The organism is Kitasatospora sp. NPDC058444, assembly GCF_042721415.1.
In the GTDB taxonomy this organism is placed as follows: domain Bacteria; phylum Actinomycetota; class Actinomycetes; order Streptomycetales; family Streptomycetaceae; genus Kitasatospora.
The window spans coordinates 110,602-166,159 of sequence record NZ_JBHXLL010000009.1; the positions used below are offsets into that span (position 1 = coordinate 110,602).

The 55,558-nt window shown below is 73.3% G+C and carries 52 protein-coding genes and 2 tRNA genes (2 of these 54 running past the window's edge); 27 read left to right on the forward strand and 27 right to left on the reverse strand.

Annotated elements, in window-relative coordinates; genetic code table 11:
- A protein-coding gene (locus ACFWP2_RS13195) for a tryptophan dimethylallyltransferase family protein (RefSeq protein ID WP_380450467.1) crosses the window boundary here: on the reverse strand, positions 1-293 show its 5' end (the start). 835 nt of this gene lie to the left of the window's left edge; 293 of the gene's 1,128 nt are visible here — the first part of the coding sequence; it begins with the start codon at positions 291-293; the stop codon falls past the left edge of the window.
- Positions 290-529, reverse strand: a complete 240-nt coding sequence (locus tag ACFWP2_RS13200) for a hypothetical protein (protein WP_380450468.1) — start codon at positions 527-529, stop codon at positions 290-292. The genes ACFWP2_RS13195 and ACFWP2_RS13200 overlap by 4 nt, the downstream gene beginning before the upstream one ends.
- Positions 530-659: 130 nt before the next feature.
- Between ACFWP2_RS13200 and ACFWP2_RS13205 the strand changes: the two genes are divergently transcribed.
- Together ACFWP2_RS13205 and ACFWP2_RS13210 are read left to right on the forward strand one after the other, a co-directional pair.
- Positions 660-1,481, forward strand: a complete 822-nt coding sequence (locus ACFWP2_RS13205) for a class II aldolase/adducin family protein (RefSeq protein WP_380450469.1) — start codon at positions 660-662, stop codon at positions 1,479-1,481.
- A gap of 46 nt (positions 1,482-1,527) precedes the next feature.
- The gene (locus ACFWP2_RS13210; protein ID WP_380450470.1) at positions 1,528-2,562 is read left to right on the forward strand and encodes a 2-dehydropantoate 2-reductase; all 1,035 of its coding nucleotides are present in this window, start codon (positions 1,528-1,530) and stop codon (positions 2,560-2,562) included.
- Positions 2,563-2,694: 132 nt separating this feature from the next.
- On the opposite strand, the gene ACFWP2_RS13215 is transcribed toward ACFWP2_RS13210, so the two are convergent.
- Both ACFWP2_RS13215 and ACFWP2_RS13220 read right to left on the reverse strand, forming a co-directional pair.
- The gene (locus ACFWP2_RS13215; protein ID WP_380450471.1) at positions 2,695-3,213 is read right to left on the reverse strand and encodes an SMI1/KNR4 family protein; all 519 of its coding nucleotides are present in this window, start codon (positions 3,211-3,213) and stop codon (positions 2,695-2,697) included.
- A gap of 78 nt (positions 3,214-3,291) precedes the next feature.
- On the reverse strand, positions 3,292-3,747 hold the full coding sequence (locus ACFWP2_RS13220; RefSeq protein ID WP_380450472.1) for a MarR family winged helix-turn-helix transcriptional regulator: 456 nt from the start codon (positions 3,745-3,747) through the stop codon (positions 3,292-3,294).
- Between the two features lie 275 nt (positions 3,748-4,022).
- On the opposite strand from ACFWP2_RS13220, the gene ACFWP2_RS13225 reads away from it, so the two are divergent.
- Both ACFWP2_RS13225 and ACFWP2_RS13230 read left to right on the forward strand, forming a co-directional pair.
- The gene (locus tag ACFWP2_RS13225) at positions 4,023-5,438 is read left to right on the forward strand and encodes an MFS transporter (protein WP_380450560.1); all 1,416 of its coding nucleotides are present in this window, start codon (positions 4,023-4,025) and stop codon (positions 5,436-5,438) included.
- A 243-nt stretch (positions 5,439-5,681) separates the two neighbouring features.
- Positions 5,682-6,434 carry a hypothetical protein gene (locus ACFWP2_RS13230; protein WP_380450473.1) on the forward strand — a complete coding sequence of 251 codons (753 nt, stop codon included), beginning with the start codon at positions 5,682-5,684 and terminating at the stop codon, positions 6,432-6,434.
- Positions 6,435-6,566: 132 nt separating this feature from the next.
- On the opposite strand, the gene ACFWP2_RS13235 is transcribed toward ACFWP2_RS13230, so the two are convergent.
- Positions 6,567-7,133 (reverse strand): TetR/AcrR family transcriptional regulator, encoded by a 567-nt coding sequence (locus tag ACFWP2_RS13235; RefSeq protein ID WP_380450474.1) that lies wholly within the window; start codon positions 7,131-7,133, stop codon positions 6,567-6,569.
- A 100-nt stretch (positions 7,134-7,233) separates the two neighbouring features.
- On the opposite strand from ACFWP2_RS13235, the gene ACFWP2_RS13240 reads away from it, so the two are divergent.
- Entirely contained in the window at positions 7,234-7,938 is a 705-nt protein-coding gene (locus ACFWP2_RS13240) for an FMN-dependent NADH-azoreductase (protein ID WP_380450475.1), read from the forward strand.
- A 7-nt stretch (positions 7,939-7,945) separates the two neighbouring features.
- Complete coding sequence (locus ACFWP2_RS13245) at positions 7,946-8,266, forward strand: DMT family transporter (RefSeq protein ID WP_380450476.1); 321 nt, start codon at positions 7,946-7,948, stop codon at positions 8,264-8,266.
- A 187-nt stretch (positions 8,267-8,453) separates the two neighbouring features.
- Here the strand turns inward: ACFWP2_RS13245 and ACFWP2_RS13250 are convergent, their stop codons facing one another.
- Complete coding sequence (locus ACFWP2_RS13250) at positions 8,454-9,035, reverse strand: hypothetical protein (protein ID WP_380450477.1); 582 nt, start codon at positions 9,033-9,035, stop codon at positions 8,454-8,456.
- A 112-nt stretch (positions 9,036-9,147) separates the two neighbouring features.
- Positions 9,148-10,518, reverse strand: coding sequence for a LuxR C-terminal-related transcriptional regulator (locus ACFWP2_RS13255; RefSeq protein WP_380450478.1), 1,371 nt, complete (start codon positions 10,516-10,518; stop codon positions 9,148-9,150).
- Between the two features lie 160 nt (positions 10,519-10,678).
- On the opposite strand from ACFWP2_RS13255, the gene ACFWP2_RS13260 reads away from it, so the two are divergent.
- Positions 10,679-10,873 carry a hypothetical protein gene (locus tag ACFWP2_RS13260; protein ID WP_380450479.1) on the forward strand — a complete coding sequence of 65 codons (195 nt, stop codon included), beginning with the start codon at positions 10,679-10,681 and terminating at the stop codon, positions 10,871-10,873.
- Positions 10,874-11,121: 248 nt separating this feature from the next.
- Here the strand turns inward: ACFWP2_RS13260 and ACFWP2_RS13265 are convergent, their stop codons facing one another.
- Complete coding sequence (locus ACFWP2_RS13265; protein WP_380450480.1) at positions 11,122-11,889, reverse strand: CDP-alcohol phosphatidyltransferase family protein; 768 nt, start codon at positions 11,887-11,889, stop codon at positions 11,122-11,124.
- Between the two features lie 336 nt (positions 11,890-12,225).
- Between ACFWP2_RS13265 and ACFWP2_RS13270 the strand changes: the two genes are divergently transcribed.
- Both ACFWP2_RS13270 and ACFWP2_RS13275 read left to right on the forward strand, forming a co-directional pair.
- Complete coding sequence (locus tag ACFWP2_RS13270) at positions 12,226-12,801, forward strand: NUDIX hydrolase (protein WP_380450481.1); 576 nt, start codon at positions 12,226-12,228, stop codon at positions 12,799-12,801.
- Positions 12,802-12,907: 106 nt separating this feature from the next.
- Positions 12,908-13,591 (forward strand): HAD family hydrolase, encoded by a 684-nt coding sequence (locus ACFWP2_RS13275; protein ID WP_380450482.1) that lies wholly within the window; start codon positions 12,908-12,910, stop codon positions 13,589-13,591.
- A 13-nt stretch (positions 13,592-13,604) separates the two neighbouring features.
- Here ACFWP2_RS13275 and ACFWP2_RS13280 read toward each other — a convergent pair whose 3' ends face one another.
- Together ACFWP2_RS13280 and ACFWP2_RS13285 are read right to left on the reverse strand one after the other, a co-directional pair.
- Positions 13,605-14,342 (reverse strand): YidC/Oxa1 family membrane protein insertase, encoded by a 738-nt coding sequence (locus ACFWP2_RS13280; RefSeq protein ID WP_380450483.1) that lies wholly within the window; start codon positions 14,340-14,342, stop codon positions 13,605-13,607.
- A gap of 89 nt (positions 14,343-14,431) precedes the next feature.
- A complete protein-coding gene (locus ACFWP2_RS13285) occupies positions 14,432-14,725 on the reverse strand; it encodes a DUF6412 domain-containing protein (protein ID WP_380450484.1) in 294 nt (97 codons plus the stop codon).
- A gap of 251 nt (positions 14,726-14,976) precedes the next feature.
- Between ACFWP2_RS13285 and ACFWP2_RS13290 the strand changes: the two genes are divergently transcribed.
- Both ACFWP2_RS13290 and ACFWP2_RS13295 read left to right on the forward strand, forming a co-directional pair.
- Positions 14,977-15,261, forward strand: a complete 285-nt coding sequence (locus ACFWP2_RS13290; RefSeq protein ID WP_380450485.1) for a type II toxin-antitoxin system Phd/YefM family antitoxin — start codon at positions 14,977-14,979, stop codon at positions 15,259-15,261.
- Complete coding sequence (locus ACFWP2_RS13295; protein ID WP_380450486.1) at positions 15,254-15,676, forward strand: type II toxin-antitoxin system VapC family toxin; 423 nt, start codon at positions 15,254-15,256, stop codon at positions 15,674-15,676. The genes ACFWP2_RS13290 and ACFWP2_RS13295 overlap by 8 nt, the downstream gene beginning before the upstream one ends.
- Here ACFWP2_RS13295 and ACFWP2_RS13300 read toward each other — a convergent pair.
- Positions 15,663-16,265, reverse strand: coding sequence for a hypothetical protein (locus tag ACFWP2_RS13300; protein ID WP_380450487.1), 603 nt, complete (start codon positions 16,263-16,265; stop codon positions 15,663-15,665). The two genes, ACFWP2_RS13295 and ACFWP2_RS13300, sit on opposite strands and share 14 nt — an antisense overlap.
- A 66-nt stretch (positions 16,266-16,331) precedes the next feature.
- Positions 16,332-17,411 carry a Gfo/Idh/MocA family oxidoreductase gene (locus ACFWP2_RS13305; RefSeq protein ID WP_380450488.1) on the reverse strand — a complete coding sequence of 360 codons (1,080 nt, stop codon included), beginning with the start codon at positions 17,409-17,411 and terminating at the stop codon, positions 16,332-16,334.
- A gap of 248 nt (positions 17,412-17,659) precedes the next feature.
- Between ACFWP2_RS13305 and ACFWP2_RS13310 the strand changes: the two genes are divergently transcribed.
- The 3 genes from ACFWP2_RS13310 (at position 17,660) to ACFWP2_RS13320 (ending at position 20,695) form a co-directional block, all read left to right on the forward strand.
- Entirely contained in the window at positions 17,660-18,439 is a 780-nt protein-coding gene (locus tag ACFWP2_RS13310; RefSeq protein WP_360350211.1) for an HAD-IIA family hydrolase, read from the forward strand.
- Positions 18,440-18,685: 246 nt separating this feature from the next.
- Positions 18,686-19,363, forward strand: coding sequence for a uracil-DNA glycosylase (locus ACFWP2_RS13315; protein ID WP_380450561.1), 678 nt, complete (start codon positions 18,686-18,688; stop codon positions 19,361-19,363).
- A gap of 288 nt (positions 19,364-19,651) precedes the next feature.
- Positions 19,652-20,695: a glycoside hydrolase family 6 protein gene (locus ACFWP2_RS13320; protein ID WP_380450489.1), complete on the forward strand. Its 1,044-nt coding sequence runs from the start codon at positions 19,652-19,654 to the stop codon at positions 20,693-20,695.
- Between the two features lie 85 nt (positions 20,696-20,780).
- On the opposite strand, the gene ACFWP2_RS13325 is transcribed toward ACFWP2_RS13320, so the two are convergent.
- From ACFWP2_RS13325 to ACFWP2_RS13340, 4 genes are all read right to left on the reverse strand, one after another.
- Positions 20,781-22,712 (reverse strand): galactose oxidase-like domain-containing protein, encoded by a 1,932-nt coding sequence (locus ACFWP2_RS13325; protein WP_380450490.1) that lies wholly within the window; start codon positions 22,710-22,712, stop codon positions 20,781-20,783.
- 47 nt (positions 22,713-22,759) lie between these two features.
- Positions 22,760-24,895: a glycosyltransferase family 2 protein gene (locus ACFWP2_RS13330; protein WP_380450491.1), complete on the reverse strand. Its 2,136-nt coding sequence runs from the start codon at positions 24,893-24,895 to the stop codon at positions 22,760-22,762.
- 595 nt (positions 24,896-25,490) lie between these two features.
- Positions 25,491-26,189 carry a 3-oxoacid CoA-transferase subunit B gene (locus ACFWP2_RS13335; protein WP_380450492.1) on the reverse strand — a complete coding sequence of 233 codons (699 nt, stop codon included), beginning with the start codon at positions 26,187-26,189 and terminating at the stop codon, positions 25,491-25,493.
- Positions 26,190-26,193: 4 nt separating this feature from the next.
- Complete coding sequence (locus tag ACFWP2_RS13340) at positions 26,194-26,955, reverse strand: CoA transferase subunit A (RefSeq protein WP_380450493.1); 762 nt, start codon at positions 26,953-26,955, stop codon at positions 26,194-26,196.
- 548 nt (positions 26,956-27,503) lie between these two features.
- Here ACFWP2_RS13340 and ACFWP2_RS13345 point away from each other — a divergent pair.
- The 6 genes from ACFWP2_RS13345 to ACFWP2_RS13370 all read left to right on the forward strand — a co-directional run bounded on the left by ACFWP2_RS13345 (position 27,504) and on the right by ACFWP2_RS13370 (position 33,585).
- Positions 27,504-28,775: a substrate-binding domain-containing protein gene (locus ACFWP2_RS13345; protein WP_380450494.1), complete on the forward strand. Its 1,272-nt coding sequence runs from the start codon at positions 27,504-27,506 to the stop codon at positions 28,773-28,775.
- A 107-nt stretch (positions 28,776-28,882) separates the two neighbouring features.
- Positions 28,883-29,623 carry an ABC transporter ATP-binding protein gene (locus ACFWP2_RS13350; RefSeq protein ID WP_380450562.1) on the forward strand — a complete coding sequence of 247 codons (741 nt, stop codon included), beginning with the start codon at positions 28,883-28,885 and terminating at the stop codon, positions 29,621-29,623.
- Positions 29,624-29,676: 53 nt separating this feature from the next.
- Positions 29,677-30,480, forward strand: a complete 804-nt coding sequence (locus ACFWP2_RS13355) for an ABC transporter ATP-binding protein (RefSeq protein WP_380450563.1) — start codon at positions 29,677-29,679, stop codon at positions 30,478-30,480.
- Entirely contained in the window at positions 30,480-31,346 is an 867-nt protein-coding gene (locus tag ACFWP2_RS13360; RefSeq protein ID WP_380450495.1) for a branched-chain amino acid ABC transporter permease, read from the forward strand. Before ACFWP2_RS13355 ends, ACFWP2_RS13360 begins: the two co-directional genes overlap by 1 nt.
- 209 nt (positions 31,347-31,555) lie before the next feature.
- A complete protein-coding gene (locus tag ACFWP2_RS13365; RefSeq protein WP_380450564.1) occupies positions 31,556-32,683 on the forward strand; it encodes a branched-chain amino acid ABC transporter permease in 1,128 nt (375 codons plus the stop codon).
- Positions 32,680-33,585, forward strand: coding sequence for an alpha/beta fold hydrolase (locus tag ACFWP2_RS13370; protein ID WP_380450496.1), 906 nt, complete (start codon positions 32,680-32,682; stop codon positions 33,583-33,585). The genes ACFWP2_RS13365 and ACFWP2_RS13370 overlap by 4 nt, the downstream gene beginning before the upstream one ends.
- A 115-nt stretch (positions 33,586-33,700) precedes the next feature.
- Here the strand turns inward: ACFWP2_RS13370 and ACFWP2_RS13375 are convergent, their stop codons facing one another.
- Positions 33,701-34,975 (reverse strand): hypothetical protein, encoded by a 1,275-nt coding sequence (locus tag ACFWP2_RS13375; protein ID WP_380450497.1) that lies wholly within the window; start codon positions 34,973-34,975, stop codon positions 33,701-33,703.
- A 512-nt stretch (positions 34,976-35,487) separates the two neighbouring features.
- Complete coding sequence (locus ACFWP2_RS13380; protein WP_380450565.1) at positions 35,488-36,075, reverse strand: DedA family protein; 588 nt, start codon at positions 36,073-36,075, stop codon at positions 35,488-35,490.
- A gap of 631 nt (positions 36,076-36,706) precedes the next feature.
- On the opposite strand from ACFWP2_RS13380, the gene ACFWP2_RS13385 reads away from it, so the two are divergent.
- On the forward strand, positions 36,707-37,798 hold the full coding sequence (locus tag ACFWP2_RS13385) for an LLM class flavin-dependent oxidoreductase (protein WP_380450498.1): 1,092 nt from the start codon (positions 36,707-36,709) through the stop codon (positions 37,796-37,798).
- Positions 37,799-38,084: 286 nt separating this feature from the next.
- On the opposite strand, the gene ACFWP2_RS13390 is transcribed toward ACFWP2_RS13385, so the two are convergent.
- Positions 38,085-40,190: a putative bifunctional diguanylate cyclase/phosphodiesterase gene (locus tag ACFWP2_RS13390; protein ID WP_380450499.1), complete on the reverse strand. Its 2,106-nt coding sequence runs from the start codon at positions 40,188-40,190 to the stop codon at positions 38,085-38,087.
- Positions 40,191-40,627: 437 nt separating this feature from the next.
- Complete coding sequence (locus ACFWP2_RS13395) at positions 40,628-41,053, reverse strand: OsmC family protein (protein WP_380450500.1); 426 nt, start codon at positions 41,051-41,053, stop codon at positions 40,628-40,630.
- A gap of 296 nt (positions 41,054-41,349) precedes the next feature.
- On the opposite strand from ACFWP2_RS13395, the gene ACFWP2_RS13400 reads away from it, so the two are divergent.
- Entirely contained in the window at positions 41,350-41,685 is a 336-nt protein-coding gene (locus tag ACFWP2_RS13400) for a chorismate mutase (RefSeq protein WP_380450501.1), read from the forward strand.
- Positions 41,686-41,927: 242 nt separating this feature from the next.
- On the forward strand, positions 41,928-42,641 hold the full coding sequence (gene lepB / locus ACFWP2_RS13405) for a signal peptidase I (RefSeq protein ID WP_380450502.1): 714 nt from the start codon (positions 41,928-41,930) through the stop codon (positions 42,639-42,641).
- Here lepB and ACFWP2_RS13410 read toward each other — a convergent pair.
- The 3 genes from ACFWP2_RS13410 to ACFWP2_RS13420 all read right to left on the reverse strand — a co-directional run bounded on the left by ACFWP2_RS13410 (position 42,604) and on the right by ACFWP2_RS13420 (position 46,583).
- Positions 42,604-43,683, reverse strand: coding sequence for a DMT family transporter (locus ACFWP2_RS13410; protein ID WP_380450503.1), 1,080 nt, complete (start codon positions 43,681-43,683; stop codon positions 42,604-42,606). The genes lepB and ACFWP2_RS13410 overlap by 38 nt on opposite strands.
- 181 nt (positions 43,684-43,864) lie before the next feature.
- A complete protein-coding gene (locus ACFWP2_RS13415; RefSeq protein ID WP_380450504.1) occupies positions 43,865-46,285 on the reverse strand; it encodes a transglycosylase domain-containing protein in 2,421 nt (806 codons plus the stop codon).
- 224 nt (positions 46,286-46,509) lie between these two features.
- Positions 46,510-46,583 (reverse strand) — tRNA-Lys (locus ACFWP2_RS13420).
- Positions 46,584-46,792: 209 nt separating this feature from the next.
- On the opposite strand from ACFWP2_RS13420, the gene ACFWP2_RS13425 reads away from it, so the two are divergent.
- On the forward strand, positions 46,793-47,596 hold the full coding sequence (locus tag ACFWP2_RS13425) for a DUF998 domain-containing protein (protein ID WP_380450566.1): 804 nt from the start codon (positions 46,793-46,795) through the stop codon (positions 47,594-47,596).
- Complete coding sequence (locus ACFWP2_RS13430) at positions 47,593-48,477, forward strand: alpha/beta fold hydrolase (protein ID WP_380450505.1); 885 nt, start codon at positions 47,593-47,595, stop codon at positions 48,475-48,477. The genes ACFWP2_RS13425 and ACFWP2_RS13430 overlap by 4 nt, the downstream gene beginning before the upstream one ends.
- Before the next feature lie 106 nt (positions 48,478-48,583).
- Here the strand turns inward: ACFWP2_RS13430 and ACFWP2_RS13435 are convergent.
- From ACFWP2_RS13435 to ACFWP2_RS13450, 4 genes are all read right to left on the reverse strand, one after another.
- Positions 48,584-48,657, reverse strand: a tRNA-Lys gene (locus tag ACFWP2_RS13435).
- Positions 48,658-48,675: 18 nt separating this feature from the next.
- On the reverse strand, positions 48,676-50,832 hold the full coding sequence (locus tag ACFWP2_RS13440) for a dipeptide ABC transporter ATP-binding protein (RefSeq protein ID WP_380450506.1): 2,157 nt from the start codon (positions 50,830-50,832) through the stop codon (positions 48,676-48,678).
- Complete coding sequence (locus tag ACFWP2_RS13445; RefSeq protein ID WP_380450507.1) at positions 50,829-51,830, reverse strand: ABC transporter permease; 1,002 nt, start codon at positions 51,828-51,830, stop codon at positions 50,829-50,831. Before ACFWP2_RS13445 ends, ACFWP2_RS13440 begins: the two co-directional genes overlap by 4 nt.
- A gap of 16 nt (positions 51,831-51,846) precedes the next feature.
- Entirely contained in the window at positions 51,847-52,827 is a 981-nt protein-coding gene (locus tag ACFWP2_RS13450; RefSeq protein ID WP_380450508.1) for an ABC transporter permease, read from the reverse strand.
- Between the two features lie 328 nt (positions 52,828-53,155).
- Between ACFWP2_RS13450 and ACFWP2_RS13455 the strand changes: the two genes are divergently transcribed.
- Positions 53,156-54,859: an ABC transporter family substrate-binding protein gene (locus ACFWP2_RS13455; protein ID WP_380450509.1), complete on the forward strand. Its 1,704-nt coding sequence runs from the start codon at positions 53,156-53,158 to the stop codon at positions 54,857-54,859.
- Positions 54,860-55,366: 507 nt separating this feature from the next.
- Positions 55,367-55,558, forward strand: partial view of a low temperature requirement protein A gene (locus ACFWP2_RS13460; protein WP_380450510.1) — the 5' end (the start) only. Its footprint extends 1,026 nt past the window's final position; 192 of the gene's 1,218 nt are visible here — the first part of the coding sequence; it begins with the start codon at positions 55,367-55,369; the stop codon falls past the right edge of the window.

The window sequence follows — 55,558 nt, forward strand, 5'->3', positions numbered from 1 at the left end:
ACCAGGATGCGGACCTCCGGCCGCCCCGCCTTCCAGCTGACGGAGAGCTCGGCGGGGAAGCCGTCGGACGAGACGAACGAGGGCGGGTCGCACCGGGTCCCGACGGGCCGCGCGCCCCACGGGCCGAGCAGGTCCCGCAGGTCCGGCAGTACGCGGGCCGTCTCGGCCCCGTCCGTCCCGAGCCCCTCGCAGACGGCGGTCCACTTCTCTTCCAGGAACTGCCCGAACGTCCGCTCCGGGGCTTGGAACGGGCCGAGGGCGGTATCGGCCTCGCGAAGTTGCGGGCTGATCACTGATTGGGCTCGTTGAACCGGCTGATGCCGCTCTGGTTGGGTTCGTTCAGCTGGACGACGCCCTGGTTCGGCTCGTTGGCCTGGACGACGTCGCCCTGGTTCGGCTCGTTGGCCTGAACGACGACCCCCTGGTTCGGCTCGTTCGGCTGGACGGCAGTGGCGGTGATCGCCGTGCCGACGAGCAGGGCCGCGCCGGCGGCGAGTCCAACGGCCCACGTGGTCAATACCTTGCGCATCATTGCCGCTCCCCCTGATCGATGATCAGATTGATCATAGCCACAGGGTCGTTGCCAAAGGTATGTATCTATCGAACGCATTTTTGGTTCACCCTAGCCCCGTCCGACCTTCGCAGCCCCGGGAGTCGCCATGTCCGCACCGCAGCAGCCCGCCGACCCGTACGCGGCGACCGGCGTCGTGGGCCCGGCCCCGGAGGGGGTCACCCTGCCGCTGCCGCCGGTCTTCGACTCGGTGGAGGAGGAGCGCCAGTACCGCAAGGAACAACTGGCGGCCGGGTTTCGGCTGTTCGGCCGGTTCGGCTTCTCGGAGGGCGTCGCCGGGCACATCACCGTCCGCGACCCGGAGAACCCGAGCTGGTTCTGGGTCAACCCGTTCGGCATGAGCTTCAACCAGATCAAGGCCTCCGACCTGATCCTGGTCGACCACGAGGGCACCCTGCTGCACGGCCGGCGACCGGTGAACAAAGCCGCCTTCGCGATCCACTCCCAGGTGCACGCCGCCCGCCCGGACGCCGTCGCCGCCGCGCACTCGCACTCCCTCCACGGCAAGGCCTTCTCCAGCCTCGGCATCCCGCTGGACCCGATCACCCAGGACGCCTGCGTCTTCTTCGAGGACCACGGGCTGTACAGCGACTACCGGGGCGTCGTGACCGAGACCGAGGAGGGCAAGCGGGTGGCCGCCGCGCTGGCCGGGCACAAGGCCGTGATCCTCCAGAACCACGGCCTGCTGACGGTCGGCCAGTCGGTGGCCGAGGCGGTCTGGTGGTTCGTGACCATGGAGCGGTCCTGCCAGGCGCAGCTGCTCGCGATGGCGGCCGGCACCCCGAAGCTGATCGACCGGGAGACCGCCCTGATCACCCGCGGCCAGATCGGGACCTCGCTGGCCGGCTGGTTCCAGGCCCGCCCGCTGTGGGACCAGATCACCCTCTCGGACCCCGACCTCTTCGACTAGACCCGCCGACTCCGGCCCCCACCCTTCCTCGTCCTGGAGCAGCCCCGTGTCCACCGCCCCCGCCCCGCGCAGGCTCCGGATCGCCGTCTTCGGCGCCGGTTCCATCGGCTGCCACCTCGGCGGCATGCTCGCCTCGACCGCCGAGGTCACGCTCATCGGCCGCCCGTCGGCGATGGCGGCGATCGACACGGACGGGCTGACGCTCACCGGCCCGGGCGAGGCCCGCCGCGAGGTGCGCGAGCTGACCGCCGCCGCCGACCCGCAGGCCGCGGCCGGCGCCGACTACGTCCTGGTCACGGTGAAGTCCGCCGACACCGCGACCGCCGCCCGGGAACTCGCCCCGCACCTCGGGCCCGACACCGTGGTGGTGAGCTTCCAGAACGGCCTGCGCAACGTGGACGCGCTCGCGGCCGCGCTGCCGTCCCACCGGGTGCTGGCCGGCATGGTCCCGTACAACGTGGTGCGGACCGGGACCGCGGCGTTCCACCAGGGCAGCGGCGGGTCGCTGGTGCTGGCCGAGGGGGAGGGCGCGGAGGCGCTCGCCGACGCCGCCCGGGCGAGCGGTCTGCTGCTGGAGCTGCGGTCGGACATGCCGGCCGTCCAGGCGGCGAAGCTGCTGATGAACCTCAACAACGCGGTCAACGCGCTCTCCGGGCTGCCGCTGCGCGAGCAGGTCGGGCAGCTGGCCTACCGGCAGTGCGTGGCGCTCTGCCAGCGGGAGGCGCTGGCGGCGTTCCAGGCCGCCGGGGTGGCGCCGGCCCAGCTCGGCCCGGTGCCGCCGGAGGTGATGCCGCAGGTCCTGGAGCTGTCGGACGAGCAGTTCCACGAGCTGGCCGGGGCCAGCCTGCAGATCGACGCCACCGCCCGCTCCTCGATGTGGGAGGACCTCCAGCGGGGCCGCCCCACCGAGATCGACTCGCTCCAGGGCGAGGTCGTCGCCCTCGCCGAGCGCCACGGCCGCACGGCCCCCGCCAACGCCCGCCTGATCACCCTGGTCCGCGAGGCCGAGGCGGCCGCCCCCGGCACCGCCCCCGCCTGGACCGGCCCCGCCCTCCTCGCCGAACTCACCGCGGCCCGCTGACACCCCGGGACCGTTGAAGCTCCGGGCCCGCTGACGTCCCCCGGGGGACCGCTGAAGCTCCGGGGGAGTGCGGCTCGTCCACCTCGCGCGGGAAGTCGGCCGGGCCGACTTCCCGCGCGGCCCGTCGGCGTTCTAGGCCAGCGGGCGGTAGAACGGGCCGTCCGGGGCGACGTTGTGGGAGTGCACGGTGACGTCCTCGCCCCTGAGGTACGCCAGCATCCAGTCACCGAAGGTCAGCTCGTGGGGCACGTACTCCATGGTGTCCGTCTCCAGCACGCCCACGCTCCACGGTGCCGAGGGCTCCTCCGGAACCCGCAGGAAGACGAACTCGCCCGTGGTGGCCGTGGCGACGGGCAGCAGCTCGCCGGGGCCCGAGCCGGCCGGGGCGGGGAGGAACTCCGCGTCGTCCTCGTCCTGCCAGTGCTCGATCGACTCCGCGATCCACTCGCCCAGGTTCCGGATCGGGTGGCCGGGGTGGTCCAGGTACAGCTGCTTGTTGATCTCCACCGGGCCGTAGGCGTCGGTGAACTCCCGGAAGTCGGCGGGTAGGCGGACCCCGAGGCGCTCCTCCAGTCGCGCCCAGGGCGCGGGGTCCGACCAGTTGAAGCGCGGCTCGCCCAGCAGTGCCGTGAGTTCGTCGAGTGTCGCCATCCCTCTCCCCTTCACCCGCGGATCCTCCGGCCGAAGGCTACGGCCCGCCGCTGACACGGTAGGGGCGGCCCTGACCTCTCAACTCCGGGGCCAGGGCCGTCCGTCGAGCCGTTCGATGCCGGTGTTGAAGCGGCGCAGGAAGCCGGCGAAGGAGGCTATGTCCTCCTCCGGCCAGTCCGACATCACGAGGTTCAGTGCCCGGACGTGCGCCTCGCGTTCCGCGTCCAGCCGGCGTCGGCCCTCCTCGGTGAGGCGGAACTTGCGGGCGATGCCGCCGTCCGGGTCCGGGATGCGTTCGAGGAGGCCCGCGCTCTTCAGGGCCGCCGTCTGCCGGTTGAGGGTGGAGACGTCCAGGGCGAAGGCGTCGCTCAACTGCCCGATGGACATGGGCCCCTCGGTGTCGACCCGGCTGAGCAGGATGTAGGCGCTGCGTTCGAGCTGGCTGCCCTCGGGGCGGGCGTTGACCTGGCTCAGGTCGCGGTGCCGGGCGAACACCAGGAATTCGAGGGCGACCTCGTGCGTGGGGCTGGTCATGTCGAAGTCCCTTCATCACCGCTTCGACCTGCGGGTTCTCCGTGGATCATCCTTCAGTATGCCAGAGGTATGTGCAGCACACATGATGTGCACAGCGCACATCATGTGTAAGCTGACCATTCTGTGCTCCATGCACATTGTGTGTTTTCTGCACACTTCTGCTCTTCGACCGCCCGAGGAGGCCCGTCATCAACGGCCCCGCCCCCACCACCCCCACCGCCCGTACCGGTCCGATCGTGGCGACGCTCGCCGTCACCGGCACCGTCGCCGCGATCATGCAGACCCTGGTCACCCCACTGATCAGTGAGCTCCCGCAGATCCTGCACACCAGCGCGTCCAACGCCTCCTGGGTCATCACCGCGACCCTGCTCTCCGCCGCCGTCTTCGTCCCGATCAGCGGCCGCCTCGGTGACCTGCTCGGCAAGCGGACGATGCTCATCGCCTCCTGCGTCCCGCTGCTGCTCGGCTCGGTGCTGTGCGCGGTGGCCGACTCGGTGGTGCCGATGATCGCCGGCCGGGCGCTCCAGGGCATGGGCATGGGCCTGGTGCCGATCGGCATCAGCCTGCTGCGCGACGTCCTGCCGCCCGAGCGGCTCGGCTCGGCCATCGCGCTGGTCAGCGCCTCCATGGGTATCGGCGGCGGCCTCGGCCTGCCGATCGCGGCCGGCGTCGCCGACTACGCCAGCTGGCGCGTGCTGTTCTGGGGCACCGCCGTGCTGACCGTCCTCATCATCGGCTTGCTCTGGACCGTCATCCCGGCCCCGGCCCCGGCTCCCGCCTCCGCCGCTGCCGCGGACGGCCGCCGCCCCGCCGGAGGCCGCTTCGACTTCGTCGGCGCGCTCGGCCTGAGCGTCGGCCTGGTCTGCCTGCTGCTGCCCGTCTCCAAGGGCGGCGACTGGGGCTGGGGCAGCACCCGCACCCTCGGCCTGTTCACCGCCTCCGCCGCGATCCTGCTGCTCTGGGCCCGCTGGGAGCTGCGCGTCTCCGAGCCGCTGGTGGACCTGCGGGTCACCGCGCGCCCACGGGTGCTGCTGACCAACGCCGCCTCCGTCCTGGTCGGCTTCGGCATGTACGCCCAGGCACTGATCGTGCCGCAGCTGCTCCAGCTGCCGACGGCCACCGGCTACGGGCTGGGGCAGTCGATGCTCGCGATGGGCCTGTGGATGGCGCCCGGCGGGCTGATGATGATGGTGGTCTCCCCGTTCGGCGGCAAGCTGTCCGCCGCGCGCGGGCCGAAGTTCACCCTGGTCGCCGGAGCGCTGACGATCGCCGTCGGGTACGGGCTGGCGCTGCCGCTGATGGGCTCCACCTGGGGCGTGCTGGTCGTGACGATCGTCTGCAACAGCGGTGTGGGCCTGGCCTACGGCGCGATGCCCGCGCTGATCATGAGCGCGGTGCCGCTGTCCGCGACGGCCTCGGCGAACAGCTTCAACACCCTGATGCGCTCGCTGGGCACCTCGGTGTCCGCCGCCGTGATGGGCGTGGTGCTGTCGCAGATGACGGTCGACCTGGGCGGGCACGCCCTGCCCTCGGAGAGCGGCTTCCGGGTCGGCCTGGTGATCGGCTGCGGCGTCGCGCTGATCGCGGCCGCCGTCGCCGCCGTCATCCCCGCGCCGCCCGCTCCCCGGCTGCGCGCCGTTCCCGTTCCCGGGGAGGCGGACGCCGAGGAGGCGAAGCCGGCCACGGCCTGAGGCTCTGCCGGTCGGATCCCCGCCTGTCTGGGGCCTGCCTGCCGGATCCCCGCCTGTCCGAGGCCTGTCCGCCCGGGGCGGCGGTGTCGGGTCCGGGTCCGGCCGGCACCGGGCGGGGCCGCCCTCGTGCGGCCCCGCCCACTCGGACGGGTCAGGAGCTGTCGCTGTGGAGCGGGATGTTGCCAAGCATGGGGACGTACGGGCCCCTCGGCCGCCGAACACCGATCAGGAGAGGGATCCTCGGTGCGTGAACTCCACAGTCCCCCCAGCCACGGCCCCGGCCACCGTCCGCTGCCCGGGCGTCCGCTGCCCGGGCGTCCGCTGCCCGGGCGTGCGCCGCTCGGCCGTTCCCGGGTCGGCGACCGGACCCCGGCCCGGAGCTGGACGGCGCAGCGCACGATCGCGCTGATCGCGGCGGCTTCCGGTGCCGCCGTGCTGGTGGCCTGCAGCAGCAGCTCGTCGGGCACGGCCACGGGCTCGCCGTCGGCCTCCCGGCCCAACGCGAGTGCCTTCTCCGGCGAACCGCCCTCGGCCATCGCCTCCGCCGCCGAGTCGCTGCTGGCCTCGGCGTCGGCCGCGGCGGCATCGGCGTCGGCCGCCGCCTCCGAAGCCGCCGCCTCCCTCTCCGCGGCGGCGTCCGCGTTCCAGGCGTCCGTCTCGGCGCAGCAGGCGGCGACCAGGGAGAAAGCCGCCTCGGTGCTCAGCGGGGTGACGGACGGCGGCAACGCGATCGGCGACGTCACCATCACCGGCCTCCCCCGGCAGAGCACCGGCGGCCTGCACGCGGTGGTCGTCACGATCCAGAACCCGGGGCCCAACGCGGCCTCGTACGCGGTCCAGGTCGACTTCACCGACTCCAGCGGCAAGGCCGTGGACAGCTCGATCGTCGGCGCCGAGAACGTCCCGGCGAACGGCAAGGCCCAGCCCGTGGCCTTCAGCCGGCAGCCGGGGGACCAGCCCCTGACCCCGGTGGTGGTCAAGGCCGTCCGCTACTGACGCCCGGTGGCCCGAGGCCCGGGCTCCCGGGTCTCGTGGGTCTCGCGGGCCTTGGGTGTCGGGCCTTGGGGGTCGGGTCTTGGGTATCAGCTCCCGAGCACACCCTCCGGGCCGGCCCGGAGGGTGGAGGCCTCAGTCGCCGAGCATGCGGTGGGCGAGCAGCCGGAGCCCCGCCTCGATGCGCTCGGGGGGCACGCCCCGGTCGCGGTGGTGGCGGTACAGCTCCGGGGCGAGCGGTGCCAGTAGCTGGTCGGCGAGGACGTCCGGGTCCTCGGCCCGCGCCGCCACGGCCAGCATCCGGACGTGGGCGCGCCAGAAGCCGTAGGCGCCGGTGGCCAGCCGGGCCGGGCCGGTCTCGGCGCCGAGCAGCAGGTGGGAGTGGCGCTCCAGCAGGCGGACCATCGCCGAGTAGAAGGCGCTCAGCCGCTCGGCCGGGGCGGCCGCCGGCTCTGGCCCCAACGGGCCCTCGCCGCGCAGGAGTTGCTCCTGGATCTCGTGCTCGTGGGCGTCCAGCAGGGCGCGCGCGATGGAGGTGCGGTCCGGGTAGCGGCGGTAGAGCGTGCCGCGGCCGACGCCGGCCGCCCGGGCGATGTCCTCCATGGTCACGGTCGACGGGTCGCGGGTCGCGAACAGCTGCTCGGCGGCCCGGAGCACCTTGAGTCGGTTGCGGGCGGCATCGGCGCGTTCGGCTGGTGGCATGGGCCGATCCTAACAAGTGGACGCCTCGTCCACTTTGTGGCTAGCATCGGCGCCAGCCAAGTGGACGCCATGTCCGCTTATCGCCTCCGGGGGTACCGTCATGCCGCAACTCCTCCACCTCGACGCCAGCGCCCGCCGCGGCTCGCTCTCCCGCCGGATCGGCGCGGCCTTCGCCGAGGCCTGGCGCGCCGAAGCTCCGCACGGCGGCTACACCCACCGGGACCTCGCGGCCGAGCCCGTGCCGCCGATCGGCGAGGCCTGGACGACGATCTGCGACACCCTGCTCCGCGAAGGCATCGTCGAGCCCCACCGCTACGCCGAGGCGGTCCGCACCGACGCCGAGCGCGCCGCCTGGGCCGTCCTCGAACCGCTGCTCGACGAACTGCTCGCCGCCGACGTCGTCCTCGTCGGCTCGCCGATGTACAACTTCGGCGTCCCCGCCCAGCTCAAGCTCTGGATCGACCAGGTCACCTTCCCGAAGATGAACCTGCGGCCGCGACGCTTCGTGGTCGCCTCCGCCCAGGGCGGCTCCTACCGGCCGGGCATGCCGCGCGCGCCCTTCGACCACCAGGCGCGCTACCTGGTGGACTTCTTCCACGGGCACTACGCCGTCGACGACACCCTGGTCATCGGCGCCGAGCTGGCGAACGCGACCGTGGACCCGGCGCTGGCCGAACGGCTCCCGCAGCACGAGGAGTCGCTGGCCGCCGCCCTGGCCGAGGCGGCCGAGGCCGGGCGGCGGCTGGCGCGCGAGGCGGTCGAGGCGCGCGGGGCGGTCGAGGCGCGCACCGGCGGGCGGGGGTGAGGCGGCCGTGTCCTGGCTCCTCCTGCTCGCCGCCGGACTGGTCGAGGTCGTCTGGTCGCAGAGCATCAAGCCGACCGACGGCTTCACCCGCCCCGGCCCCACCGCGCTGTGCGTCCTGCTCGGCGCGCTGTCCGTCTACCTGCTGTCGCGGGCCATGCGCGACCTCCCGGCCGGTCTCGCCTACGCGATGTTCACCGGCGTCGGCACCGTCGGCGCCATCGCGCTGGGGGCCGTCCTGCGGCACGAGTCGCTCGGCGCGGGCCGCGCGGCCGCGCTCGCGCTGATCGTGGCCGGGCTCGTGCTCGCCCGGCTCACCGCCGCGGACTGAGGGCGGCCCCCGGTGCGGCGGGCACGGCCTCCGCCCGGTCCCGCGCCAACGCCCCTGCCTCGTGGCCGCCTTCGGCCGGCAAAGCCACGACGTGCCTTCCCACAACGCCGGTTGCGACCCGGCGTCACCGGAATCCCGGTCGGGCCCGGCCGCAACGCCCGGGGGAGCGGAGGCCGTGCCCGGGCGGCTACCAGCCGGACCCCACCGGCCCGACCGGTGTCAGCCCCACCTGCCGGGCCAGCCACTCGGCGCGCCGGACGTCGCCCGCGCGGAAGTGGAGGAACACCGTGTGGTCGTCCGCGGGCCGGTCGTAGTCGACGGTGTCGCTGTTGAGGGCGATCTGGACGCCGGCGTCCTTGCCACGGGGGTCCAGACCGAGTTCGGGGACGGCCGGCCAGGCGAAGCCCTTCCAGGACAGCGAGGCGGGCGAGGAGCCGAGGAGGGCGAGGAACCGCTCCTCGATCGATCCGAGGGGCTGCTCGTCCAGTTGGAACGAGAACGGGGCCAGCGACTCCAGCCGGGGGTCGCCGGCCGCCAGCAGCCGCCGGACCTCCTCGTACCCGAGGCCCTGGTCCGAGACGCCCCCGTACACGTGGTCGGGATGGGCCTCGAACAGCCGTCGGGCCTCCGCCGCCGTCAGGTCGTCCGCGTACGCGTGCGCCTCCGTCGAGCCGCCGTGCACGGTGATGTCCAGCAGCCGCCGGGCGGTGTCGTAGGCGACCCACCGGTTGGGGGTGCGCAGGACCGGCAGGACGTTCGAGGTGCTCATGGTGGAGAGTCAACCAGGCGGACCCCGACCGGGCCTGAGGATTTCCCGGCCGTGCTGCCCGGGGCGGCCGGCGCCACGCGGTGGATGCCGGGCAGCCGCCCGGTGCCGCGGGTTACGTCACGCCGCCGCCGGGTTCCGTGACGACGTCCACCCGGTCCCGCTGCCGGGTCCGGTAGGCGCGGGAGCGGCAGCGGGGCGAGCAGTAGCGGGGCGGGCGGCCGCCCGGGCGCCGGCCGTCGGGGGAGGAGGCGGGCGCCGTCAGCGGATCGCCGCAGGCCGGGCAGGCCGCCGCCGGGGCGGGCTCCTCGGTCTCGACGGCGGGGGCGGAAGGCGCCGGGTGCGAGGTCAGGCCCAGCCGTTCCGCGACCACGCCGGCCTGGAAGCGGCTGTGCGCGCCGAGGCTGTCCAGCAGGTCCGAGACGTGGCGGCGGCAGGTGCGCAGGGAGATGCCGAGGCGGCGGGCGATGGACTCGTCCTTGAGGCCCTTCGCGAGCAGCACCAGGATGCTCTGCTTCATCGTCTTGGTGACGTCGTGCGCGGCCTGCGGGCCGCTGGCGAACGGGGTGGCGTTCTCCCAGTCCCGTTCGAAGACCGTCAGCAGGTAGGAGAGCAGGTCGGGCTCCCGGATGATCAGCGCGCCGCCGGAGCGGGCGGGCAGCAGGGCGATCGAGCCGTCCACGATGATCAGCTGCGGCAGCACCTCCGGCAGCGTCCGGATCTCGGCGCCGGCCTCGATGAGCTGCTCCGCGTGCACCCGGGTGGGCTGGTCGAAGCGGGTCGCGTGCTGGTAGAGGCTCCGCATCCGCACGCCCCGGTCGAGCAGGGCCAGGTCGCGCGGCAGCGCCTCGCGCAGGGCGGCCGGCGGGAACGACCCGCCGTGCTTGGAGACCAGCACCTCGCTGCGGCAGGAGTCGATCACGTCGGCGAGCAGCGAGCGCACCGCGAACTGGTCGGGCAGGCGGTCGATGGTGCCCTGCGGGAAGGCGTGCTGGCGGGCCTGGAGGTAGACCGGCATCAGCGCCGCGAGCCCGTCGCGCTGCTGCTGGATGAGCCGCCGCTGTTCGCGCAGGGCCTCCTCCCGGGCGCGCAGGGCGGTGTCGCGGGCGGAGAGCAGCTGGGCGGTGGCGGCCTGGGGGCTGACGGGCTGCCAGGCGACCGGGCCGGCGGCCGCGGGGACGCCGTGCGGGGGGACGTCGTTCGGTGGGCTGCCGTTCGGCGGGACGTCGTGCGGCGGGCTGTCGTGCGGCGGCCTGCCGTTCGGTGGGAGGTCGTCGGCGAACAGCTCCTGGAAGAGGCAGGCCCCGGTGAGCTGCCGGACGGCCGCCTCGCACTCCGGCAGGCTCAGGCCGGTCTCCGACGCGGCCTGCGCGAGGGTCGCCGGGGTGAGGCGCTCGTGCACGACCGTCCACCGGTAGAGCGTGACGGCCGCGCTGTCGAGCGCGGGTACGTCGGGGGTCGGGTCGGGACCGGTCCCGGGCTCCATCGCATGCCTCCTAAAGCTGCCAGGCAGGCTCATGATCCCTTGCGGGGGATGCCGTGGCCATCCGCCGACTGGCAGGGTGGCGAGTGCGGGCGGTGCGGCAGGAGCTGCGGGAACGTCCGAAACGTGTGGAACTGTCCCCGAAGTGATGGGAGTTGCCGGCATGCGAGGAATCGTGACGCGGGCTGTGGTCGCGGTCGCGCTGGGTGCCGCCGCCTGGTTGGGCGGGGTGGCGCCGGCCGGTGCCTCGGTGTTCGACGGCACGACGCTGACGGACGGCGGCGGGTACGGCGGCCACAGCTGCATCCAGACGACGGCCTGGGGCGACGCCTGGTGCCCGGGCAAGCCGTTGAGCTGACGCTTCGGCTCGTCGCGAGCGACTCCCCTCCCGCGTCCTCCTCTTCGAAAGGGATCCCTGTCATGCACATGGCACTGAAGCGTTCCGTCCGTACCGCCACGACCACCACCACGGGCCGGTCCGGCTCCGCCCCCTCCGGTTCCTCGGCCGAGTAGGCGCAGCCCTGGGGGTCCGGGTGAAGCAACGCGCCCTGCGCGGGAAGTCGGTCGAGTCGACTTCCCGTGCAGGGCGCGTTGCCGTCCGGCCGCTCAGCGCAGCCGCGAGGAGGACAGGATCGACGCCAGGTGCGCGACCACCATGCCCCAGGTGATCACCGCGATGCCCGCGAGCGTCCACCGCGTCGCGTCCAGGTTGCCGAGCCCGGCGTCCACCACGGCCGCCGCCAGCAGCACCAGCGAGGCCTCGATGCCGTTCGTCACCCGGTGGATCTTGAACAGCGAGGCGATCCTGCGGGCCGTCGCGATGCCCTGGGAGCGGGGCTGCGTCGACTCCTCGGTCGCCGGAAGCTGCCCGCTGCGGGCCCGGGCCACGTCCACCAGGTCCGTCGAGGCCTTGAGCAGCACCACGCCCAGCGCGGCCGCCAGCCCCGCCGACACCCACAGCTCCGAGCCGCCGCGCGCCGCCCGTACGCCCGCGCCGATCATCAGCGCGGCGTCCGCCAGGTAGGCGCCGAGCCGGTCCACGTACACCCCGGCCATGCTGAACTGGCGCTTCCAGCGCGCCACTTCGCCGTCCACGCAGTCGAACAGCAGGAACAGCTGGAACAGCACGACGGCCAGCGCCGCACCGGTCACGCCCGGGATCAGCAGGGCCGCGCCACCGCCGACCCCGCACACCACCATCACCCAGGTGAGGGTGTTCGGCGACACCGAGGTGCGCACCAGCTGCCGGGTGGTCCGCAGTGAGACGGCCCGCATGTACAGCCGGCCCGCCCAGTGCTCGCCGTTGCGGCTCTGAAGCTTGGCCTGCGGCTGGCACACCTCGCGCAGCTCGGCGAGCGCCGGAGCAGCCACCATGACGACATCCCTCCACCTGTCCCGAAACGATCACCACAGGCTACGGCCTCCGGGAGAACGCCCGGACCAGCCGGTATGCCGCCGGCGGTACGGCAGGTGTCCTCCGGTGGAACGTCTGCCGCCGACGTCCGGGGGCGCGCGTGAGCCAGGTGCGCGCCCGTGCGCGCGGGGTGAAAACCGGTGGGCCGCCCGAACGCCCCGGGCTAGGCTGCGCGGGTTCGCCGCAACCCGAAGCACCGGGGCCGGACACCCGCCCCGACCACCCGCTCCCGCAAGCCGGTCGACGTGGTGCGCGCGGTCCGCACGGCCCCGGAACGGAACGAGGAGCGCAGACCCATGGTGACCACGGGCAACCCGCCACAGAACCCCGACCTGGCCCGGCTGCTGGACGACCACCGCCCCCAGGGCCCGGTGGAGACCGCCGACCACGAGCGCGTCCGCCGCCTCCTCGGCGTCGCCGACGCCTGGAACAGAAGCACCTTCCCGCTCCACTTCACCGCCTCCGCGCTGATCGTCCACCCGCCGACCCGCCGCGTCCTGCTGCGCTGGCACGTCCGCCAGCAGGCCTGGCTGCACGTCGGCGGCCACGGCGACCCGGGCGAGACCAGGCCGCTGGACATCGCCCTGCGCGAGGGCCTGGAGGAGACCGGCCTGACCGACCTCACCCCCTGGCCCGGCCCCGCCCTCGTCCACCTCGCCGTGGTGCCCGTCCCCGCCTCACCCGCCGAACCCGCGCACGACCACGCCGACCTGCGCTTCCTGCTGGCCACCGGCACCCCGGAGCGGGCCCGGCCGGAGAACCCGGCGTCCCCACTGGAGTGGCTCACCGTCGAGGAGGCCGGGCGGCGGACCACCGAGGAGAACCTCCGCGAGACCCTCGCCCGCGCGGCCCGCCTGCTGCCGCCCGCCTGACCGGCCGGCCCCGGCCGCCCGGCCCACGTCCCGGCCGCCTGCCGCCCGCCCACGTTCCCGCCCGCCCTCCCACTCGCCCGACCGAGCTTCCCCTGGAGACCACCGGATGCACACCGACCAGACCCTGATCTTCGACGCCGACGACACGCTCTGGGAGAACAACGTCCTCTTCGAACGGGTCATCGACGGCTTCCTGGACTGGGTCTCCACCCCGGCCGAGCAGGAACGCACCAGGACCCTCCTGAACGAGATCGAGGCCGCCAACTCCGCCACCCTCGGCTACGGCGCCACCGTCTTCCGGCAGAGCCTCGCCGACTGCCTGGAGCGGCTCCACGGCCGCACCCCCACGGCCGACGAGCACGCCCGGATCGACGACCTGCTCACCCCGCTGACCAGCCGCGACGTCGAACTGATCCCCGGCGTCGCCGACACCCTGGCCGCCCTCGCCGACCGCCACCACCTGCTGCTGCTCACCAAGGGCGACCAGGGCGAACAGCAGCGCAAGGTGACCGAGTCGACCATCGACCACCACTTCCGCGGCATCCACATCGTCGCCGAGAAGTCGGTCGACACCTACCGGCAGCTCACCGCCGACCTCGGCCTCGACCCCGGCCGGACCTGGATGATCGGCAACTCGCCCAAGTCCGACATCGCCCCCGCCCGCCGGGCCGGCCTGCGCACCGTCTTCATCCCGCACGAGCACACCTGGGTGCTGGAGCACACGGAGCTCGGCCCGGACGAGGCGACGCTGCGGCTCGCCGCCTTCCCCGAGCTGCTGCGCCACTTCTGACGGGCGGGCCCGCTCAGGCCATCAGCGCGGCCGCCGGCACCGGCGTCCCGTCCCGGTACAGCCAGGCCCGCTCGGCGGCCGACCAGACGCCGGTCGTCAGCAGGTAGAGCACGGCGGCCACCGGCACCAGCGCCGCGAACAGCACCGACCCGAACGACAGGTACGGCAGCAGCGCCGCCCCCGGCTGCGGGGCGGGCTGCGCCGTAGTCGTAGTCGTAGTCGTAGTCGTAGCCGCAGCAGTAGCCGTCGCCGCCGCACGCCTGGCCCGGCGGAAGTTGACGAACCCGACCGCCGCCAGCCCGGCGAACAGCACCCCGAACACCGCCCACTGCCCGGCGCCGTGCGCACCCGTGACGTGCAGGCCCAGCGGCACGCCGAACAGGGTGTGGTCCAGCAGGTCGTTCGGGGTGGTGAACAGGCGGTACATCACCGAGAAGAACGGGATCTGCACCAGCAACGGCAGACACCCCGCGACCGGCGACACCCGCTCCTCCCGGTACATCTCGGCCAGCGCCTCCCGCAGCCGCTCCGGCCGGTCCCGGTGCTTCTTCCGCAGCGCGGCGACCTTCGGCGCCAGCCGCGCCCTGGCCTTCTCCCCGCGCGCCGCCGCCCGCGCCAGCGGATGCAGCGCCAGCCGGACGGCGACGGTGAACAGGACGATGGCGAGCGCGGTCGGCACCAGGTGGGCGACAGCGGCGACGACGGCGTGCGCCAGGGCGACGGCCGGGTCGAGAACGGCGAGTACGGACATGGTGAAGCGAGCCCTCCGGGGTCTCAGGACATGAGTGATCGGCGGAGGACGGCCACGAAGAACGGACGTCTGCTGGAACTACGACGGATTCACGCGGCCGCCGGGGCCGCTCCCGGCGCCCTGGGGCGTCGCCTGCCCCGGGCGTCCGGATCACGCTGCGGGAGGAAGGCCGTACCGAACGCCCGCCGCCGCAGCACCCCGCTGCGCACCGCGGCGGGCGCCCGCGCGCCCAGCAGCCGAGCCCCGGCCAGCGCCCCGGCGACCGCCCCGGCCACCAGCACCACGGCCGCGACGGCGGCCACCGACGCCAGCGTCCCGCTGTCGGCCACCAGCTCCCCGGTCAGCACCCGGAGGAGGCCCAGCAGCATCGCGACCACGGTCACGGCGCGCTCCCCCTCCCGGTGCCCCATCGACGTCCTGACGTACCAACAGGACGATCCTGCGGGCCCCCGGGTTCCCGCATTCCTCGGGGAGCCTCCCCTGCGGTGCGTCCCCGTTCGCCTCCGCCCGCACCCGGCGCCCCGTCCGCCTCGGTGCCCCCGCACCTCCGTCCGACTCCGGGGCCGCTTGCGGGGGACCGGGCGGGGCCGTTCGGGGTGTAGCCGCCGGGGCTACGCGGGGCTACCGTGGAGGGGTGAAGACGATTACCCAGCGGGAGTTCCGGAACAACTCCGCCGCGGTGATGGACGCGGTGGAGGCGGGCGAGACCTTCCACATCACCAGGAACGGGGTCGAGGTCGCCGAGCTGCGGCCGGTGTCCGGGCGCCGGCGGCTCACGGCGGAGGAGCTGGTGGCGCGGCACGTGAAGCTGCCGCGGGTGGACTACCAGCAGATGCGCAAGGAGGCCGAGGAGTACTTCGGGCCCGAGGACCTGGTGGGGGACGAGGGAGACGACCCGTTCGAGCGGCGGCGTGGCTGAGCGCCGCAGAGCGCCCCGGCGGCGGTCGGCCGGGGTGCTGGACACCTGCGTCTACATCGACCTGGCCCTGCTCAACCCGTCCGACCTGCCGGCCGTGCCGGAGCTGACCGCGATCACCTTCGCCGAGTTGCAGCAGGGCGTGTCGATGGCCCGGGACCCGGCCAGCCGGGCGGCCCGGCTGGAGGTGCTGGGGGCGGCGATGGCGGACTTCGACCCGTTGCCCTTCGACGCGGCCGCCGCCGCCCGCTACGGGACGCTGGTCACCCTCACCATCGCCGCCGGTCGGCAGCCGCGCCCGCGCCGGATAGACCTGATGATCGCCGCGGTCGCCTCGGCCCACGGGCTGCCGCTGTATACCCGCAACGTGGCGGACTTCCGGGGGCTGGGCTCGGCGGTGGAGATCATCGGGGTGTGAGGGCGGGGGTCCCGTCCCGCTCGACCCGGTCGGCCAGGGCGGCCGCGTGCTTCAGGGCCGTCGCCCGGTCCCGGGTGCGCAGCAGGACGGTGTTGCCCCCGCGCTTGTCCCGGTCGCTCCCCGCCTTGGCGGCGACGGCCCACAGCGGGCGGCCGAGCAGCCGCAGGAGGAGCCAGCGCAGCCCGGTGTTCAGGCCCACGAGGGCGGCGTACGGGATGAGGAGGATGAGTCCTTCGCCGCTGCCGGCATCGACGTTGCGGAACGGGTCGTAGTCGTTCAGCCGCTTCGCGGTGGCGCCGAACCGGCCGAGCCACACCACCGCGATCCGGACGGGCACGGCGTCGGGCCCGGTGACGTCGACGTAGCCGATGGCGTCGGATCCGCTCCGGCGGCCGCTCGCCCAGGCCGTCCGGTTCGCGGCGATGGACGTGACGATTCCGCGTTCCCGCTCCTCGGCCTCGGCGGCCTTCCGGCGTTCCTCGAAGGCCGCGGTCCACGCCTTCTCGCGCTTTTTCTGTTCGGCGGACCACTCCCGCTCGCGCCGTAGGCGCTCCTCGCCGTCGGCCTGCCACCCCCGCTGACTGGTCATCCGGTCATCGTAGAAGTCCTGCCAGCGGGACGGCCAGGTGGGGGCGACAGGCTGTCGGGGCGCTCGTCAGCCGCCCAGACGGACCGCCGTCCCGGTCGCGGCGGAGGCGCGGGCGGCCTCCAGCACGGCCAGGGCGGCCACCGCGTCGCGCGGGTCGACCGGCGGCGGGGTGCCCGGAGACGCCAGGGCGGCGGCGATGCCCGTGTAGAACGCCGGGTAGTCGCCCGGGTCGGTCGGCAGCGAGATCGCGGACTCGTCGGTGCCGAGGGTGCCGTAGCGCGAGGGCTGGTCGGCGCCCCAGGGGCGGCTGCCGTCCGGGCGCAGGCCCGCCCGCAGGTCGGCCTCCTGCGGGTCCATGCCCGACTTGACGTAACCGGCGGCGTCGCCGAGGACCCGCAGCCGGGGCCCGATCAACGGGGTGACGGCGCTGGTCCACAGGTGCGAGCGGGTGCCGGAGGAGTGGGTGAGGGCGAGGAACGCGTCGTCGTCCACCACCGCGCCGTCGCGCCGCACGTCGATCTCCGCGTACACCGTCTCGACCGGCCCGAACAGGGTGAGCGCCTGGTCGACCAGGTGGCTGCCCAGGTCGTACAGCGTGCCGCCGACCTCGGCCGGGTCGGCCAGCTCCCGCCAGCCCGGCTTGGGCTTGGGGCGGAAACGCTCGAAGCGGGACTCGAAGCGGTGCACCCGCCCGAGTGCGCCGCCGCGCACCAGCCGGGTCGTGGTGAGGAAGTCGCCGTCCCAGCGTCGGTTGTGGAAGACCGAGAGCAGGACGCCCCGCTCCTCGGCGAGCCGGCACAGCTCCAGCGCCTCGGCGGCGGTGCCGGCCAGCGGCTTGTCCACCACGGTGGCCAGGCCGGCCCGCAGGGCGGCGCGGGCGAGCGGCGCGTGGGTGCGGTTGGGCGAGGCGATGACGACCAGGTCGAGTGCCTCCGGGTCGGCGAGCAGCTGCTCGGGCGTGTCCACGGCGCGGGCGCCGGGGTGCTCGCGCGCCAGCTGGGCGCGCCGGTCGGGGTTGGCGGTGACCACGGCGTCCAGCCGCAGCCCGGGCGTGGTGGCGATCAGCGGCGCGTGGAACGCGGAGCCGGCCAGGCCGTAGCCGACCAGGCCGACGCGGAACGGACCGGGAGTCGTCTGCGGTTTCATGCACCCACTCAATCACGGGGCGCCCGGTTGCTCCCGGTTCGGTGCACGGCCGGGGGCGTGGACGGGCTCGCGGGGGAGCCGCTCCGGTGGGCGGTCCGGTGGGCGCTCGGGTGGGCGCTCGGGTGGCGCTCCGGTGGGCGGTCCGGTGGGCGGGACGTCCTGTCCCCGGACATCGGGGCGGATTAGGCTGTGCCGCGTCAGGGCCCTCGTACGACGCAAGACGCTGCAACACTTCGGGAGACACGCACGTGGCAGACCGCAAGCCCATCGAGTCCTGGCTGACCGACATGGACGGGGTCCTCATCCACGAGGGCACGCCGATCCCCGGGGCGGAGGAGTTCCTGCGCAAGCTGCGGGAGTCCGGCAAGCCCTTCCTGGTCCTCACCAACAACTCCATCTACACTCCGCGTGACCTCAGCGCCCGGCTGGCCGGGATGGGGCTGGAGGTGCCGGAGGAGTGCATCTGGACCTCCGCCCTGGCCACGGCCAAGTTCCTCAAGAGCCAGCGGCCGAACGGAACCGCGTACGTGATCGGCGAGGCGGGGCTCACCACCGCGCTGTACCAGGCCGGTTACGTGCTGACCGACAACAACCCCGACTACGTGGTGCTCGGCGAGACCCGCACCTACTCCTTCGAGGCGCTCACCAAGGCGATTCGCCTGATCAACCAGGGCGCCCGGTTCATCTGCACCAACCCGGACGAGACCGGCCCCTCCCCCGAGGGCGTGCTGCCGGCCACCGGCTCGGTCGCGGCGCTGATCACCAAGGCGACCGGCGTCGACCCGTACTTCGTCGGCAAGCCCAACCCGCTGATGATGCGCGAGGCGCTGAACACCGCCGGCGCCCACTCCGAGACGGCGGTGATGATCGGCGACCGGATGGACACCGACATCGTCGCGGGCATGGAGGCCGGCATGGAGACGATCCTGGTGCTCACCGGTCTGACCTCCGCCGCCGACGTGGAGCGGTTCCCGTACCGGCCGACCCGTGTGGTCAAGTCGATCGCGGACCTGGTCGAGCTGATCTGACCTCCGCGGCGGCTTGTCGGGCCCCGTTCCGGCCGGTCGCCGGGGCGGGGCCGCTTCGTACCCGCGGGGAGGGGCGGACGGAGCGGCGTCACGGGGGCGTGGGTTGTCGGTGGGGCTGTGTAGCGTTCGGGGTGAAAGAGGGCGTGCGGCGCAGCAGCCGCGGTGTGGGAGGTAGATGTCGTGACGGACACGGTCGAGGCGGGCGTGGTCGAGGCGGGCGTGGTCGAGGCCGGCGAGGGCGGCGGGCTGGAGCTGCCCGAGTCCTGGCGCGGGGTGCTGGGCGCCGAGACGGAGAAGCCGTACTTCGCGGAGCTGGCGGCCTTCGTGGCGGCCCAGCGCGCGGAGCACGAGGTGTTCCCGCCGAGCGGCCAGGAGTTCGCCGCGCTGGACGCCACTCCGTACGACAAGGTCCGGGTGCTCGTGCTCGGCCAGGACCCGTACCACGACAACGGCCAGGCCCACGGCATGAGCTTCTCGGTGCTGCCGGGCACCAAGACGCCGCCGTCGCTGCGCAACATCTTCAAGGAGCTGGACGCCGACCTGGGCATCCCCGCCCCGGACAACGGCTACCTGATGCACTGGGCCGAGCAGGGTGTGCTGCTGCTCAACGCGGTGCTCACGGTCCGCGCGCACGAGGCCAACTCGCACAAGGCGAAGGGCTGGGAGAAGTTCACCGACGCGGTGATCAAGGCGGTGAGCGACCGCGAGGAGCCGGTCGTCTTCGTACTGTGGGGCAACTACGCGAAGAAGAAGCTGCCGCTGATCGACACCGCCAAGCACGTGGTGGTGCAGGGGGCGCACCCGTCGCCGCTGTCGGCGAAGCTGTTCTTCGGCAGCCGTCCGTTCTCGCAGATCAACGACGCACTGGACTCCTTCGGCGCCGAGTCGATCGACTGGCAGGTGCCGAACCTGAAGGAGGCGTGAGCCCCGGCCGGGGCGCCCTCGGGCCTTCCGGGGCCACCTCCCGAGCGGCTTCCCGAGCGGCTTCCCGAGTGGCTTCCTGAGTGGCTTCCTGAGCGGTTCCGATCGTCGGTGGCCGTGGGTCGGACGGGTTCGATGTCCCGTTCGCCCACGGCCACTTGGCGTTCACCGGCGGTGGGCGTCGACCGGTGCCGGGTGTGCTTAGCTGGTCGCGACCGGTCGCCGGACCGGTCCGGGGAGGGGCGGTACGTGCACGGGCTGGGTCGGACAAGGGCGTTGCGCGGGGCGAGCGTGGCGCGCGGGGCCGTGGGGGCGCTGCTGGCCGGGGCGGTGCTGGCGGCCGTGTCCGGCTGCGGCGGTTCGGGCGACGGCAGGCCGGCAACCGGCTCCGCCTCCTCGACTCCGGGCGTGGGTACGGGTGTCGGGGCGGGGGAGGGGTTCGCCCAGCTTCCCGGGCAGGCCTTCTACGTCTCCGACCGGACCAACGCCGCCCACCAGGTGACCGCGCTGCGCGGGCAGGGCCGGACGGCGGAGGCCGACGCGCTGCTGCGGATCGCCGCCCAGCCGTCCTCGCAGTGGCTCGGCGAGCAGGGCGCCCAGGAGATCGCCGGGCAGGTGAGCCGGCGGGCCACCGAGGCGGGGCGGACGGCGGTCTTCGTCGCCTACGACATCCCGCACCGCGACTGCGGCCAGTACTCGGCCGGCGGCGCCTCCGACGCGGCCGCCTACCGGGCCTGGATCACTGGCGTCGCCCAGGCCCTCGGCGACCGCAGGGCCTGGGTGGTGCTGGAGCCGGACGCCGTCGCGCACACCCTGGACAACTGCGGGATCAAGGGCGACCTGGCCGCCGAGCGGTACGGCCTGCTGGCCTTCGCCGTCCAGGAGCTGAAGAAGAACCCGAACGCGCGGGTCTACCTGGACGCGGGCAACCCCGGCTGGGCGCAGGACCCGGAGGAACTCGCCACCGCCCTGCGCAAGTCGGGCATCGCGGCGGCGGACGGCTTCGCCGTGAACGTCGCCAACTTCTACGACACCGAGCGGAACGCGGCGTACGGCGCCAGGCTCTCCGCGGCCCTGGGCGGGAAGAACTTCGTCATCGACACCAGCCGCAGCGGCAACGGGGCCCTGGGCGGCGACGCCTGGTGCAACCCGCCCGGGCGCGCGCTCGGCGAGCGGCCGACCACCGAGACCGGCCGGCCCGGGGTGGACGCCTACCTGTGGATCAAGAACCCGGGGGAGTCCGACGGCGACTGCGGCCGGGGCGAGCCCCGCGCGGGCGAGTTCTGGCTGCCGTACGCGCTCGGGCTGGCCGGGCAGGCGCAGGCGGCGGGCTGAGGCCGCCGGTGCTGAGCTGAGCTGCCCGTGCTGCGCTGAGCCGCCCGTGCCGTGCTGAGCTGCCTGCCCGTGCTGCTCCCGGGCGTCACCTGGTGACCTGGATCCAGCGGGCGACCGACGGGGTGCCGGCGGCGTCCGTCAGGAACAGCATGTACCAGCCGGGCGGCAGCAGGTCGGGGTTGCCGGGCAGGGTGAGCGAGACGCCGTCCGCCGTCCGTCCGGCGATGTCCAGGGCCACCGAGCGCTGTTCGACGTCCGTCACGTGGGTGACCGAACTCGGCCGGATCAGCTTGGCGCCGGCGACCGCCTCCGGCCGTGCGGCGGCGACGGCGAGGGTGCCGCCGAGCCTGGCCGTCCGCGCGACGGCACCGACCTGCGGGCGCTCGCCCTGGTACAGGTACGGCGGGGTGTAGATCTCGATGCGCTGCTCGAAACCGCCCGGCTGGGTCTCGGCCTTGTCGGCGAAGAGCGGGTTGGAGCCCAGTACGGCGACCCGGCCGTCCGGCAGCAGGAGCGCCTCGGAGTGGTAGTCGCGGCCGACGGTCGGCTCGGCGGCGGTGCTGAAGCTGTTGGTGTCCGGGTGGTACAGCTGCGCCTTGAGCAGGTCGCTGTCGCCCCGGCCGCGGTAGCCGCTGGAGCCGCCGGTGGTGAAGACGGTGTCGTCCGGGAGGATCACGCTGTTGAGGTAGCGGGTGCCGCCGGCCGGCAGGTCCGGGCCCGGGGTGAAGGCGGGACTGGCGGAGGACAGGTCCGCGATGTCGGTGCGGGCCGTGGACAGCGGGGACTCGCCGACGCCACCGCCCCCGAGCACCATCACCTTCTGCGCCTGCGCGGGCGGCAGCAGCACCGAGGACGAGGTCTCGGTGAGGCCGGGGTCGCGCAGGCCGGGGACGGGCTGGAAGGCCCCGCTCGACACGTCCCACAGACCGGGCTCGCGGCCCTTGTCGCCGGGGCCGTAGCCGCCGTTGGAACCGGAGTAGAAGAGCTTGCCGGAGGCGGTCAGGAAGATCGCCGGGTAGGTCGGGAAGTAGTGGTCGGGGCCCCTGGACCAGGACTTGGTCCCCGGGTCGTAGATCTCGTTGTCGTTGCCGTTCAGGATCTCCCCGGTGTCGTCCAGACCGGAGACGGTGACCACCCGGCCGTCGCCCAGCCCGGTCAGCGTCGGGTACCAGCGGGCGTGGGCCATGTCGGTGACCGGCTCGTAGAGCTCGGTGTCCGGGTTGAACTCGAAGGCGGAGCGGATGCCCTGGTACTCCTGCTTGTCCAGGGTGAGCTTCTCGTTCTGTCCGTACAGGTCGTGGGCGTCGGTGCCGCTCAGGCCCTTGATCCGGTACTGGGCGGGGGCGTCGGTGACGTACTCCGGGCCCGCGCCGGCCGCCTCCACGTACACCCGCTGCTCGCCGGCGGTGACCACGGTCTGCTTGCCGGAGCCGGTCTTGGTCGCGGCCGGGACGGTCACCGGGGCGGTGCTCGCGTACTCGTGGCCGTCGGGGGAGACGAAGACGGTGCCCTGGGGGAAGGTCCGGTCGCGCTCCGGGCTCTCGTTGCGCACCCGCATGACGCCGGCCGCCTTCTTCACGGCGCCGGCCAGCTTCTCGTAGCGCTGGGTGCCGCCGGCCACCAGGACACGGCCGTCCGGCAGCGAGGTGTGGCCGCCGCAGAACATGTCGGCCGGGGTGGGGACCAGCTTGTAGGTGTTCGCGGCCGGGTCCCAGAGCAGGCTCTTGAAGGTGCCCGCGTTGAACTGCTTCTCGTCGTTGCCGGAGCCGGCCACGATCAGCACCTTGCCGGTGCGCAGCAGGGTCGCGTGGACGGCGTTGACCCGGAACTCGGTGGGCAGCGACAGGGTCTGCCAGTGGCCGTACCGCGCCTTGTACTCGGGGCGGTTGATCACGTAGTGGTGGTACTGCTGGGACGCGAAGCCGAGGACGGCCGGCGCGTTCATCCCGGCCACGGTCAGCGCGACGGTGCTGCCGAGGGCGAGGCGCTTGGTGCGACCGGCCTTGTGGATCTTCACGGTGGGTGCTCCCCTCGGGAGGCGGTCGGGGCGGTTCTGCTCGGGTGTCAGTGGGAGGGCGTGCCGCTGCCGGCCCGGTCGGGTGCGGCCCGGTCGGGTGTGGGCCGGGGGAAGGACGGGTCCGGTGCGGTTCGTGCGGGCGGCGTCGGCGGTGTGGGCGACGCGGCCCGGCGGTCGCGCGCGTGGCGTGGGCGGCGCTTCTCCAGGAGGACCGTCGGGGTGGCCGACGGGCCCCCGGTGACGGTGAGGGTGGCGGTGGGGCGGGTCCGGCGGCGGCGGACGGCGTCGCCGGCGGTGATCAGGACCGGCAGGAGGGTGAGCGCCAGGGCGATCCAGGCCCAGGCGCGCATCGCGGCGTGGTCGTAGCCGGTGAAGTAGGAGGCGGTGATCGCGCCGCCGAACACCAGCGTCCAGAACAGGTGGAAGCGGAACGTGCCGAGCCGGTCGGAACTGGCTGAGCGCCCCTTGGGCGTCACCACGAAGCGGCTGCGCACCCGCAGCAGCGCCTGGAGCAGCGAGGCCGCGTAGACCGGGCCGCAGAGCGCCGACATCACCATCCCGGCGACCCCGGAGGAGCCGGCCGGCTCGTGCGGGCTCACGTTGTGCTTGCGGTTCCAGGTGTAGAGCAGGAGCTGGAGCGCGGCGGCGTCGCTGTAGAGCATCATCCAGATCTCCGAGGAGACGTGCACGCCCGATGCGCCGAAGCCCAGGTAGAGCACGCTGGACAGGCCGCCGAGCAGCCAGGTGAGCGCCGCCATCGGGTAGAAGCCCACCATCAGCGTGTAGTTGAGCAGTCGCCCCGGGGACAGCTGCCACAGCACCCGCCAGTACCGGGTGAACAGGGTCTCGTAGGTGCCGCGGCTCCAGCGCAGTTGCTGGGAGAAGAAGTCGGTCCAGGAGGACGGTCCCTCGCCGACCGCGAGCACGTCCGGGGTGTACACGGACTTCCAGCGTTCCCCGGTCTCCGGGTTTCGGCTGCGATGGAACTCCAGGCCGGTCGCCATGTCCTCGGTGATGGAGTCGTACAACCCGCCGATCGACTGGAGCGCGCTGATTCTGACGGCGTTGTTGGTGCCCACGAACATGGGCGCGCCGTAACGGTTTCCGGCGCGTTGGATGAGGGCGTGGAAGAGGTACTGCTGGCTCTCGGAGAATCTGGTGACGGCCGAGCCCGAGCTGCGGTAGTTCCCGTACACCTGGGGGCCGACCACGAATGCCACGTCGGGGTCGCGGAAGTAGCCGAGCATCCGCTCGCAGAAGTCCGGCAGCGGAACGTGGTCGGTGTCCACGGACACCCAGAACTCGTAGCCGTCGCCGTGGGCCTGGAGCCAGGCGTTGTAGTTGCCGTGCTTGGTGCCGGCGCGGAACCGCCCCTTCGGCCGGTTCCAGTGCGGCCGGCCGGCGCGGCTGAAGTGGCGCACACCCAGCTCGGTGCAGAGCGCCTGCATTGCAGGATCGTTTTCCTCGTCCAACAGCCAGACGTCGTACGGTCCGTCGTGTCGCACGGCACGGGCCGCGGTCAGCGTGGCCCGGACCATCTCCGGCGGCTCCTTGCCCGGCACACAGGTGGTGAGGAAGGCGACCCGGGTGCCGGGCACCGGAGTCACCGGGACCGGGTCACGGGCCACCAGCGTGGCGTGGGTGTTGGAGACGATGTTGACCAGTCGGAACACCTCGACGACGGCGATGATGCCGATCATCACCTTGTCGCCCAACAGCACCAGGGAGTTCGTCTCGTCCAGCCGCTCGGGCCAGTGCTCCGGCAGCAGCAGCCAGACCAGCAGCACCGCCTCCACCACGGGGGCGGCGATCATCAGCAGCGCGGCGCGGATCCGGTGCGGCTCGCGGCGCAGCAGACTGCGGTACCGGACGCGGTAGGGGACTGGGGGACTGGCTGGGAGACCGGGTGGTGGGCCGGCTGGTGGACCGGCTGGGGGGTCGGCAGCAAGGCTGTGTGGCGAGGCTGTTAAGGAGGGGTCCTGCGGTTCGGGCCAGTAGACGCCGCCACCGAGGTCGTCGTCCTCGTCCGGGTCGTACGCGGGGCCCGCGAGACGGCTGAAGTGGCCGTAGTCGTAAGGGGCCTCGGGTACGGGAACGGCGCTGAGGGCGGCCTCGTCCAGCTGCTCGGCACCTCGCCCGTGGGCCGTTCCGACGCCCTTCCGCCGCGAGAACGGCGTGGTCATGGCTGCTCCCCCCGGAGTTCGCGCCTAGCTCGGCTCGCTCGGCTCTGCGTGGGCCTGCCTCGACTCGGAGCCGTCCGGGTGGAGCACGGGGGAACCGGATGGAACCGGCCGGAACCCGCGGGAACGCGACCCGGCGAACCGCGGTTCTCGGACAGTTCCCGGGTGGTCCAGCACATTCGCCGGGTGCGACCGGTTCTGTGGAGCATTGGTACGGGGGCTTCGAATCCGGGATCCCGATGCACTTTCCAGCTCCCCCTCCGGACGCTCCGGGATCCTTGGCCCCATCAACTCTCCCCGAGTGCAACGGTGATCGCAAGCAATCCGGGAGATCGCCGCCGCCCAGGCGTGAAGATGCCACGGTTCCCGGCCGGTCCGGCGGGCGTTGATGCTATTGCGGCGAATTCGGCCCGGGCTTCGGGCGATCCGTTGAACTCGGAGGTGCCGGAGGTGTCGGAGGGCGGCTGAGGGGAGTGGTTGAGAGGCGCGGGGGCGGGGGTCGGGGGCGGGGTGCGGGTGCGGGTGCGAGGACAGCGCGACGGCCGGACCGCCCCGAGGCGATCCGGCCGTCCGTCCGTCCGTGCGGGGCCGGGGCCGGTCAGCGCGGGGGCAGCAGGGCGGCGCCGGTCGCGGCCTGGACCTCCGTGAAGCTCACACCGGGCACCGTCTCCACCACGCGCAGCCCCTCCGGGGTCACGTCGACCACCGCCATGTCGGTGACGATCCGGTCCACGACTCCTCGGCCGGTCGCCGGAAGTGACAGCTCCTCGACGATCTTCGGCGAGCCGTCCCGGGCGGTGTGCTCCATCACCACGATCAGTCGACGGGCCCCGTGCACCAGGTCCATCGCGCCGCCCATGCCCTTGACCATCTTCCCCGGGATCATCCAGTTCGCCAGGTCCCCGGTGGCCGACACCTGCATCGCACCGAGCACCGAGACGTCGATCCGCCCGGCCCGGATCATGCCGAAGGAGAAGGCGGAGTCGAAGTACGAGGCGCCGGGGGCGAGCGTGACCGTCTCCTTCCCGGCGTTGATCACGTCGGGGTGCTCGGTGCCCTCCTCCGGGTACGGGCCGACACCGAGGATGCCGTTCTCCGAGTGCAGCACCACCTCGACGCCCGGCGGGAGGTGGTTGGGGATCAGGGTGGGCAGGCCGATGCCCAGGTTCACGTACTGGCCGTCGCGCAACTCGCGGGCGGCGCGGGCGGCCAGGGCGTTGCGCGGGTCGAGGGCGGGGGTGGGTGCGGGGCTGGGCGTGCCGGCGGGGGCGGTGGTCTCGGTGGTCTCGGTGGGCATCGGGTCAGGCCTCCTGGAGTGCGGGGCGGACGGTGCGGCGCTCGACGCGGCGGTCCCCGGGGTCGGCGGCCACCACCCGGTCGACGTACACCCCGGGCAGGTGCACCGCGTCCGGAGGGAGCTCGCCCGGCTCGACGATCCGGTTCGCCTCGACCAGGGTGATCCGGCCCGCCGCCGCGCAGAGCGGGTTGAAGTTCCGGGCGGCGGCGTGGAACACGCAGTTGCCGTGCCGGTCCGCCACCTCGGCCCGGACCAGTGCGAAGTCCGCCGTGATCGCCTCCTCCAGCAGGTACCGGCGGCCGCCGAACTCCCGGACCTCCTTCGGCGGGGAGGCCAGGGCCACCGAGCCGTCGGCCGCGTAGCGCCAGGGCAGCCCGCCCTCCTCGACCTGGGTGCCGACCCCGGCCGGGGTGAAGAACGCGGGGATGCCGGCACCGCCCGCCCGCAGCCGCTCGGCCAGCGTGCCCTGCGGGGTCAGCTCGACCTCCAACTCGCCGGAGAGGTACTGCCGGGCGAACTCCTTGTTCTCCCCGACGTACGAGGAGGTCATCCGGGCGATCCGGCCCGCCCGCAGCAGCAGGCCCAGCCCCCAGTCGTCCACCCCGCAGTTGTTCGAGACCACCCGTAGTCCGGTGACGCCGGAGTCCACCAGGGCGCCGATCAGCGTGCTCGGGATGCCGCAGAGGCCGAAGCCACCGACGGCCAGCACCGCGCCGTCGGGGATGTCCCCGACCGCGTCGGCGGGGGAGTCCAGGACCTTGTCCAAGGGGTCACCTCATGAGGGAGTGGGAGGAAGGGAGGGGCGCCGAGGGAACGGCGGGGCAGGAGCGGCGAGGAAGCGGCGAGGAAGCGGCGAGGAGGGGATGGCGGCGGGGCAGGAGCGGCGAGGAAGCGGGGGAAGGGATGGCGGCGGGGCAGGGGGATGCGGGGTAGCGGGAGTCGGGGAGGCGGCAGGGGCGGCCGGCGGGCTCGGGAGCTGCGCGGAGCCCCTGGCCGTACCGGGCCGTGCTGGGGTTCTGCCTGGGCCGGACCGGGCGGGCATGCCGCTGAGGTGGCTGCCGCCGGACGGGCTCCGCGCCCCTCCACCGTCACCGCGCGGGGGTCGCCACAGCCATGTCGGCCACCCCCATGGGTGGGTGCGGATCCGTGTGGCCAGGCCACATTCGGCCGCCCGGAGGATGGTGGAGGGCCGACGGTATGTCAGCCGAGACCACATCCCGACGGGGTGATACGTCGACCGGGCACATGTCGCCGCTCCCACCGCACACCTACGGTTCCCGCAATCACCCCGCCGCACCTCAGGAGTCGGTCACCATGCGCAGCTCGACATCCCCCTCCAGGACCTCCTCCGGCGCCCGCCTGGGCGACTCCCTGACCGGTGGCCCGACCCGGAAGCTCGCCGCCCTCGCGGTCTGCGTCCTGCTCGCCGCGGGCTGCGCCAAGGCCGGCACGGCCGGGACGAGTGTGGCGGACGGTGGCGCGAAGGGCCCGATCAAGGTCGGCCTGGTGTACTCCAAGACCGGTCCGCTGGCCGCCTACGGCAAGCAGTACCTGGAGGGGTTCAAGGCCGGCCTGAGCTACGCGACCAAGGGCACCGGCGCGGTCGACGGGCACAAGATCGAGTTCGAGGAGCAGGACGACGCCGGCGACCCGGCCAAGGCGGTGTCCGCCGCCAAGGACCTGATCGGCAAGGGCTACAAGGTGCTGGCCGGCTCCACCGCCTCCGGTGTGGCCCTCCAGGTCGGCCCCATCGCCGCCCAGAACAAGGTGCTCTTCATCAGCGGCCCGGCCGCCGCGGACAAGGCCACCGGTCTGAACAAGTACACCTTCCGTTCCGGCCGCCAGTCCTACCAGGACATCAAGACCGCGGCCTCGTTCGTCGGTGACGCCAAGGGCAAGAAGGTCACCGTGCTCGCTCAGGACAACGCCTTCGGCCAGGCCAACGTGGCCGCGGTGAAGGCGGTGCTCGGTGGTGAGGGCGCGACCGTGGACCAGGTGCTCGCCCCGCCGAGCGCCACCGACCTCACCCCCTTCGCCACCCAGGCCAAGACCGCCAAGCCCGACCTGCTGTTCGTCGCCTGGGCCGGCGACACCGCCTCGGCCCTGTGGACGGCGCTCAACCAGCAGGACGTGTTCACCGACACCAAGGTCGTCACCGGCCTCGACCTGGCCGCCTCCTACCCGCTGTTCGGCCCGGCCGGCGAGAAGATCTCCTTCCTGAACCACTACTTCGACGGTGCCGCCGGCACCCCGGTGGAGAAGGCCATGACCGAGGCCGTCACCGCCGCCGGAGGGAAGACGGACATCTTCACCCCGGACGGTTTCACCGCCGCCCAGATGATCGTGCACGCCGTCGAGTCCAACCACGGCTCCGCCGAGGACACTTCGGCCCTGATCAAGGCCCTGGAGGGCTGGAGCTTCGACGGGGTCAAGGGGAAGACCACGGTCCGCGCCGAGGACCACGCCCTGCTCCAGCCGATGTTCCAGGTGCGACTGACCGGCAGTGGTGCCGCCGCCAAGCCCTCGGTGGAGAAGACCCTGACCCCGGACGAGGCCGCACCTCCGGTCACCCCGATGGCGGGCTGATCCCGGTGTCCGCCCGTACCGTCTCCACTCCTTCCGCTTCCTCCGCTCCGGGCGCCTCGTCCGCGCGCTCCTCCACGTCCTCCTCGCCCTCGTCGTCCTCCTCTCCGGTGCTGCGGCTGGACGGGCTCGGCTGGGCCGTCCGCGGCGTGCCGATCGTCGAGGACGTCTCCTTCTCGGTCGGCGAAGGCGAGTTCATCGCCTTCATCGGGCCCAACGGCGCCGGCAAGACCTCCCTCTTCAACCTGATCTCGGGCATCTACCCGGCGACCCGGGGCAGCCTCCACCTCGACGGCGCGGACATCACCGCCGAGGCGGTGCACGCCAGGGCCCGCCGCGGGCTCGGCCGTACCTTTCAGACCTCCTCCCTCTGGCCGGGGATGACGGTCGCCGACCATGTCCGCCTGGCCGCCCAGGCGGCCGCCGGGCCGCGCACCTCGTACCGCCTCTGGCGCCGCGCCGACCGCTACGAGCAGCAGTTGGCCGACACCCTGGAACGCACCGACCTCACCCACCGTGCGGACACCCTGGCCAGTGCGCTCTCGCACGGGGAGAAGCGCAAGCTGGAGCTGGCCGTCCTGCTGGTGTCCGAGCCCCGGCTGATCCTGCTGGACGAGCCGATGGCCGGTGTCAGCGCGGAGGAGGTACCCGCCCTCACCGAGCTGATCCGTTCCGTGCACCGGGACCTGGGCCGGACCGTCCTGATGGTCGAGCACCACATGGACGTCCTGCTCGGCCTGGCCGACCGGCTCGCGGTGATGCACCACGGCACGCTGCTCGCCCTGGATGCCCCCGAGGCCGTGATGGCCGACCCGACCGTGCAACAGGCCTACCTGGGTGAGGCGTTGTGACCTCCTCTCCGTTCTCCGCTCAGCGCCCCGCTTCCTCGGCGCCCTCCTCCTCGCTGCCCTCCACCGCCGGGCCCCTCCTCTCCGTCCGCGATCTGCGGGTGGTCATCGACGGGCTGCACATCCTGCACGGTGTCGACTTCGACGTGGCCCCAGCGGGGGTGACCGCGCTGCTGGGCCGCAACGGCGCCGGCAAGACCACCACCGTCAAGGCCGTCATGGGCCTGGTGCCGCGCACCGGTAGCATCCGGCTCTCGGACGCCGAACTCTCCTCCCTTCCCACGCATCTGGTCGTTCGTCACGGCATCGGCTACGCGCCCGAGGACCGGGGGATCTTCGCCGGCCTGACGGTCGCCGAGAACCTCCGCCTCGCCGAGCGCGCCGCCGGGAGCGGGGCCGAGGCCGGTGAACCGGACTACGCGCTCGTCCACGAGCTCTTCCCCGAACTCAAGAAGCGAGCAGGGCAGTTGGCCGGGACGCTCTCCGGTGGCCAGCAGCAGATGGTGGCGATCGGCCGGACGCTGCTCAACCGCAACCGGCTGATCATCGCCGACGAGCCCACCAAGGGCCTGGCCCCGAAGATCGTCGCCGAGGTTGCCGAGGTGCTGGCGCGTGCGGCCGAGGCCGTGCCCGTCCTGCTGGTCGAGCAGAACCTCGCCCTCGTCCGCCGGCTGGCCGGTACCTGCGCCGTCCTGGCCGACGGCCGTACCGCTCACCGCGGCGACACCGCCGAGCTGTTGGCCGATGAGGAAGCCGCCCGCCGCCTGCTCGGCGTCGGCTCCCGCCACCCGCTCGCCGGCGGGCCCCGGCCCGCCGCCTCCCCGGCCGCCCCTGTCGTCACCGCCGAGGTGAAGCCCTGATGGACACCGTCGTCCTCCTTTCCTGTACCGGGCTCGGTCTCGGTGCGCTGTACTTCCTGGTCGCCTCCGGTCTGTCGCTGATCTTCGGTCTGATGGACGTGCTCAACTTCGCGCACGGCGCCCTGCTCTCCATCGGCGCCTATGCCACCTGGTGGGCCGGCGTCGAGGCCGGGTTCCCCTTCTGGCTCGCGGTGCCCTTCGGCACCCTGGTCGGGACGGCGGCCGCCGTCCTGTTGGAGCTCTTCCTGATCCGGCCGCTCTACAGCCGCCCGCGCGACCAGATCCTCGCCACCGTCGGGGTCGGGCTGGCCGTCCCCGCCCTGCTGATGGGGATCTGGGGCGCGGACTCCCGCCCCTTCCCCCAGCCGGAACTGCTGTCCGGCACCTGGCACGTGCTCGGGGCGACCGTCCCGGTCAACCGCTTCGTGCTGGTGGCCGCCGCCGCACTGTTGCTGCTCGCTCTTCGGTTGTTCCTCGCCCGCACCCGCTACGGGCTGATCGTCCGGGCCGGCGTCGAGGACCGGGCGATGGTCACGGCGCTCGGCATCGACGTCCGGAAGGCGTTCACCCTCGTCTTCGCCCTCGGTGGGGCGGCCGCCGCGCTCGGCGGCGCCCTCGGCGGCCTCTACTTCGGTTCGGTCAATCCCGGCCAGGGGACCGGCCTGCTCATCTTCGCCTTCGTCGTCGTGGTCATGGGCGGCATGGGCTCCGTGACCGGAGCCGCCGTCGCCTCGGTGGGCGTCGGCCTCGTGCAGCAGTTCGCCAACTACTACACCGGCGCCGGGCTCGGCGACCTCTCGGTCGTCGTCCTGCTCGCCGTGCTGCTTCTCGTCCGACCCCGTGGACTCACCGGGAGGCTCGCGTGAGCGCCGAAACACCGATCACGAGCACCGGTGGCCCCGCGGCCGGCCGCAGCGCAGCCGCTCCGGCAGGGGGGACTGACACCAGCCCTGCCGTGACCACCTTGCCGGAAGAGGGGACTGACACCAGCTCCGCCGACACCGCCACTGTGGCAAGGGGGACTGACACCGGCCTTGCCGAGACCCATTGTGAACACAAGGCCGAGTCCGGCGCCATCCCTCGAACAGGTGATTCAGTCACTAACCGCTGGACAGGCGTGCACAGAGCGCTACGCTGGTGGCCGATCGCCCTGCTGATCACGTTCCTTGTCGCCCCCTATAGTGCGCTTCCCGTCCCGGGACTGCTCGACGGCCCGCTCGGCAGCCCCGGAAGCCTCCAGCTGCTCGCCCTGTGCCTGCTCTACGGGGCCCTCGCCACCGGTTACGACCTCCTGCTCGGTCGGACCGGACTGCTCTCCTTCGGCCACGCGCTCTACTTCGCGACCGGCCTGTACGCCACCGATCTCGGCATGTTGGAGCTGCGACTGCCGTTCGCCGCGGCCGCGGTGTTCGGCGTCGCCTGCTCCGTGCTGCTGGCCCTGCTGCTCGGCTCGGTCAGCCTGCGCGTCACGGGCATCGGCTTCTCCATGGTCACCCTCGCCTTCGCCCAGGCCGGCTCGATCCTCGTCCAGCGCAACCCCGGTGGCGTCACCGGCGGCGAGGAGGGCCGCTCCGCCCCGGCCGACCTGCTGCCCTCCGGCCTGCTCGGGATCGAGAACACCGCCAACCTGTACTGGATCGCCGTCGGCTACCTGGTGCTGACGGTCGCCGCGGTCCACTGGGCCGTCACGTCGCCGATGGGCCGGGTCTGGGAGGGCATCAAGGAGAACGAGCGCCGGGTCGAGGTGCTCGGACTGCGGCCCTACGGCTACAAGTTGGTCGCCTTCGTGCTGGCCGGCGGACTCGCCGGGCTCGGCGGGGTGGTCTACCTGCTGCTGACCGGTGGCGCCACCCCGCAGGCCGCCACCTCGGACGCCACGCTCGCGCTCCTGGTCATGGTCGTCCTCGGCGGCTCCGGCACCCGCTGGGGACCGCTGCTCGGCGGCGTCCTGTACACCTGGGCGAGCCATCGGCTCGGCGACCTCGCCAACTCGTCGACCGTCGCCGACCTGCCGGCGGTGCTGCGCGTACCGCTCTCCCAGCCCCTGTTCCTGCTGGGCGCCCTGTTCGTCGCCGTGGTCTACCTGCTGCCCGGCGGCCTGGCTAGACTGCCTGCCCGCATCCGCACCGCCCGGTCCGCCCGCTCCGCTTCGGCGCCGGCCGGTCTCGGAACCGCCCACCCCACCGGAGGTACCCCCGCGTGAGCCAGTCGCCGCTGAAGCCCGAGGAGTCGACCGTCCCCGTGCCCGGTGGGGACCTGGCCGTCCTGCGCTGGCCCGCCGACGACCCGCAGGCCCCCACGGTCGTGGCGGTGCACGGCATCACCGCCAACGGCCTCGCCTGGTACGAGGTCGCCCGCCGGCTCGCCGGCCGGGTCACCCTGCTCGCGCCCGACCTGCGGGGCCGCGGTGCCAGCCGCTCGGTCGCCGGACCGTACGGACTGGCCCGGCACGCCGACGACGTGGCCGCGCTGATCGGCGCCCTCGGCCCGGGGCCCGTCACGGTGGTCGGCCACTCGATGGGGGCCTGGGTCGCCGCCCTGGCCGCCGTCCGGCACCCCGGCCTGGTCCGTCGGGTCCTGCTGGTCGACGGGGCGGTGACCTTCCCGCTGCCCCAGGGCGTCCGCGAGGAGGACGCCCTGGCCGCGGTGCTCGGCCCCGCGCTGGCCCGGCTGTCCACGAGCTTCCCGGACCGGGACGCCTACCGGGAGTTCTGGCGCGGGCATCCCGCCTTCGTCGGCGAGTGGACCGAGGGGATCGACGCCTACACCCAGCGCGACCTCGTCGGCACGGAGCCCGAACTGCGTTCCTCCTGCGTGCTGGAGGCCGTGCAGACCGACGGCGCTCAGGTCCTGCTGGACGAGGACGCGGCCGCCGCCGTGCACCGGCTGCCCTGCCCGGCCGACCTGCTCTGGGCCGAGCGCGGCCTGCTCGACGAGCCGCAGGGCCTCTACGACCGGTCGCGGCTCGCGCTGGCCCGGCTGGACCAGGAGCGGGTGCCCGCCTCACCGGTGCCCGGCACCAACCACTACTCGATCCTCTGGGGCGAGGCCGGGGCGGACCGCATCGTCCGCATCCTGCTCGCGGACGCCCTCACCGCCGGGTAGGCCGGCCGGACTCGGAAACAGGCCCGGACAACAGCGGCCGACGGGGGCTCGCACCCCCGCCGGCCGGTGTCGTCCGGGCCGGTGCCGCCGCAGCGCCCCTCCGCCCTCGGCGGCGTCAGCCCGCCGTGCCGAGGAAGCTCTCCCAGCCGCCCGTCGGCGCCTGGCCGACGTTGAGCGAGCGCAGCTTGCGCAGGGTGGACTGGTCCTGCGCCTCCAGCCACTCGACCAGCTGCTTGAAGGAGACCAGCCGGACGTCGGGCTTGCCCGCGATGGTCTTGAGCGTCTCCTCGACGGCGTCCATGTAGATGCCGCCGTTCCACTGCTCGAAGTGGTTGCCGATGAAGAACGGCGCGCGGTTGCTGTTGTACGCCCGCTCGAAGCCCGCCAGGTAGGAGTTGGCGGCCTGGGTGCGCCAGTCGCCGTACTTGGCCGGGTCGCCCTTGGTGCTGCCGCTGGACTGGTTGGCCAGGATGTTGTAGTCCATCGACAGGACCTGGAAGGTGTGCCCGGGGAACGGGATGGACTGCAGCGGGAAGTCCCAGACCTTGCCGTCCTGGACCTTCTGCGGCCATATCTGCAGGCCGCCCGAGGAACTGGCGTCGTACTTCCAGCCCAGCTTGGCGATGGTCGGCAGCAGTGCCTTCTGGCCCTCCAGGCACGGGGTGCGGCCGCCGATGAGCTCCTTCTTGTAGTCGAAGGGGAGCGGGTCGACGTCGGTGAAACCGGTGTTGGTCCGCCACTGGGTGACGAAGCCTATCGCCTGGTCGATCTCGCTCTGCCAGTCCTCGGGGGTCCACATGTTGACCCCGTTCTTGTCCGGACGGCTGGAGCAGAAGTGCCCGTTGAAGTGGGTGCCGATCTCGTGCCCGGCCAGCCAGGCCTGGCTGATGAGCTTGAGGGTGCTCTTCACCGCGCCGTCCGACAGGTACGGGATGTCGGAGGCGCCCACCGAGTGCTTCGGCGGGTGGTACAGGTCGGCCTTGCCCTTGGGGAGGGTGTAGATGCCCGAGAGGAAGAAGGTCATCGTGGCCTTGTGCTGCTCCGCCAGCTTCAGGAAGCGGGGGAACTGGCCGTCCTCGGTGCCGCCGGCGCCGTCCCAGGAGAAGACCACGAACTGCGGCGGCCGCTCGCCCGGCTTGAGCTTCTCGGGCTTGGGCTGGTTCGGCTGCGGCCCGGTGTCCGCGTTGGAACCGTCGCCGATCGGGGTGCCCTTGGGCACCACGGCCTGAGGGTCGGGGCTGCCGCCCTGGGTGGTGCTCGCCGCGCCGGGACCGGGGGAGGCGGCGCCGTTTCCCGAGCCGGATCCGCCGCTGGAGCAGGCCGCGACCGCGCCGAGGGCCGCGGTCGCGGCGGTTGCACTGAGCACCGTCCTGCGCGAGATGCTGGTCATGGTCTCCCCTGGGTGCCGACGCCGGTGGTGAGGGCGGCCCGCAGCCGCACCGGTCAAATCGGGCAATTGATGAGTATTCCGCCGTTAGCATGTCATGTCGCCGAGGCGGCTTCCAAGGTCGCCGAGCGCTGACGACTCTCAACACGCCTGGCGCATCCGGCTGGGCTGCGGGGATGCGTCGACTGTTGCCGTCCTGTGACGCTTTCCACCCCGTCCGGCCCGGTCAGTACGGTACCGCCGGTCGGTCGGCTCACCGCCGGGGTTCGTCGTCGTCGGGCCCGATTGGTCGCCCTTTTGGGAAAACTTTTGCCCCTGGCGGGGTCGGGCCGCCCTAAGCCCGCTACGCCGCCCGAAGCCCGCCACGCCGCCCGAAGCCCGCCGCAAGGGGGGCGGGCTCGCCCGGGCAGGATGGCGAAGGGCCGGAGCAGCACGGAGAAGAGGGGTGCGCCGGCCGCGGCGGGACCGTCGGGGGCCGCGGCGGGGCCGGTCGGGAGCGGCCGCCGGGTGGGCCGTCAGAGTGCGGCGAGCCGCCGGGTGCGGCGCACCATGCGCGCGATCGCGGTGCTGATGGCGGTGGCCGCCAGGCAGGAGACCACCAGGCTCAGCCAGGCGGTGTTGAACCAGTGGCTGTTCAGCCAGCCCAGCGTCACGATGTAGGCGGCCCAGACCAGCGCCGCCAGCGCCGACCAGTGCAGGAACCGGTGCGGATGGGCCGGGGAGTGGCCGATGGCCAGGTCGAGGACGGTCCGGCCGGCCGGGACGAACCGTGCGACCACCACCATCGCGGCGGCCGCCCCGTGCGGTCGCTCGATCAGGGCCTCTTGGACCCGGGTCACGCTGGCCGCCAGTTTCGGGCGCCGGGCGAGCCGGCGGTGCAGCACCGGGGCGCCGCGCCGGGCCAGGTTGAGCAGCAGCAGGTCGCCCAGGAAGGAGGCCACCGCCACACCCAGCCCCAGCATCAGGGGCGCACCGTCGATCTGAGCGGTCTTGAGCACGGCCAGGATGACCAGCGTCCCGCTGGGGATGAACGGAAGGAGGGCGTCCCCGAGCACGGCGACGAGCGCCAGCGCGCAGATCCACGAGGATCCGATCGCCGCCACGAAGTTCAAGGCCCTTTACTCCCTCCATGCCTCCCGAGGGAGCAGGTGGCTGCAGGGGTCAACGCTAGCGCCTCGACTTTTCATGTCATGAAGCACCCCGGTATGGCACAGCTCACGCATGCTGATTCCGGCCGAACCCCGCGGCGGCGAACCGGGCGCCCGCCCCGGCCCCGCGAGGCGGGGCGCCGGCACGGCGGACTGCCGCCGAAGCCGAACGAGCCCCCGGGGCGGGGTGCCGCGCCGAGGGCTCGCAGTGATCGTCCGGTGCTGGTCCAGCCCGACGATCTTGCTGGTGGAGTGCGGATCCCGCTCCGGCGACCCGCTCCCGGACCCAGCCTGCCGGACGTCGGCACCCGGTCGCGAGACCTGGCACTGGCGACTTCCGGCGCTGGCGGAAAGTCGCCAGCCGTGTTCGCCCACTGGCTCTGCGTCAGCCGAACGGTCGGTCGGACTTCCGCCCGAAATGGCCGAAACCAGCCTGGACCATGGCCGGACGACACCCCGGAGGCGGGAACAGCGAGCCCCCGGCCGTGGTTGACCCCGGTCGGCGACAGCGACCGGCGGGCCACCCGGGACCGCGCGGTCACCCACGACGGCCGGCCCAAGGACGGCAGCCAGGAGGGCGGACGGGATGACCACCGAGGACCACCAGGAGCACGGGACCGAACCGGCGGCCGATGCGGCGATCCGGGCCACCGCCCGCGGAACGGCGCCCGCCCCGCTCTCGATCCTCGACCTGGCCACCGTCGGCGTCGGCTACACGCCCGCCGAGGCCCTCACCGCCACCACCGAGCTGGCCCGCCGGGCCGAGCAGTGGGGCTACCACCGCTTCTGGGTGGCCGAGCACCACGGCATGCCCGGGGTGGCCAGCTCCACCCCCGCCGTCCTGCTCGCCCACCTCGGGGCCAACACCACGACGCTGCGGCTGGGCTCCGGCGGCGTCATGCTCCCCAACCACGCCCCACTGGCCATCGCCGAGCAGTTCGGCCTGCTGGAGGCCCTGCACCCCGGGCGGATCGACCTCGGACTCGGCCGCGCCCCCGGCACCGACCCGGCCACCGCCCGAGCGCTGCGCCGCGGCCTCACCGAAGGCGCGGACGACTTCCCCCAGCAGCTCGCCGAGCTGACCCACTTCCTCGACGGCGACTTCCCGGACGGCCACCCGTACGCCCGGCTGACCGCCGTGCCCAAGGGCGAGGGCCGCCCGCCGGTCTGGCTGCTCGGCTCCTCCGGGTTCAGCGCCCAGCTGGCGGGCCGCCTCGGCCTCCCGTTCGCCTTCGCCCACCACTTCAGCAGCGCCAACACCATCCCCGCGCTGGACCTCTACCGCTCGTCCTTCCGCCCCTCCGCCGTGCTCGCCGAGCCGTACGCGCTGATCGGCGTCAGCGCGGTCGCCGCCGACGACGAGCCCTCGGCCCGGCGCCTCGCCCGCTCCGCGGCCCTCGGCATGCTCCGCCTGCGGCGCGGCAACCCCGGACCGATCCCCACCCCGCAGGAGGCCGAGGAGTACCCGTACAGCCCGGTCGAGGCCGACTTCATCGACAACTGGCTCGACAACGTCGTGCTCGGCGATCCGGGCCAGGTCGCCGACGGGCTGGAGGCGCTGCGCAAGCGGACCGGCGTGGACGAGCTGATGGTCACCTCGCACATCCACGGCCACGAGGCCCGGCTCCGCTCGTACGGCCTGATCGCCGAGGCCTACGGCCTGACGGCGACCGCGTGACGGCGACCGGGTGACGGCGATGGCGTGACGGCGGCGTGACCGGGCACCGGGGCCGCCGCCCGGCGGCCCCGACGGCGGCGACCGTTCGTCCCGGGAGGCTGGGCGCACCTGGTGCGGCCTGATCGCCGACGCCTGCCGCCCGACAGCGACGGCGTGACCGGGGACGGGGACGGACGGCCACCGTCCTGCTGCGGCCCCGGCGCCGCACATCGGCAGGCCGGGCCGCAGGCCTCGGGCCGCACACCCGCCCGCCTTGCCTCCCCCACCCCCCGCCCCCGCCCTGCGGCTACCGGCCGTTCAGGGCGGGTCGGCCCTCGCGGAGTATGGCCGCGACCAGTTCGGCCTCGCCGGGGCGGGCGAAGTACCAGCCCTGGGCGGTGTCGCAGCCGGTCAGCCGCAGGCGCTCGGCCTGGGCCGCGCTCTCGATGCCCTCGGCGGTGACGGTCAGGCCGAGGGTGTGGGCGAGCTGCACCATCGCGCCGACGATCTGCTCGTCCGCGTCGCTGCGGCGGGAGCCGAGCTCCGGGCGGCCGGGACGGTCCGTCGGGGCGGGCTCGCGGAAGCCCTCGATGAAGGTGCCGTCGAGCTTGAGCACGTGCACCGGCAGCCTGGAGAGGTAGGCCAGGTTGGAGTAGCCGGTGCCGAAGTCGTCGATCGCGATCCGCACGCCCATGTCGGCGAGCGACTGGAGGGCCTGGAGCGGGCGGCCGCCGGGGCCGAGCAGGGCGCTCTCGGTGATCTCCAGCTGGAGGAGCCGGGCCGGCAGTCCGGTGCGTTCGAGGGCCCGGGCGACGTCGGCGACGATGTCGGAGTCCCAGATCTGGCGGGCGGCCAGGTTGACGCTCACGAAGGTCTCGGTCTCGGGGAACTCGGTGAGCCACTGCCGGGCCTGCCGGCAGGACTCCTCCAGCACCCAGGTCCCGAGCGGCACGATCGCGCCGGTCTCCTCGGCGAGCGGGATGAAGCGGTCCGGGGAGAGCGTCCCGTAGCGGGGGTGGCGCCAGCGGACCAGTGCCTCGGCACCGTGCACGGTGCCGTCGGCCAGGCCGACCAGCGGCTGGTACTCGATGGTGAACTCGCCGCGCTCCAGGGCCGGGCGCAGCGAGGTGGCGAGCAGCTGCCGGGTGAGCTGGTGGGCACCGCGGTCCGGGTCGTAGAGGGTCCAGCGGGCGCGGCCGTCGGCCTTGGACCAGTAGAGGGTGGAGTCGGCGTCCTTGACCAGGTCGGTCGGGGTGGTCTCGTGCACGGACCGCTCGACCACGCCCACGCTGGCGGTGATCACCAGCCGGTGCCCGGCGACGTCGAAGGGACGTTCCAGCACCTCCAGGATCCGGGCGGCGAGCTCGGTCAGCTGCTCGTTGCCCGCGCTGTCGGTGACCAGGACGGCGAACTCGTCGCCGCCCATCCGGGCCACCAGGTGGGTGTCCCGTCCGTCGAAGCCGCGGCGCAGCCGGGTGGCGACGGCGATCAGCAGCTGGTCGCCGATGTGGTGGCCGAGCGCCTCGTTGATCGCCGCGAAGCCGTCGAGGTCCAGGTAGCAGACCCCCACCCGGCGTTCGTCCGCGGACTCGGCCGGACCCGGCCGGTCGACCGGCGCGAGGCAGGCGGCGTCGAGCCGCTCGAAGAAGTAGGCCCGGTTGGGCAGCCGGGTCAGTGGGTCGTGCAGCGCCTGGTACTCCAGCCGGTCGCCGAGGCGGCGCTGCTCGGTGATGTCCTCCACCAGGGCGAGGGTGTAGAGCGGATCGCCGGCGCCGTCCCGGATCAGCGAGACGGTGACCTTGCTCCAGACCGTGTTGCCCGCGCGGTGCTTGAGCGGCTTCTCCACGCGGAACCGTTCCCGCTCCCCGTGGACGAGCTCGGAGAAGAGCCGGTCCGGCATGCCCTCCGGGTCGATGATCTCGTGCAGGTGGGTGCGGACCAGCTCGCCGACGCCCCGTCCGATCAGTGCGGCGAAGGCGGGGTTGACCTCGATGATCCGGTCCTCGGCGTCGATCAGGGCCATCCCGATGACGGCGTCGCAGAAGGCGGCCCGGAACCGGGACTCGCTGGCCCGCAGTGCCGCCAGCAGCCGGTCGGAGCCGTCCTCTTCCCGGCCGGTGCCGCCGTCCGACCGGCCGATGCCGGTGAGCCCCCGGGCCCGGTGGGCGGAGTCGGTGAGCGGGGCCGAGCAGGTGGGGCAGAGCAGCAGCCCCGGCTCCGTCGGCGTCCCGCAGGCGTTGAGGGCCGGGACGGCTCCCGTGGCGGGGTCGACAGCCGGGCCGCCGGAGCCGGCGGCCGGTTCCACGAGGGCGGTCGGCTTCAGGAGAGGCGAGGCGAGGGGGCGGTGGCGTGGTGATTCCTCGTGCCGCACGCCCGGGTGGTGTGCGTCGGCCCCCTCGTTCTGGCCCGGCACGGCTTGCTCCCGTCCGCTGCTGACGCTTGACGATGGTCCGGCCGGCCAGTCGGGACCCGGCGGTCGGCTCCGCACTCTGTCGTGGTCCTCGGAGTCGGTCCGCTGCGGGGCCGCCCGTCGAAGGGGCGCCGGTGCGCGGGGACCCGCCTGAAGGACAGGGCGCTGCGGCCGATCATAGGCCGCGACGGCAACACGCGGTGACCGCCGGCAGGGTGATTCGCCCGCTTTGTGATCATGAATGGCGGTACGTGCAGACGCCCCCGGTGCACATCACATGATGTGCGCCAGGGGCGCGTGCGCCGAAGCCGCGCCCCTGGGCGCCGGTCGTGCGCCGCACGTGGATCGGAGCGGGCCGAGAGCCAAGGGCCGGACGGGGCCGGCCGGGGCCGGCCGGGCCGGACGTGGTGATGGAGAAGGAAGGGAGGGAGGGAAGGGGCTCAGGCCAGCGAGGCCGTGAGGGTGATGGTGGTGCCGGTCAGGGCCTGGCTGACCGGGCAGTTCGCCTTGGCGTCCTCGGCGGCCTTCACGAAGCCGGCCTCGTCGAGTCCGGGGACCTGGCCGACGACGGTCAGGTGGATGCCGGTGATGCCCGTGCCGGGTTGGAAGGTCACGTCGGCCCGGGTGTCCAGCTTGGCGGGCGGCGTGCCGGCACCGGCCAGACCGTGCGAGAGGGCCATCGAGAAGCACGCCGAGTGGGCGGCTGCGATGAGCTCCTCGGGGCTGGTCTTGCCGTTGGCCGCCTCCGCGCGGGACGGCCAGGAGACGGGGTACTCGCCGATCCCGGAGGAGGCGAAGGTCACCAGCCCCTTGCCGTCGAGGAGGTTGCCCTCCCACTCGGTGGTGGCGGTGCGGGTGGTAGCCACGGTCGGTTCCTCCAGTGCTGAGGGAGTGTTCGAGCGGTCACTTCCGGTCATGCACACCCCAGCCTACGGGCAGAGGGCTCCCGCCCCGGTGCGTCACGCCGCGCGGGCCGGGCGGAGCACCGGGCCGACGTCAGGTTCCGGCCCGCCGTCCGGCCGGCCGTCCGGCCCGCCGTCCGGATCGTGGACGGTTCCGCCCGACGGTGCGGGGCCGGAGCGGGGCCCTGTTAGATTTGCCCGGGCCCGAGCCCGGCCGCCGTACGGTCGGGCGCCCACCGCAGACACCGGGAGCCGCCCCGATGACGGACCACTCCACGACCCCCAGCGTCGGCCTGCCCGAGGGGATCGACGACGCCGTACGGGCCGAGCTGACCAGCCTGCGCGAGAGCATCGACAACATCGACGCCGCGGTGGTCCACATGCTGGCCGAGCGCTTCAAGGCGACCCAGCGGGTCGGCCGGCTCAAGGCCGAGCACAAGCTGCCGCCCGCCGACCCGACGCGCGAGCGGGACCAGATCAAGCGGCTGCGGGAGCTGGCGGCGGGGGCGAAGCTGGACCCGGTCTTCGCCGAGAAGTTCCTGAACTTCATCATCGCCGAGGTCATCCGCCACCACGAGGCCATCGCCCGCTCCTGAACCCGGGCCTGGACCCGGGCCTGGAACCCGGGCCTGGAACCCGGGCCTGTGCGGCCCCGGGACATCGGGACGTCCGGGGATGTCGGCGGCGGCTAAATGACCGATTTCGTCAGGCTCCACGGTTGGCGTAGCGTGCAGACTTCCCCAGCCGGAGAGGTGGAGCAGCGACGATGGCGGTGAACCTGCCCGAAACGCCCAGTGGAACCGGAGCTCCCGGCGATTCCGCGTCGAACGCCCACGAGGTGTCCGGTGGTCGTGCCGAGGCCCGTCGCCGGGCGCGCGGTGCGCGGGGCCGCAAGGCCCGTTCGGGTCGGCGTCCGCGGCCGTGGTGGATCGAGCTGCCGGTGATGGCGGCGGTCGGCCTGGTGGTGGCGCTGCTGATCAAGACCTGCCTGTTCCAGGTGTTCACCATCCCGTCCGGCTCGATGGAGAACACCCTGCGGATCGGCGACCGGGTCGGCGTGAACAAGCTGGCGCCGCTGACCGGCTGGGAGCCGGAGCCGGGGCAGCCGGTGGTGTTCAAGGACCCGGGGGGCTGGCTGCCGCCGCAGCCGACCGATCCGAACCCGGTCACCAACGCCGTGAGCTCGGCGCTCAGCTTCGTCGGCCTGGTGCCGCCGAAGGACGACAACTACCTGGTCAAGCGGGTCATCGCGACCGGTGGACAGACCGTGCAGTGCGAGGGCAGCACGCTGACCGTCGACGGGCGGAAGGTCGACGAGCCGTACCTGCACCCAGGGGACGACTCCTGCGCGGGGCTGGACTTCGGTCCGGTGAAGGTGCCGTCGGGCTACATCTGGGTCGAGGGCGACCATCGCAGCGACTCCGCGGACTCCCGCTACCACCAGCACGGCCCGGGCGGCGGCGCCGTGCCGGTGGACAACGTGGTCGGCCCGGTGTCGGCCGTCGTGTGGCCGCTCAATCACCTCGACTGGTTCGGCTGGACCGGCCGCTGACCCCACGCTCGGCGGCCACCCGGTCGGCATTCCCGAGCCCGGCAGTGCCGGAGCCGTCGGTTCCCGGACCCGCGTCCACCTCGGCCGTCCCGGCCCCCGGAGCCGCGCCCGCCTCCGCGGGTTTGCTGGACTGCGCCGCGAAGGCGCCGGTCAGCACCAACAGGCCGCCCGCGATCTGCGGCGGCCCGAGGTGTTCGCCGAGCAGCACCCAGGCCGTCACGGTGGCGACCACGGCCTCCAGGTTGGCGACCACCCCGGCGATCGGCGGCGAGAGGTAGCCGACCGAGATCACGCCGGTCACGTAGGCGAGCACGGTCGCGATCAGGACCATCCAGACGGCCGGGAGGAACGCGGGCAGGGTGTGCCCGTTCATCACCACCGACCCGCCGAGCGGGCTCCAGTCGGCCTGCCACGGCCGGGTGAGGGCGGTGAGCAGCACGGCGCCGATGAGCAGCCCGAACGCGCTGACGGCGAGCGGGTCGACCGGGCGCTCGCCGCGCCGTCCGGCGTCGGCGAGCACGAAGTAGCCGACCTGGCAGAAGGCCGCGCCGAGGGCGAACAGGACGCCCAGCGCGTCGAAGCTCAGGCCGTTCCAGACCTCGACCACGCAGGCCAGTCCGGCCACCGCGACGCCGGCGCCGATGGCCGCGCCGCGGGTGATCGGCTTGCGCTGGACGAACTTGACGTAGCCGATCAGCAGCGGCGGCCCGAGGTACTCGATGAGCAGGGCGACGCCGACCGGGATGCGGGAGATCGCCGCGAAGTAGCAGGCCTGGACGCCGGCCACGGCGAGCAGGCCGAAGCCGAGCAGCAGGCCGGGGCGGCGCAGTACGGCGTGCCGGTGCCGGTAGGCGATCGGGAGGAGCGCGACCGCCGCCCCGGTGACCCGGAGCCAGACCACGTGCAGCGGGGAGAGCCCGGCCTCGATCAGCGGTTTGGCCGCGGTGCCGGAGCCACCGAAGGCGACGGCGGAGACCAGCGCGAGGCCGAGGCCGAGGGTTCTGCCCGAGGGGAGGGTGGGCGAGGCCGATGATCTGTGCACCGCCGCATTGTGACAGTCACATTGATGATCGGGTAAGGCGCCATTCCGTCATTTGGTCCTGCCCTCAACTGTGCGCAATGGCGCAATCACCCGAACCGGGGCGGGGCCCGCAACGGCCCCGCCCCAGGCCCCGCAACAGCCCCGCCCCAGGCCCCGCAACGGCCCCCGCCACAGCTCCCCGTCAGCCGCCGGACGAGGCGCCCGCCCCCGCGAACGCGTCCGTCCCGCCCGTGGGCTGGCCGGTCGGCTGGGAGGTCGGGGGCGCGGTCGGCTGGGTGGTCGGCGTCGGCTTCGAGGTGGGCCGGGGCGGCCGGGTGGGCTGGGTGGTCGGCTGGCTGGTCGGCGGAGCCGTCGGCGCGGTGGTCGCACCGCCGTCGGTGCCGCCCGAGGGGGTCGAGCCGTCGCCCGGCGCCGTGGTGGGGCCGGTGCTCGGAGCGCCGGTGGGGGCGCTCGTCGACGGGGTGCCGCTCGGCGTGCTCGGGGCGGTCGGCAGGTCGGTGGCGCCCGAGGAGCCGCCGTCGGCCGGGGTCGGGAAGTCGCCGACCGGCTGACCCTTGAGCGCGGCCTTCATGTAGCTGGTCCAGATCTGGGCCGGGAACTGGCCGCCGGCCGCGCCGTCGATGCCGCCGACGCCGCTCAGGCTGACCTGGGCGCCGGTGCCCGGGTCCTGGCCGAACAGGGCGACCGAGGTGACCAGCTCGGGGGTGTAACCCACGAACCAGACCGACTTCTGGTCGTCGGTGGTGCCGGTCTTGCCGGCCGCCGGGCGACCGAGCGCCTTGGCCCGCCAGCCGGTGCCGCCCGGGTCGTTCACCACGCCCTGGAGCATCGAGGTGACCTGGTTGGCGGTTTCCTCGCTGATCGCCTGGGTGGTCTTGTGCGCGGGCAGCGCGACGTTCTCGCCCTCGCGGTCCACCGACTGCACCAGCCACGGGGTGATCTGCTTGCCGCCGTTGTCCAGCGTGGCGTACACGCCGGCCATGTCGAGCACGCTCGGGGTGGCCGCGCCCAGCGGGATGGACGGCACCGGGTCGAGGCCCGGGGTGTTGCCGGGCAGGCCCATCGCGACGGCGGTGTCCCTGACCTTCTGGAGCCCGGTGTCCTGCGCGAGCTGCGCGAACGCCGAGTTGACCGACCAGTCGGTGGCCTGCTGGAGGCTGATCTGGCCGTAGCTCTTGTCGCCCTCGTTCGGCGGCGCGTACGGGGTGCCCTTGCCGCCGCGGACCTTGCGGCCGCTGGTGCCGTCGTAGACCGTGTGCGGGGTGACGGTGCGGCCGTCCTGGGTCTTGGCGCCGTTCTCGAACGCGGCGGCCAGTGCGATCGCCTTGAAGGTCGAGCCGGCCTGGTAGTCGCGCCGGGTGGCGTTGTCGACGTAGTGCTTCACGTAGTCGACGCCGCCGTACAGGGCGACGACCGCGCCGGTCTTCGGGTCCACGGAGGCGGCGCCGGCCTGGGCGGCCGCGTCCTTCTTCCGCTTGTCCGGGCTCAGGTTGTCGTGCAGCTGGGCCTGGACGGAGTCCTGGAGGGCCTGCTGGCGGGCCGGGTCGATGCTCAGCTTGATCGTGTAGCCGCCCTTGGCCAGCTCGGTCTCGGTGATCACCCCGCCGGCGGTGAGGTACTGGGTGGCCGCGTCGACCAGGTAGCCGGCCTGGCCGGACAGGCCCGGGTTGGGCTGCGGGTCCCGGACCTCGGGGAAGGTGGTCGCGGCCCGCTCCTCCGCGGAGAGCCAGCCCTCCTTGACCATGCCGTCGAGCACGTAGTTCCAGCGGTTGACGGCGTTCTGCTTGCCCGCGGCCGTCGCGGTGGCGACGTCGTACGCGCTCGGGGCGTTCAGCAGGGTGGCCAGGTAGGCGCCCTGGGCGGGGTTGAGGGCGGACGCGTCGATGCCGAAGTACGCCTGGGCGGCGGCCTGGATGCCGTAGGCGCCGCGGCCGTAGTAGGAGGTGTTCAGGTAGCCGGCGAGGATCTCGTCCTTGCTCTCGGTGGCGTCCACCTTGATGGCGATGAACAGTTCCTTCACCTTGCGGGTGATCGACTGCTTCTGGTTCAGGTACGTGTTCTTCACGTACTGCTGGGTGATGGTGGAGCCGCCCTGGGTCCCCTGGCCCTTGGCCGTGTTGATCGCGGCCCGGGCCAGGCCCTGGACGTTGACCGCGCCCTCGTTGTAGAAGTTCCGGTCCTCGGCGGCCAGCGCGGCGTGCTGGGCGGCGGGGGAGACCTTGTCCAGGGCGACGTTCTGCCGGTTGGTCTGACCGGTGCGGGTGAGCACCGAACCGTCCGAGTAGAGCCAGGTGTTGCTCTGGGCGGTCGCGGCGGCGTGCGCGTCCGGCACCTTCACCAGGGTGATCCCCAGCGCGAACAGGCCGATGCCGAGCAGCAGCGCCGAGCCGAAGCCGAGCAGGGTCATCCGCCAGGTGGGTATCAGCCGGCGCCAGCCGGTGCGCTTCGGGCGACGCGACTTCCTGCCGCCGGAGCCGCCGGAGCCGCCGGAGCGACCCGCCCCGCCGGACCCGCCGGCCGGGCCGGTGGAGCGCTTGAACCGCTTGACCGGGCGGAGACTGATCGACGGCGTGCCACGGCCGCTCTGGGCGTTTCTGGACAAAGCGCGGCCTTTCCTGCGGGCGCGTCGAGGCAGCCTGCACGGACGGGGACATCGGCGGTTGGGGACCTTTGTCCCGATTCCGGTTCTACTGCCCTGGACGAGCAGAACGGGCCGGATGGCTCCGGCGGATCGCCAATCGAGACCGACATCACACGCAAATCGGACGTCGGAGGCCAAAAAATCGGGGAGCCCCTCGCTGCTGCGAGAGGCTCCCCAACTGTCTGTGCGCCGCCAGGGACTCGAACCCCGGACCCGCTGATTAAGAGTCAGCTGCTCTAACCAACTGAGCTAGCGGCGCCTGCTGACCTGGAAAACAATACACGCTTCCGGGGGATGCCTCGAACCACCGTCGACCCACGGTCGCGCCGCCGCCCGCCCGCCTCCCGACTCGCCCCCGGACTTGCCCAGCTCGCCGCCGCCCGATCCGTCCCGTTCCTTCCGGTTGGGCCGGAGTTCGCCGCTGGTTAGGGTGGAACGGTGCCCAGCCCCCAGCCAGCACACCCCCGAATACGACCCGGCAGGCCAGGACGCGGCAGGTCGGGGCACCGCGCCGCGCGGACGGCCGTCGCCGTCCTGCTGCTGCTCAGTGCCGTGGCGTACACCGCCTGGGTCCTGGAGGTCGTGCTGAGCACCGGGCTCGACCCGGTGCAGGTGTACATCAGCGAACTCGCCGCCGAGGACCAGCCGCTGGGCGGCCTGTTCCGGGCCACCGACCTGGCCGCCGGGCTCTGCCTGCTCGCCGCCGCCGGCGCCGCCCTCGCCACCGGGCGGGTCGGCGCCTCCCGGCGGCACCGCTGGGCGCTGGCCGGCTGGTCCGCGCTGGCCCTGTTCGGCGCCGCGACCGCCGCCGACTCCCGGCTGCCGCTCAGCTGCGCCCCCACCAGCGACGAGATGTGCGCCGCCCGGGAGACCGCCGGGCTCGTCCCCGCCACCCACGCCGCGCACGCCGTCACCAGCAGCCTCGCCATGGCCGGGGCGCTCACCGCGCTGGTCTCGCTCACCGTGGCCGCCCGGCGCTACCGCTGGTGGCCGGGCGTGCGCCGGTTCGGGCCCTGGCTGCTGGGCGCCGAACTGCTCGCCACCGGCTGGAGCCTCGCCTCGATCGCCGCCTTCCAGGCCGGGCACGGCACCTGGGCGCTCGGGGCGGGGCAGCGCCTGCAGGTGTTGCTGGTCGCGCTCTGGCTCGGCCTGCTGGCCCTGGACGTCGCCCGCTCCGCCCGCGCGGGCGCGCCCGACCCGCCGGAGGACGGCATCGACGGCGAGGAGCGGCGCCCTCCCGCCGAGCCGCTCCCGGAACGGAGGCCGACATGAGTCCGCCCGGAGCGGAGGGCGTCGGCGCGGCGCGCTTCCTGCGCGTCGACGGCGTCCCGCTGCACGTCCGCACCGAGGGCAGCGGCCCGGTCTGCCTGCTCTCCGGCGGCCTCGGCAGCAGCTGGTTCGACTGGGACCTGGTCGTCCCCTTCCTCACCCCGTACCGCACCGTGGTCCGCTTCGACCGGCCCGGTTACGGGCTGAGCGCCCCCGAGCCCGCCACCGGGCGGCCCGCGCCGACGGCGGCCGGCGAGGCCGGCCGCATCCGGGCGGTGCTGGACGGCCTCGGGCTGCGGGAGCCCTGCACGGTGGTCGGGCACTCGCTCGCGGGCTTCCACGTCGAGGCCTTCGCCCGGCTGCACCCCGAGCGGACCGCCGGGCTGGTGCTGGTGGACGGCAGCGTGGAGGCGGCCGCCCGGCCGTACCCGGCGCCCGGCGCGCGCGACCTGGCGGCTCGCGCGCTGGCCGGTGCCGCCACCGCCCTCGCCGTGCCGTACCTGCTGGGCCCGACCGTCCGCCGGGCCACGGCCAGGCTGTCCACCGTCCGCCGCGAGGACCTCGCCCCGGCGCCGCTGGTCCGGCACTGCTACCGCACCGGGCGGGCCCTGCGCGCGCTGCTGCGGGAGAACGGCCGCTACCTCGACACGGCCGCGGAGCTGGACGGTCTGCGGAGTGCCCGGCCGCTGGCGGAGGACCTGCCGATCACCGTGCTGGCCGCCGACGACGGCTGCCGGACCGGTCGCACCGAGGACTGGCTGGCCCGGCAGCGGGAGCTGGCGGCGCTGCTCGGGGCGGACTTCCGCACCACCGCCCCGGCCGGGCACCTGGTGATGTTCGACCGCCCGGACGCGGTGGCCTCGGCCGTGCTCGACACCCGCTGAGGCCCCGCCGAGGCACTGCCGGTACGCCGCCGAGGTGCTGCCGAGGCACTGCCCGGAAAACGCCTCAGGCCGCCCACCGGAGTGGACGGCCTGAGACCTTGCCATGTGCGCCGCCAGGGACTCGAACCCCGGACCCGCTGATTAAGAGTCAGCTGCTCTAACCAACTGAGCTAGCGGCGCTTGCTGACGTCGAAGACTTTACACGGCGTCGAGCGGATCCACCGAATCGTGTTCGAGTGATGACTTTGCGTGGTCGTTTCCGGGCTCGGGATGGTGGCAGGCCGCCTGGTGGTCCGCCCCCGGCGCGCCGCCGACCAGGGCCGGTCGTTCCCGCTCGCAGCGGGCCCGGTCCGCCGGGGCCGTGAGCGCGGCGTAGCGCGGGCAGCGGGTGCGGAAGACGCAGCCGGTGCGGCGCTCGGTGGGCGGGGGAGGGTCGCCGGCCAGCAGGACGCGGTCGCGGGCACGCTCGGCGGCGGGGTCGGGGAGCGGGACGGCGGAGAGCAGGGCGCGGGTGTACGGGTGGCGGGGGCGGTCGAAGACAGCGGACACCTCGCCCTGCTCGACCGTCCGGCCGAGGTACATCACGCTGACCCGGTCGGCGAGGTGCCGGATCACCGAGAGGTCGTGCGAGACGAACAGGTAGGACAGGCCCAGCTCGGCCTTGAGCGACTGGAGCAGGTTGAGCACGCCGGCCTGGATGGAGACGTCCAGTGCGGAGACGGGTTCGTCCAGCACCAGGAGCCCGGGCCGGACGGCGAGCGCCCGGGCGATCGAGACGCGCTGCCGCTGTCCGCCGGAGAACTGGTGCGGGTAGCGGACGGCGTGCTCCGGGTCGAGGCCGACCTGGCGCAGCAGCTCGGGCACCCGGCGGGCGATCTCCTCGCGCGGGGCGCGCTGGGCGAGCAGTGGTTCGGCGACGATGTCGCCGATCGGCATCCGGGGGTCCAGGCTGGCCATCGGGTCCTGGAAGACGATCTGCACCCGGGCGCGCAGCCGGTGGGCCTCGGCCCGGGTGAGGGTGGCGGTGTCCCGGCCGAACAGTTCGATCCGGCCGGTCTCCGGGGCGCCGAGCCGCAGCAGTTCGAACAGGGTGGTGGACTTGCCGGAGCCGGACTCGCCGACCAGGCCGAGCGTCTCGCCCTCCCGCAGGTCCAGGTCGACGCCGTCCACCGCGTACACCTCGCCGACCTTGCGCTTGAAGACCGTGCCCTTGAGGAGCGGAAACGTTTTTCCGAGGCCGCTCACCGACAGCACCGGCGTCCGGGCGGAGCGGTCCCCCGGGCCGGCGGAGTGGCCCCCCGGGCCCGCGGCGACGGGCGGCTCCGGGACGGGCAGCTCCGGGACGGGATAGACCTCGGCCGGCGCGGGCCGCCGCTCGGCGAGTTCCGCCGACCGCACGCACGCCGACAGGTGACCGTCCGCCCCCTCCAGGACGGGCTCGGCCGCCGAGCAGCGCTCCTCCGCCAGCGGGCAGCGCGCCGCGAACGGGCAGCCCGGGGGCAGTTCGGCCATCGGCGCCGGGGTGCCGGGGATCGGGACGAGCGGACCGCCGCGCCCGTCCAGCCGGGGCACCGCGCCGATCAGGCCGAGCGAGTAGGGGTGGCGGGGGGCCGCGAACAGCTCGTCGACCCCGGCCGTCTCGACCACCCGTCCGGCGTACATCACGGCGACCCGGTCGGCCGTTCCGGCGATCACCCCGAGGTCGTGGCTGACCAGGACGAGCGCCGCGCCGGTCTCCCGCTGGGCGGTGCGCAGCACGTCCAGCACCTGGGCCTGGATGGTGACGTCGAGCGCGGTGGTGGGCTCGTCGGCGAGCAGCACGTCGGGTTCGTTGGCGACGGCCATGGCGATCATCGCGCGCTGCCGCATGCCGCCGGAGAACTCGTGCGGGAAGCTGTCCAGGGCCCGGTCGGGCGCCGGGATGCCGACCAGGTCGAGGAGTTCGGCGGCCCGGCGGCGCGCGGCGGCCTTGTCCACCCGCTGGTGGACGCGGACCGCCTCGGCGATCTGGTCGCCGATCCGGTAGACCGGGGTGAAGGCGGAGAGCGGGTCCTGGAAGACCATGGCGATCCGGCGGCCGCGGATCGCGGCGAGCTCCCGGCCCGGCAGCCCGACCAGTTCCCGTCCGTCCAGCCGCACCGAGCCGCTGACGCTCGCCGTGCCGGGCAGCAGCCCGAGCACGGACAGCGCGGTGACGGACTTCCCGGAGCCGGACTCGCCGACGATGCCGAGGGTCTCGCCGCGCCGCAGGGTGAGGTCCACCCCGCGGACGGCGGGGACCGGGCCGTCGGGCCCGGCGAAGTCCACCCGCAGGTCCCGGACGGCGAGCAGCGGGGTTTCGACGGTGGTGGTCACGGGAGCTTCCTACGGCCGGCGGAGACGGTGGCGGGGTGCGAGCGAGCGGTACGGCGCGAACGAGGGACACGACGGGTACGGCGGGTTCGGCGCGAACGGCGGGGCGCGGCCCCGGAGGTGGGGTCGAGCGCGTCGCGCAGCCCGTCCCCGATCAGGTTGACGGCGAGGACGAACAGCACCAGCAGCCCGGCGGCGAAGTAGAACAGCCAGGGGAAGACCGGTGCCTCACCGGTCCCGGCGGCGAGCAGGGTGCCGAGCGAGACGTCCGGCGGCTTGACCCCGAAGCCGAAGTAGGAGAGCGCGGTCTCGCTCATCACGGCGCCGCCGACCGCGATGGTGGCGTCGATGATGAGGAAGGAGGCGACGTTCGGCAGGATGTGCCGGCTGATGATCCGCAGTGGCCGCACCCCCATGAACCGTGCGGCGCGGACGAATTCGCGCTCGCGCAGGGAGATGGTCATCGAGCGGACCACCCGGGCGGTGATCATCCAGTTGAACAGGGCGAGCAGCAGGACGAAGGCGATCCAGCCGGCGCCCTTCAGCCGGGCCGAGACGATGGTGATGATCAGGAAGGAGGGGAAGACCAGCAGCAGGTCCACCAGGAACATCAGCGCCCGGTCGGCCCAGCCGCCGAAGTAGCCGGCGCAGGCGCCGACCACGGAGGCCAGCACGGTGGAGAACACGGCCACCAGCAGACCGATGACCAGTGACTTCTGCAGGCCGCGGACGGTCTGCGCGAAGACGTCCTGGCCGACTCCGTTGGTGCCGAACCAGTGCTCGGCGGACGGGGGTTGGTGCAGTGCGGAGAAGTCGGGGGTGGCGTAGTCCCAGGGCGTGAGGTACGGGCCGCCGAAGGCGAGCGCGAACAGCAGCAGGACGACGACGGCCCCGGCGACGGCGCCCCGGGCGGCGAGCAGCCGGCCGAGGACGAGCCGGCCGCGGCCGGTGGACCGGGCGGGGGCGGCCGGGGCGGGGGAGTCGGCGACGGTGGTGGTCATCTCAGGTCACCTCGGGTCAGGACCGCACGCGCGGGTCGAGGGCGGCGTGCAGGGTGTCGGCGAGGAAGCCGGAGGCGAGGACGACGACGGCGGTGAACAGGTTGACGGCCACCACGGAGTTGACGTCCTGTTCGTTGATCGACTGGATCAGCCACTCGCCCATGCCGTGCCAGCCGAAGATCGTCTCGGTGAAGATCGCGCCGGTGAAGATGCCCAGGAAGCTGTAGGCGAACATGGTCGACATCGGGATCACCGCGGTGCGCAGCCCGTGCTTGAGCAGCGCCCGGCCGCGGGTCAGGCCCTTGGCCTCGGCGGTGCGCAGGTAGTCGGAGCCGAGCACGTCGAGCATGGTGCCGCGCTGGTAGCGGCTGTACGTGGCGAGGCCGCCGAGGGCCAGCGAGATCGTGGGCAGCAGCAGGTGCAGCGCCCAGTCGGCGAGGTGGGTGCCGAGGCCGCCGGTGAGCCCGGGGGTCTCGTAGCCGGTGAACGGGACCACCTCGTGGCCGACCGCGTCCTTGGCGGCGATCGCGCCGTTCTTGAGGAACAGCGCGACCAGGAAGACCGGGGTGGAGAGCAGCACGAAGGACAGCACGGTGAGCAGCCGGTCGGAGATCCGGTACTGGCGCACGGCGCTCCAGGCCCCGGCCGCGACGCCGAGGACCATGCCGAGCAGGCTGCCGACCAGGAGCAGCCGCAGCGAGACCCAGACCCGGCGGCCGAAGTCGTCGGTGACCGGGGTGTCGTGGATGGTGCGGCCGAGGTCGCCGTGGAGCAGCCCGCCGGCCCAGTGGCCGAAGCGCTCGACGACCGGGGTGCGGTCGTTCAGGTTGAGCGCGGTGAGCTGGCGTTCGACCGATTCGGCGGCCGGGCGGGGGACCTTGGCGTCGAAGTAGGTGCGCGGTTGCAGGGCGGTCGCCGATATCGCGTACGCCAGGAAGACGGCGGCGATCAGCAGCACCGCGTAGTAGCCCAGCCGTTTCGCCAGGTAGCGGAGCATCAACGGCCGCCCGTCGCGGTGCGGGTGGGGCCGACGGGTCTGGTGGGCATCGAGTGGCCTTCGGTCCGGGCCCGTTGGGGCGTCAGTCGGATTGTCTCGTGGGGGAGTTGGGAACGCGCAGGTCAGAGTGAAGCACCGGGGCACTGAGGCGGTGTTGCGGCGGTGTTGCCGCGTGTGACTTCTGGATCAGACGTGCGTTCCTCCCCCTGGTGGCGGATCTGATCCGCTGTTACGTTCTGCTCGCTCGGTGCCGAATTGGCTGCCCACGCTCAAGCTCCGTCACACCTCTCGCGCCCCAACTCCCGTCATCGATCCCAGGGGGACCCTCATGGACGCTTCCAGCACGGCCCGCCGTCTCGGCCGGACGGCCGCCCTCGCCGTGGCCGTCGCGCTCGCGGCCACCGCGTGCACCTCGGGCGGCGCCGGTTCGGCCGACAACGCGGCCAAGAGCGAGCCCCCGGGGCAGGGCGCCAACGACCTCAACCCCAAGCCGCTGGACCAGGTCAAGGACGGTGGGGAGGTGCGCTTCCCGCTGTACCAGTGGATCACCCAGTGGAACCCGCTGCAGGTGGACGGCTACTACGGTTCCGCGGTCTCGATCATGCGCAACCTGGAGCCCACGCTCTTCGCCACGGACGCCGCCGGCACCTTCGTGCCCGACCCGGACTACCTGGTGGACGCCAAGGTCACCTCGACCTCGCCGCAGGTGGTCACGTACAGGCTCAACCCCAAGGCCAAGTGGTCGGACGGCAAGCCGCTGAGCTACCTGGACTTCAGGGCCGACTGGCAGACCGCCGGCGGCAAGGACCCGGCGTACAACGTCTCCGACCCCTCCGGCTACGAGCAGATCTCCGCGGTCGAGCAGGGCGCCGACCCGACCGAGGTGAAGGTCACCTTCGCCGAGCCGTACGCCGACTGGCAGAACCTGTTCCGCCCGCTGATCCCGGCGGCCGGCATCTCCACCCCGGAGGACTTCAACAAGGGCTGGGTGGAGAGGATCCCGATCACCGCGGGCGCGTTCAAGGTCGGCACGGCGGACAAGACCGCGCAGACCCTGACCCTCGTCCCGGACCCGGCCTGGTGGGGCACCAGGGCCAAGGCCGACAAGATCACCTTCCGGGTGATGTCCCAGTCGGCGACGACCCAGGCGTACCTCAACAACGAGATCGACTACGCCGCGGCCGGCACCGCCGCCGCCTACGGGCAGCTCAAGAACGCCAAGGACACCGTGATCCGGGCCGCCAGCCCGTGGGACGAGGTGCACATCTCCTTCGGCGGCACCGGTGCGCTGGCCGATCGGAAGGTCCGCCAGGCGCTCGGCAGGGCACTGGACCGCTCGGCACTGATCAAGATCGCCAACAACGGGGTGCCGGTGGAGTTCAAGCCGCTCGGCAACCACATCTTCATGCCCAACCAGACCGGCTACCAGGACACCTCCGGCGACTGGGCCAGGTACGACCCGGCCGCCGCCAAGAAGCTGCTGGACGAGGCGGGTTGGAAGGAGGCCGGCAGCGGTCAGCCGCGGACCAAGGACGGCGCGACGCTGGAACTGCACTGGGTGCTCAACGACGCCACCCCGCAGGCCCAGATCGACCTGGCCACCGCGGCGGTGGCGATGTGGCAGGCGGCCGGCGTCAAGGTCAGCCTGGACAAGGTGCCCGCCAACGACTTCTTCACCAAGTACGTGAACCCGGGCAAGTTCGAGATCGCGAGCTGGCGCAACACCGACTCCTTCCCGCTGTCCAAGAGCCTGACCAACTTCCGGCTGCCGGTGGGTGACAACAGCTTCAGCAACCCCTCGCGCCTGGGCAGCCAGGAGATCGACGACCTGCTGAAGAAGGCGGCCGGGACGGTCGACCCGACGGAGGCCGCGAAGCTCTACAACCAGGCGGACGCGAGGATCTGGGAGCTCGGCCACACCGTCGAGCTCTACCAGCGACCGGAGGTGGTGGCGACCCGCAAGGGTCTGGCCAACTACGGGGCCTTCGGCCTGGCGGGGGAGGACTACAGCAAGGTCGGCTGGGAGAAGTAGCCACCAAGGCGGGACGGGACACACGGCAGGCGCTGGCGAGCAGCGCGGTGATCACGAGGCGGGTGGCGCGGACGCGGGGGACCGGCTCTGCCGCCCCCGCTGTCCCACCACCCGCCTTGACCTTCCGCGTTGCCCGCAGGCCGCCCGTGTCGTGGGGCCCGGCAGGGCCCGCGCTCTTCCAACCGGGGAAGAATCTAGCGGCGCCCGGGTCGCCCGCCAGTCAGCGCGCGGGGCGCGCCCGGAAACCCGCCGAGCTGTCACCCGGTTCGCGCACCGGAGCGTCAACTGCGGCTGACGGCAAGGAAAAAAGGGACATACGGGCCATCGTGACCGGGGCGTGCGGGACGTTCCCGGTTCGCGCCCGAGCGTGCACACCACTGTGCCGGAGCGTGCACACCTGCCGCGCCGATGCGTGCACCGGGCCGGGAGCGCTGCCAGGATGCGCGGGACGGTCCCCTCCCCGACCCGCCTCCCCGCCTCCCCCTTCCGACTCCCGGAGCAGCACCGATGGCCAGTGACCCCGCCGCCGCGGCATCCCGAAGCCACCCCGTCGACCCGCCGCCGGTGCGCCGGATGGTCCCGCGGGACCGGCACGAGCCGCACCGGGTCGCCACCCCGCTGGAGCTCTTCTTCGATCTCTGCTTCGTGGTCGCGGTGGGCCAGGCCGGGCGCGAACTGGCCCACTCGCTGGCGGCCGGG

What these genes read in the sequence shown, in the direction of transcription:
- ACFWP2_RS13385 (WP_380450498.1), top strand. Translation starts at nt 36,707, where the DNA reads ATGACCACCGAGGACCACCAGGAGCACGGGACCGAACCGGCGGCCGAT.
- ACFWP2_RS13215 (WP_380450471.1), bottom strand. Translation starts at nt 3,213, where the DNA reads ATGGCGACACTCGACGAACTCACGGCACTGCTGGGCGAGCCGCGCTTC.
- ACFWP2_RS13220 (WP_380450472.1), bottom strand. Translation starts at nt 3,747, where the DNA reads ATGACCAGCCCCACGCACGAGGTCGCCCTCGAATTCCTGGTGTTCGCC.
- ACFWP2_RS13445 (WP_380450507.1), bottom strand. Translation starts at nt 51,830, where the DNA reads ATGACCACCACCGTCGCCGACTCCCCCGCCCCGGCCGCCCCCGCCCGG.
- ACFWP2_RS13305 (WP_380450488.1), bottom strand. Translation starts at nt 17,411, where the DNA reads ATGAAACCGCAGACGACTCCCGGTCCGTTCCGCGTCGGCCTGGTCGGC.
- ACFWP2_RS13240 (WP_380450475.1), top strand. Translation starts at nt 7,234, where the DNA reads ATGCCGCAACTCCTCCACCTCGACGCCAGCGCCCGCCGCGGCTCGCTC.
- ACFWP2_RS13205 (WP_380450469.1), top strand. Translation starts at nt 660, where the DNA reads ATGTCCGCACCGCAGCAGCCCGCCGACCCGTACGCGGCGACCGGCGTC.
- ACFWP2_RS13300 (WP_380450487.1), bottom strand. Translation starts at nt 16,265, where the DNA reads ATGACCAGTCAGCGGGGGTGGCAGGCCGACGGCGAGGAGCGCCTACGG.
- ACFWP2_RS13235 (WP_380450474.1), bottom strand. Translation starts at nt 7,133, where the DNA reads ATGCCACCAGCCGAACGCGCCGATGCCGCCCGCAACCGACTCAAGGTG.
- ACFWP2_RS13330 (WP_380450491.1), bottom strand. Translation starts at nt 24,895, where the DNA reads ATGACCACGCCGTTCTCGCGGCGGAAGGGCGTCGGAACGGCCCACGGG.
- ACFWP2_RS13225 (WP_380450560.1), top strand. Translation starts at nt 4,023, where the DNA reads ATGCAGACCCTGGTCACCCCACTGATCAGTGAGCTCCCGCAGATCCTG.
- ACFWP2_RS13375 (WP_380450497.1), bottom strand. Translation starts at nt 34,975, where the DNA reads ATGACCAGCATCTCGCGCAGGACGGTGCTCAGTGCAACCGCCGCGACC.
- ACFWP2_RS13400 (WP_380450501.1), top strand. Translation starts at nt 41,350, where the DNA reads ATGACGGACCACTCCACGACCCCCAGCGTCGGCCTGCCCGAGGGGATC.
- ACFWP2_RS13275 (WP_380450482.1), top strand. Translation starts at nt 12,908, where the DNA reads ATGCACACCGACCAGACCCTGATCTTCGACGCCGACGACACGCTCTGG.
- ACFWP2_RS13450 (WP_380450508.1), bottom strand. Translation starts at nt 52,827, where the DNA reads ATGCTCCGCTACCTGGCGAAACGGCTGGGCTACTACGCGGTGCTGCTG.
- ACFWP2_RS13250 (WP_380450477.1), bottom strand. Translation starts at nt 9,035, where the DNA reads ATGAGCACCTCGAACGTCCTGCCGGTCCTGCGCACCCCCAACCGGTGG.
- ACFWP2_RS13430 (WP_380450505.1), top strand. Translation starts at nt 47,593, where the DNA reads ATGAGTCCGCCCGGAGCGGAGGGCGTCGGCGCGGCGCGCTTCCTGCGC.
- ACFWP2_RS13270 (WP_380450481.1), top strand. Translation starts at nt 12,226, where the DNA reads ATGGTGACCACGGGCAACCCGCCACAGAACCCCGACCTGGCCCGGCTG.
- ACFWP2_RS13265 (WP_380450480.1), bottom strand. Translation starts at nt 11,889, where the DNA reads ATGGTGGCTGCTCCGGCGCTCGCCGAGCTGCGCGAGGTGTGCCAGCCG.
- ACFWP2_RS13280 (WP_380450483.1), bottom strand. Translation starts at nt 14,342, where the DNA reads ATGTCCGTACTCGCCGTTCTCGACCCGGCCGTCGCCCTGGCGCACGCC.
- ACFWP2_RS13260 (WP_380450479.1), top strand. Translation starts at nt 10,679, where the DNA reads ATGCGAGGAATCGTGACGCGGGCTGTGGTCGCGGTCGCGCTGGGTGCC.
- ACFWP2_RS13200 (WP_380450468.1), bottom strand. Translation starts at nt 529, where the DNA reads ATGCGCAAGGTATTGACCACGTGGGCCGTTGGACTCGCCGCCGGCGCG.
- ACFWP2_RS13345 (WP_380450494.1), top strand. Translation starts at nt 27,504, where the DNA reads ATGCGCAGCTCGACATCCCCCTCCAGGACCTCCTCCGGCGCCCGCCTG.
- ACFWP2_RS13455 (WP_380450509.1), top strand. Translation starts at nt 53,156, where the DNA reads ATGGACGCTTCCAGCACGGCCCGCCGTCTCGGCCGGACGGCCGCCCTC.
- ACFWP2_RS13360 (WP_380450495.1), top strand. Translation starts at nt 30,480, where the DNA reads ATGGACACCGTCGTCCTCCTTTCCTGTACCGGGCTCGGTCTCGGTGCG.
- ACFWP2_RS13255 (WP_380450478.1), bottom strand. Translation starts at nt 10,518, where the DNA reads ATGGAGCCCGGGACCGGTCCCGACCCGACCCCCGACGTACCCGCGCTC.
- ACFWP2_RS13335 (WP_380450492.1), bottom strand. Translation starts at nt 26,189, where the DNA reads ATGCCCACCGAGACCACCGAGACCACCGCCCCCGCCGGCACGCCCAGC.